Source organism: Arthrobacter sp. Y3224055, from assembly GCF_059090825.1.
Window position 1 is genome coordinate 283203 of sequence record NZ_JBNHGB010000005.1, and the last position, 57671, is coordinate 340873.

Below are 57671 nucleotides of genomic sequence, written 5' to 3' on the forward strand. Positions count from 1 at the left end.
TCTGGATCCTCGCGCGCATTCTCCGGCAAGCCCGGTAGCGGAAACGGCCCAGGCCGGGGCAGCTTCGGGATCCCGGTAAGCACCACTCGTGTATCGGCCGCCACCTGTCAATAGGCTCGCTTTATCACCGCAGAGGTCGGTGATCCGGGGTGCCTTGGGGCGCATCCCGGTAGGGGGAGGACGGCGCATGAAAATCATGTTCGTGACGTCGGCGGGCGGGCATCTGGCCCAGCTGCTGCCGTTGGATAAGTGGTGGAGCCAGCACGCCCGCAGTTGGGTGACGTTCCAGCGGCCCGAGGTCGAGGCTGCTTTGCACAACGAAAACGTCACCTGGTGCTTTTATCCCACCACCAGGAATGTCCGCAATGCCATCAGAAACCTGCTTTTGGCCTGGCCGACGCTCCGCCGGGAGCGCCCCGACGTGGTGGTTTCCGTTGGCGCCGGCGTGAGTGTCCCGTTCTTCCTGGTCGCCCGCCTGCTCGGCATCCACACGGTGTACATAGAGTGCTTTGATCGGATTACCATGCCGACCCTGAGCGGCCGCCTTTGCTACCCTTTGTCCGAGCTCTTCTGCATCCAGTGGGAAGAACAGCGGCGCTTCTACCCCGAAGCCGTGAATATCGGACCGGTACTGTGAACAGCGCGCACCCCGCTCCGCAGGTCGTGGTCTCGTTGGGAACCGACCATCACACGTTCGACCGCTTGGTCGACTGGATCGACGACTGGCTGGCCGGTCTTTCCGATCCACCGTCGTGCCTTGTGCAGCACGGAGCCAGCCGTCCGCCCCGGCACGCAGACGGGGTCACCAGAATGCCGCGCGAGGACTTGCTGGCACTGTATCGAACTGCCACTGTCGTCGTCGTCCAGGGCGGGCCAGGCTCCATCCTCGATGCCCGTGAGGCCGGCCATCTGCCGATCGCGGTGCCCCGGCGGCCGGAACTGCGGGAGGTCGTCGACGGGCACCAGATTGCGTTTACCGAGACGATGGCGCAGCACGGGGACGCGATCCTCGTGCAGGACCAGCGGTCGTTGGCCGCCGAACTCGAGAGGGCGCTGCTCGCCCCCTCGTCTGTTCGTACGCCGCCGCGCGTTTCTTTGGCAGCCGAGGCTGCCGAACGGCTCGGCGCGGCAGTCGAACAACTGGAAAAGACACCCACCGGGCCTATTGCGCTTCGCCGTATCCGGCAGCTTCTGGCGCTGCGGCAGAGGGAAGTCCACACGCACGCGGGGTTAAAAGCTCCCCGCGTCGTTCGAAACTAGGCCTGCGGCAGTCCGGATCGAGCCGGAACCGCCGTAGTCCCGCTAGACGGGGACGAGCCCGCCCTGCGCAGGCGGGCAGAATCCCTGACCGAAGGGTTGCGCTGCGTTAAATGCCCCCGACGCAGCGCAACCCGAGGTTTGCCCGCGGCACGCCTGCATCGGAATGGCCATGAAAAAGGGGCCGACGATGGGATGGGGGTGGCCCAGTCTCGGAGGCCGCCCATCGTCGGCCCCGCTCAGGGAGCCACTCAGGCTGAAACGATTTTATGCACGGTTGGTGCGGGCGTGCCAATCCACGGTTGTGTGACGCCTTGCGCCGGCGCCCAGCCCTCCATCGCGGACCTGCGTTAGGCGGCGACTCAGTTGACCGTCCGCTACGACGATCCCTGTTGCTTCCGCATTGGACCGTCTTTCTTCCCGAGCCCGAATTTCTTCGTTATCCAGCAGAGACCGACGGGGCCTGGGGGGAAGGTTCCGCCTTCGCGGTTCCTCTGGCTTTCGCCAACCCCGCCGGTCGGCTGGATGCGCCCGGACCCTTCAGCTCCACGCGCACGGTATTGCGACTCCGCCTTGACGGCGCAACAACACCTTCTCAGCGTAAAGAGCCGAGGGCGACCTGACACGAGTAGTCACCACTCGTTCTTGGGTTAGGTCGCCGCGCCCATGACCCGCGGGATACCCCTGCGGTCTTCCCGACACTCACCCCTGCTTGGCGTTGGCGTGATACTTTTGCTGCGCGGCGAGAAGCCCGTCGGACAGGAGCAGTTCCACCGCGTCTGCTGCATCGTCCAAAAGGAAGGGAAGGTCTTTCTTTTCCGCCGTCGAGAAATCGCGCAGCACGTAGTCCGCCGTATCCATCCGGCCCGGCGGGCGGCCAACGCCTATGCGAATCCTGTAGTAATCCTTGGTCGCCAGCGCCTTGGACATGTCGCGGAGTCCGTTGTGCCCGCCCTCTCCCCCGCCGATCTTGAGTTTGATCGTATTGAAGGGGATGTCGATCTCGTCGTGCAAGGCGACCACGTGGTCCGGTTCGATTGAGAAAAACCGGCACAGCGCCGACGTCGGTCCCCCGGACAGATTCATGAACGTCAGTGGCTTGGCGAGCACAACCCTGGGCCCGCCAATTCCCAGGCGCCCTTCCAAAACCTGTGCGTGCGCCTTGTGCGACTTGAACGAACCGCCGACCCTGCCGGCCAGCTCGTCGAGGGCCATCTGGCCGACGTTGTGCCGATTGCCGCTGTAGCCGGGGCCCGGGTTCCCCAAACCGATTATCAGCCAGGTGTCGGTGCTCACGTAGACGGGTGCTCCTCGGACGGTAGATGCGAAGGATTCAAGATCATCCTAGGGATAGACCAAAGCCCCCGGCGAATGCGCACGCGCGTCGCCGGGGGCTTTGAGGCCGTGTTGTTACTCGGCCGGGGTCTCGGCAGCCGGCTCGGCGGCTTCGCCTTCAGCGGCTTCAGGCTCGGCCACGGTCGGAGCGGAAACCGCGGCGATGACGGTGTCCTCGGGGATCAGCAGGCTGACGCCGGCAGGCAGCTGAATGTCGGTGGCGTGAACGTGCTCGCCAACCTCACGGCCCTCAACGTTGATGGTCAGCGCCTCCGGCAGAGCGGTCGCATCGGCCTCGACCAGAACGGTGAACTCTTCCAGATCCAAGATGGCGCCCGGGGCAACTTCGCCTTCGACGTGGATGTTGACGTCGACGTGAACCTTCTCGCCCTTGCGCACGGTGAGCAGGTCAACGTGCTCGATGATCTGGGCGATCGGATCGCGCTGGATGTCCTTGGCCAGGGCCAGGTGCTCGTCCCCGTCAATGTCCAGGGTCAGCAGCGCGTTGGAGGTACGCAGCGCCAGCGTCGTGGCCTTCTGCGGAAGCAGCACGTGCAGCGGCTCTGCCCCGTGACCGTAAATAACGGCGGGGATCTGGGCGTTGCGGCGGGCCCGGCGCGCGGCGCCCTTGCCGAATTCGCTGCGGACTTCAGCTGCAAGCTTCTGGTCGGACATAATGTTCTCCTTGTGCTGGGTGGTTTTGAGGCGGGTGCCTAGAGACCGACCCGCCGCACCGATACCAGTGCAGAGAACGAAGCTGCTAGCCACCGTCGATAACGGAGAACCGGTTCCGGCTCTCCCTCGCCTAGGCAATGCCAGAAGTTTATCAGGGTCGAGGCGCTGGCCCGAATCCTGCACCCGCTTACTCCAGCGCGCTGCTGTCTTCAGCCAGGCTGGTGGCGGCATGGGTGATCGCGTCGGTCATAATGCCCAGCGCCTCCAGATCGACGTTGCCAATGTCATCGCCCGATTTGTGGTAGTTCGGGTCTCGTGGCTGCCCTGGTGCGCCACCGAAAAGGATGCTCTCCCGGGCGGTTTTTCTCTCGTCGCTGCCGGTGAAGAGGCCGCCCACAGCAATATCTTCCTCGATGAACGCCACTTGATCGGAATAGAAGTTCCATTCCGTTGGCACCCAGGGCTGGGCACGGGAGTCGAAGTAGTCGGTGAAGAACTGCATGATCTCCTCCGACCCGTCGGGCACCTCCCACTCGGAGTCGTCGTCGGATTTCTGTGGGTCGTAGACCGCGATGACGTAGTTGGGCGAGGCTACCATGTCGATGTTCAGATAGGCGGCGATGTGGTCGAGTTCGCTGCGGTCGTGCTCTGCCAGATCTTCGACATAATGCTTGGAGCCGAACGCCTCCGGAAACTCTTCCGCCCCCCACCACGCGAAGCGCACCTTATTATTTGGTTCACCCCGTTGGCTGAGTTCTTGCGCGGCCTCCAGCAGGGCCGCCGCACCGGAGGCGTTGTCATTGATCGCCGGACTGTTCCGCACCCCGTCGAGGTGGGCGCCCAGCATTATCACGTTGTCGTCACTGCCGCCGGCCGTCTCGGCAATGATGTTGAAGGACTCATGGCTTTCGCCACGTGTTTCGAAAGTAAAGTACTGGCGCGTGCTTTGATAACCCGCACTCTCGAGCTGCTCTTCCACGTATCGGGCCGCCGCCTCGTACCCGGAGGTGCCGCTGGCCCGGTCGCCGTGCTCATCGGCCATTGCTTGAAACTCTTCAAGATGCTCGTACGCTGTGGCAACTGAGGCCTGCGGCACGGGTCTGTCTGCCCGTTCGGCGGCCAGCACAATCGCCGCCAGGAGAACCACCAGCCCGAGCGCCGCGACGAGGACAAGGGATCTCCGGCGCCTGGGCCAGTGGAGTTTCATGTCGTCCTCATGAGTGCAACATCACCACAGCATTCTAGCTGCCGGCTCCGGGGGCCGGGCAATGTCCGACGGCAGGTTTGGAGTCGGCAGAATGAGCGGGGATGAACGGGGCCTCAGAGTGAACCGGGGCCCGAAAAGCAATCGGCTACCTAATGGTCGGTGCAGCCCAAAGCATTCCCCCCGGGGGCCAGGAGGTCCCGAATCAGCGGGAAGCCGTTCCTGAAGCAGCCGTGGGGGACGATGATCCGTCGTCCACGATTTGCCGGAAGTTCTTGGCGCCCGCGGCGACCGGTCTCTCCAATGGGCCTTGTCCCATCCACCGTCTCCAGATCAGGGCGAAGGCGAGGGCGACCGTCAAATGCACGATGAACCACAGGAAGGGTGCCTCGTAGTGCAGCTCAGGGCTCAGCGCGAGCAGGTGTGCGGAGTAAAGGGTCAGGGTCATCGAGCCCATTGCGGCAAGCGGCGTCAGCAAGCGTGCGGCCGCCCCTTCGATCAGGAGGAACACACCGACCGCCAACAGACCGAGCCCCAGACTGCTGGCGATGGCCAGGGGCATGTTCGAGTGCGGCGTCGCGATCGCCAGCCACCACGCGGAGGTGTCCGGAATGATCCCGGGCCCGAAGATAAGGCCGTTGTCCAGCTCTTCCCCCGTCATCCCGCTGGTGGCCACCAATTGCTCGAAGCCTCCCATGGCGTACAGCAGGATGGCGGAGGCCGCGTTGGACAAGATCGCCAGGCCTGCACCGATACCGGCGATATATCCCTGCACCCTGGGCCTTCGCAGGTCCAGCCGTCCGATGCCAAGGCCGGTCAGGATGTAACACATGTAGGCCAGCGCCGGATATGAGCCGGTCAGCAGTAAATCCGAGACCACGCCGGCGGGTTCGAAGAAGAAATGCCCGACGGCGGGGTTGAACGTCGACGATGTCGGGAGGAATGGATCCAGCTTCTGCAGGAGGATCGGCGAGACGATGCCGAAGACGGCCGCGCTGATGAACAAGGTTCTGGGCCGCAGATGCAAGAAAGGAATGGCGAGCAAGAAGAACACCGAATAGTAGATCAAGATGCCGTTGGCAGGAGGATCCTCCTGCTGCAAGAAGGGCGCGATCGCCAGGGCTATGGCTCCGATCAGGACGGCCCGAACGGCCAGTCCCAGTCGGTCCCCGGCCATCCTCGGCCCCGTGTGCGGTCTGTTCCCCCCGGAGGACAGGGCCAAACCCACTCCGGCAAGGAGGGCGAACAGCGCAGCGGAGTCACCGGCGAACAAGATCCACGCCAAAGTGGGCTCGCCGGTGTCCTGGTTCGCGTCCGGCAAGATGTGAATGGCGATCATCCCGATGAGGGCGAGGCCACGGGCCGCGTCGATGCCGACCAATCGGCTCCGCTTCTGCATCGATTTAGCGTCTGCGGGGCCGGGGTCGCGTCCCTGCCTGTCCGGAATACGGCTCATGTTCGTCCTTCTCTTTCGCTGTCTAAACGATCTCTCGTGCGGGGTTGCCGCCGTACCGCGCGCCCTCCGGCACTTGGCTACCCTTCATCAGGAGGGAATCGGCCTCCAGGACCGAGCCGTCGCCCATGACGACGTCGTAGAGCAGGTAGGACCCGACGCCCAAGGTGACTCCCCGGCCGAGGGCGATCGCGTCGAGTTTGAAGACGCCGTCCTCCATGGAGTGGCACTGGACGACGCTGGAGTTATTGAGAGTCGCGTCGTCACCGATGGTCACCAGCGTCTTCTCCGGGATGACGCAGCCGTCGTCAAAGACACGCTTACCCATCCGCACGCCCTGCAGGCGCCAGAACAGGGGCTTGAACGGGGTGCCGTCAAAGAAATACAGCGGATACGTGATGAACTTCCAGAACCGTTCGTGCCGCCAGAATCTGACGTCGTAGATGGAGCAAACGGTCGGGACCATGGCTTTGAATCCCTGGGCGGCACGCTCGAGCACGATGAAGAAGGCGATCATGAAGGCGCCGAAGCTGACGGTGCCCAGGTACAGCCCGAGTCCCGGAACGCCCGGGAAGAGTATGAGGGCGAGTGAAAAGGCCAGCATGCCGGCGAGGATGAGGACCCACCGGCTCGCCAGGTACAGCCCAAGGGAGACGGCATTGTGCCGGTTCTTGGCCGGCAGCCGGCGGATCATTTCTTCCCGCCGGTCCGTTTTGAGGTCGCGATTGACCGACCGGGGAATCTCGAACGCCGGTGATCCGAGCAGGCCGACGTTTTCCCGAACCTGGCCATGGATGGGAATCATGACTTTACTGCCGAAGAGAACGTTGTCGCCGACACGGGCGCGGGACGGATACGGAATGTCGTTGCCGAAAAAGTTTTTCGCCCCGATTTTCACCTCGGAGACGCTGAAGGACGTACCTGAGTAGTTGGCGTTACTGATCGACACGCCGTCGGAGATCATCGTTCCGGATCCGACGGTAGTCAGGTAGGGGTTGTCATGGTCGAGTTCCGTCCCGAAATTCGATCCTGTCTGCTCAACATTTGGCTGCTTGTAACCCAGCAGACGAAGGTAGTGCACAGCCAGGGAGCTGTCCCCGGTGATGTGCATGAACTGGAAGACGTTGGTCAGCCGGAAGATGAGCCGGTGGGCGGCGTAGCGCAGCCCGTACATCGGATAAACCTGCCCCGGTTTAATCAGGAGGTTGAGCAGCCGGGGAACCGTGAACATTGCGGCCAGACCGAGGAACATGCCACCAAACAGCACGACGAATGAAGCGAATACCAGATCCGCGTAGAAGCCCGGGTTCGTGTGGTCCATATGGCCGGTTTCCCCGTAGGCCGGCAGGAGCAGCGCAATGGCCAGTAGAAGCAACGGGCCGAACAGGACAGTGTTGTTGAGCAGGAGGAGCACGCTGAAGGTGACCCGCCGCCGCCGGCTGCACGGCAGCGGCTCGACGAACCGGTAGTTCACGTCGGTCGGCACCGCAGGGGACCCGTGCCAGCTTTCGCCGGCGGGTACGGATTGCAGCCGCTGCAAGGACGACGAGTGACCCAATTGAGCTCCGTCGCCCATCGTGGAGTTGATGTCCAGCACGCACCTCTCGCTCACCAGGACGTCCTGGCCAAGCGTGACCCGGCCGGTCTGGATCCACCCGTCGTGGGCCCGGTAGCACAGGTAAAACGCATCCCTGTTGATCACCGTCCCGCTGCCGATCGTCAAGAGGTCGGTGCATACCGGAGTGATGGGGGTGAGGATGGTGACGTTGGAGCCGATCTTGGCTCCCAGCAACCGCAGGTAGAAGGGAAGGATGGGGGTCCCGACGAAGAAGGCCAACGGGTTGAGTCTGACCAGCGCCCGGACAAACCAGAACTTGACGTAGGCCAGGGACCAGATGCGGATGTTCTGCTCTTCCCATCGTCCGAGGAGCAGCCATTTCAGCAGGATCGGCACGATGCTGAGGGCCAGAAAGAAGCTGAATCCGATGACGACCGATCGCCCCCAGGTCTCCAGGACGCCCTCCCCTGCAATGACCCAGGTGAAGCCGGCCGTGATCGCCGTGAGGAAGGTGTAGGAGTAGCCGATGGCGAGTGCGGCTTGCAGGGCACCGCAGAGCACGACGTCGAAAGTGCCGGCCCGCCCTCGTTTGGGCCTGGGGTGCGGTTCCTGTGCTGCCCAAGCGTGGGGGGCTGTCGGGGAAGTAAGAGCAGCGGCGAGCTCTCGGATCGTCGGATGCTCGTAGATGACCTGCAGATCAACCGGCGGCAGGTCGGTGTTCGTGCGCAGCGCGGCGGAGAATCGCGCAATTATCAGGGAGTTGGCCCCGAGATTCTCGAACATGTGAGCCTCGACGGAGACGCGCTCCAATCCCAACACGGCAGCAAGCTGCTCGGCGAGAGCCGCCTCGGCGTCCGTCGCCGGTTCGCAGTACTCGCCCTCGGCTGAAGCGCTCACCCGGTTGCTGGGTGTCGGCAGGTTTTTCCGGTCGGCCTTGTCGCTGGGCAGCATCGGCATGGTCTCAAGCTGCTCATAGAAGGCCGGGATCATGTAGCCCGGCAGCCGGTCGCGGAGCTCCTCCCTGATCTCCTCGGGCGCGAGTTCGGAGACCCCTTGGCGCAACGTATAGAACGCGGCAAGCTCTGTCATCCCCGGTGCCGACTCATGGGTCTCGACGACTGCCTGCGCGATCCCAGGGATTTGCAGAAGCACCGATTCAATTTCTGACAGCTCGATCCGGTACCCGCGGATTTTGACCTGGGTATCGATTCGGCCGTAGTACTCGATCAACCCGTCGTCGTTGATCCGCCCAAGGTCGCCGCTGCGGTAGATGCGTCCCGATGGGTTATTCGAAATGCCCATGAAGTCGGGGATAAAGACCGCATTAGTCTTCTCGGGATGATTCACATAACCCACCGCCAGCCCGATCCCGGCGATGCCGATCTCGCCTGTCTCTCCCCGTGGCAGGGCACGCGGCTCGTCGGGATCCAGGATCATGATCGTGTAGGTCGGCAGCGGCTGGCCGAGGGTGATCGGCTTGTCGGGATGCAGAACGTCCCACGTGGCGGTCACGGTCGCTTCGGTGGGCCCGTAGACATTGAGGAATCTCCGGCCGGGCCGGTACCAACGCTCGGCCAGATCGCGCGGGCACGCCTCACCCGAGACCAGCAGAAAACGCAGGTCAGGGAGTTCGTGCTCCAGTGTGGCCAACAGGGTGGGTACACAACACATCGCGGTAATACGGTTGTCGAGCAGAAACCGTTCCAGGTCAACCCCGAGCAGGCTCTTCGAACTCGGCTTGGGCACCAACGTCGCCCCGACCATCCACGGCACCCACATCTCCTCGACAGAAAAGTCGAAGGCGATCGTCAGTCCCTGATAGACGCGGTCGTTGCCCTGATATCCGTAGACCTCGGCGGCGACCCTGACGAAGTTGCAAATGCTGGAGTGTTCGATGGCCACCCCTTTGGGACGGCCCGTGGAGCCCGACGTGTAGATGACGTAGGCCAGGTTCTCGACAGGGGCGGGCTTCTCGCTGTCTGCGAGCCGGGAGCCGGACATGGCTGCAATGTCCGCGGCGGCCGTGTCCAAACTCAGGGCGCGCGGGCAGTCCTCCGGCAACAGACTGGCCAGGTGGCTCAAGGTCAGCACGCGGCTGGCCCCGGCGTCCTCCATGATGTAACCCATCCGGTCCGGCGGAAATCCCGCGTCCAGCGGCACATACGCCGCCCGGATCTTCAGCACCGCCAGTATTGAGACATAGGCCCACACGGCGTGGTCGAACAACAGCGCAATGCGATCGCCGGCCTGGGCTCCGTCATCGAGCAAATGCCGGGCCAGCTGATTGGCCCGCGCGTCGAGCTGATCGTAGGTCAACCTCGAGTCCGCGGAGTCGACCGCCAACTGGCCTGCCCGGCCTTCGCGGCGCAACAAGTCGCATCGGCTCTCGAAGAGCTCCTCCAGGCGCTCGCCCGGAGACCACCGCACCTCTTGGCGGTGCGGGGACTGCAGCAGCAGGTCTACCGCGGTCGTCATCGGCTCGTGAACTACGTCGGTTGCGGTTGCCGGACCGCCCGAGCGCACCTCGTACGGTGCTGCGCTGAGCTCCGTCTCGCTCAATTCGACTCTTCGCCCTGCGGGTTCTGCCTGCCCGCCGGCCCGATCGACAAACACCGGGCCTTCAGGATCGGCGCGAACAAAATCCCCAGTGCGGTAGGCCCGGGGCCAGCCGAGGGCGCCCAGGGGAGCATATTTCTCGACGTCTTCGCCTGGATCGAGGCAGCGGCCTAAGCCAACCCCGCCGATGACCAGTTCTCCTTCTTCGCCCCAGGCGACAGGCTGGTCGTTCCTGTCCACTACGGCCAGTTGCCAGCCGGGCAGCGGCCGGCCGATGCCCGCCGGAGTCGACCCATGGGCTGGAGCACAGGCGACGATGGCCTCGATGGGACGGTACGTGTGCCATACTTCCCTGCCGGGGGCGGCCAGCCGCGGCGCAAGATGCGGTGGGCATTCCTCGCCGAAGATCAGCAACCGGACGTCTTGCAGCGATTCCGCCTGCCATAGTGCAGCGAGGGCAGACGCCGTTGAAACCACGGTGATACCCCGTTGCACCAGCCACGGGCTCAGGTTTTCGCCTGAGCGGATGACCTCGGGAGGTGCCGGCACCAAGCAGGCGCCGTGCCGCCACGCCAGCCACATTTCGTGGCACAGGCCGGACCTGCCGGAGAGACCGGTCAGCACACGATCGCGGGGCCCGAGCGGATCCTCGGCGCAAAAGACCGACGCTTCAGCGTCCACAAAGGCGGCCGCCGACCGGTGCGACACTGCGATTGACTTGTATTGGCCGGTCGAGCCTGAGCTGACGATGATCCATGCATCGTCGTCGGCGGTGGGCGGGCGAGCCTCTCCGTGGGCGGGCGCTCCGATGACGGGACGGACCCGAAGCCCGGGTCCGACTACCGCGCATACTTCGGCCGCTTCCCATACCAAAGCGGCCCGGTCACCGAGCTCGTCAGGATCGACAGGGACGCATGCCGCTCCGCGAACGAGTACGGCCAGCACTGCGATGTAGAGGTCGACCGTACCAAGGGCCATCAGGATGCCGACCCGGTCTCCGGCACCGATCCCGCGTTCGCGCAGGTTCAGGGCCAGGGACTCGATCCGCTCCAGCAGCGCCAGGTAATTCAATGAGGTGGTGCCGTCATCCAACGCCAGCGCGTCCGGGTACTCGTCTACGGAGCGAAAGAGGATGTCCAGCAACGTGCGAGGAATCGGTGCAGGCCCCCCTGAGTACACGCCGGGGGCGGGAGTGATTGTGCTGCCGGTCCGTTCGCTGGCTCCTGCCGGGGCGGGGTCCGTTGGCGCCGCCAGTGCGACTAATTCTTTGGGCGCCGCTTTATGAGCGCCGGCCGGCGTCCGCGCGTGGGACTGCCTGACCAGCATGGTGGTGTCCTCTGATTTAAGGTACGAGTTCTCGGCTGGCGCCATTGGTACCTCCCGTTTCTGCACTGCATTTGGGCGTATGGGTCACTGGGGTCAGTCCCTGCTCGCGTGGCGCAGAAAGCTGATGTCCTCGTGCCGGCTCGGCACATTGCCTAAGCTGCACCTTCCTCCCCAGTCAGACGTCATGCGGAAGATCCCGGCCGGGTAGCGGCGAGCGCCTGAACCTCGAACTGCGGAAGCGTGTCCGGCGAACGGTCGCCCGCCGCTTCCTTGTCCTGCGGCGTGAGACCAAAGGCGTCCTGCAGAGCGCGGACAGCATCGGCAAGCTCATCGGCCCGTGCCACGGCCGCGATGCACAGCTCGGAAATCGAGATCATCTCCGGACTGATCCCGGCGTCCGAAAGTGCTCTGAAGAAAGTGCTGAGGGTAGTGGGCGAAGAGCGCATCCCGAGTCCGGTGAGCAAGACCTTGCCCACTTCTCCCTTGTGGTACAGGGCTTCAAATCCGATGCGGCTCCGGGCCGCGTCCAGGGCCGCTATGGCTGCCGACGCCTCCGTAGATGGGAGGGTGAAGGTGATGTCGGCGATTCCGGTCCCCGCGTCCCGCGAATTCTGGGCGATCATTTCGATGTTCAGCCCCGATGCGGCGAGCTCCTGAAGGAGTCGCGCGGCAGTCCTCGAGCAGGCCGGGATTCCGGCGATGGTCACTTGTGCAGCGGAGTTGACGCTTGCCACGCCCGAAACCAGAGTCTGCTCGCCTGCGTGCGCATCCGAACGGGGTTGATCGAGACTGGGCAGGATCATGGTGCCCCGCTTTTGCACGAACGAAGAACGGACATGGATCGGAATACCGAAGCGGCGAGCGTATTCAATGCATCGGAGGTGGAGAACTTTTGCCCCCGCGGCTGCGAACTCGAGCATTTCCTCGCTGGCGAGTACATCGATCTTGCGCGCGTTGGGAACGATTCGCGGATCTGCCGTATAAATACCGTCGACATCCGTATAGATCTCGCAGACGCCTGCGCCGAGTGCTGCGGCGAGTGCGACGGCGGTCAAGTCCGAACCACCCCTCCCCAGAGTGGTGACCGTCTTCCCTTTAAGGCTTTTGCCCTGAAACCCTGCCACGACGGCGACCTGACCGTTCTTCAAGCAGGCACGGACTTGGCGCGGATCGACATCGATAATGTGAGCTTTGCCGTGGCAGTCGTCGGTGATGAGGCCCGCCTCGCTGCCTGTGAAGGTCCGGACATCGACGCCCAGATCGGCCAAGGCGATCGCCAGCAAGGCCGCCGAAACGAGTTCGCCGGTCGTCAGCAGGGTGTCGAGTTCGCGGGCAGGGGGATGCGGCGAAACACTAGCCGCGAGATCCAACAACTCGTCGGTGGTGTCGCCCATGGCGGAAACCACCGCAACGACTTGATATCCAGACGCCTGTGTCTCAGCCACTCGGTGAGCGGCGCGACGAATGCCGTCGGCATTCGCCACCGACGAGCCACCGAACTTCTGCACGATGATGTTGGTTGAGCGTCCAGCCGTGCCCGCCGCCTCCGCTCGTTCGCCCCAAGGCAGTGGCTCGCCGAGCCTCGAGGCGCTGCGCGGCAGCTCGAATGAGTCCTGTGCCATGCGGACAGCAGCCTCATCCATGGCCTCATCTATGCGCTTAAAGTTTTTCACCCTGACCCCCAAACTTGCTGGGCTGCCGCTGCACCTCGGGTGCGGTCGCTGCCCCGCCAACACTCCGGATTGCCCTGCTGCGCCCGTCCAGAGCTAACCGCCTATTTGCCAATGTGTGCTCGGCTCGGCGTGCTCACTGCGCGCAGCAGCGCCGAACTGGACGCCCGCGGCCTGAGGACGTCCCCACCGCGGCTGCCCGGCGTTTCGTCAAGCCATTCACCGGCAACCGATCGGACAGCCTCTGCAAGCAGGTCAAGCCCGCGGGTCATGTTTTCCGCGCTGATAGTCAATGCAGGCATGGCTTTGAGCACTTCTCCCTCCGGCCCGGACGTTTCTACAAGCAAGCCACGGGCGAAGGATTCGGCGGCAACTTTTCGTGCCATTGTCCGGTCCGGGAAATACACGCCTGCCAAGAGCCCTCGACCGCGGACAAGGGCGCCTTCAATGCCGGCCGCCATCGTTGCCAGAGCTGCATGCAACTGTGCGGACCGTGCCGCGATGTCTCGTTCGAATCCCCGACCGTTCCAGAAGTGTTCCAGGGCCGCGGTCCCGGTTACGAAGGCCGGGTTATGGCCGCGGAAGGTACCGTTGTGCTCTCCCGGCTTCCAGATGTCCAGTTCGGGTTTCAACAACATGACGGCAAGCGGCAGTCCGAAACCGGACAGTGATTTCGACAGGCAGACAATATCGGGTTGGATACCTGCTTCCTCAAAGCTGAAGAACGTGCCCGTACGTCCACACCCGGCCTGGACATCATCGACGATCAGAAGCATGCCGTGCTGGTGACAGATATCGGAGAGTCGCCGCAGCCAACTTCCACTGGCCGCTCTGAGCCCTCCCTCGCCCTGAACCGTCTCCACTATGACCGCGGCGGGTTTGTCCAGTCCGGACCCGCTGTCCTCCAACGCATGCTGCAGCCACAGGAAATCTTCCGTCGGCTGATCGAAGTAGCCGTCATAAGGGAAGCTAGAGGCGTTATTGAGCGGAACTCCTGCGCCTTGGCGTTTTAGTGAATTGCCCGTTACCGCCAGTGCGCCAAGGGTCATCCCGTGAAACGCATTGGTGAAGCTCAGCACTTGGTGCCGGCCGGTAACCTTGCGCGCCAGCTTCAGCGCCGCTTCGACGCTGTTCGTCCCGGTGGGGCCGGTGAACATGACCTTATAGTCGAGACCGCGAGGGATCAGGATTAGTTCCAGGAACGTCTCCAGGAATCGTCGCTTCGCCGTCGTCTTCATATCGAGTGAATGGATGACCGACCCGGAGCGCAAGTAAGTAATCAGCGGCTCCAGCAGAAGCGGATTATTGTGCCCGTAATTGAGTGCTCCTGCGCCCGAAAAAAAATCCAGATACTCCCTGCCGTCCTCGCTATGCAGCGTGTCCCCGGCGGCGTAGTCGAAAACGGTATCCCAGGTCCGGCAGTAACTGCGGACCTCCGACTCCAGAGATGTAAAAATATCCATCATTAACCTGCCTTAGCTGTCGCTGACTGCCGCCCCGGGCACGTCTCCTCCGGGCGGGGGGAGCGTGTGAGTCCCGGGCTGCAGGCCTGGACAGCTCCGGTGACCCGTTCTGCTGCGCCGGACCGTGCGGGACCGCCGCATGTGTGAACATGCGTGTGGCAGGCCCTCGAGACCTTGTCGAGTTCTGCGATCATGACGATTCCCCAATCTGTTCAACCGGGTCCCCAATCCGTTCCACCAGACGGATTCTGCGATCGACCAGCGCGCGCAGTGCTCCTACGGGGATGCGCGATGCTGCCCGTGTCCCAGGCGAGGCCCGTGCCCCAAATTCGGTTGCCGGGATGGATGTCACAGCCCGCCGACGCATGCCCGCGGACTGTCCCGGAACCGATAGTCGTCGAGAGCCTCACGCCCCCTTGGTTTCTACCGAAGCTTTCGACAGTTTCAGCCTAGGAAGCGGCTACGATGTATGCCCAAGTAGCCGACACTCGACTTGGACCGACAATTCGGCTGTTTCCTGCCGCGGCATGACCGATGGCCTACTTGCTGCTTCGCGGGCGGTACTTGGATCTGCGCTTCAGATACTTGCTGTTGGCCCTCACTGATCCAGTACTTCGGCGTACCGGATCAGCTGCTGGCGGTTCTCGACCCCGAGTTTTCGGTATATCCGGTACAGGTGTCCCTCGGCGGTCCGGGGAGAGAGCGTCAAGGACTCCGCGATCTGCTTGTTGCTGGCGCCCCGGCGCACCAAGTGGACAATTTGTTGCTCCCGCGCGGTCAGTGCCGGTGCACTCCCCCGGGCACGTTCGGTTGCAGGAGTCGTGACACCGTCGAGTCGGCGCAGGGTTACCCGCAATTGGTGCAGTGCACCGTTGTGCTGGCGTTGAAGCCCCTGCCGCTGGTAGATTTCCGATGCCCAGGACGTTGCCGTGGCCGCGAGCAAATCTTTGCCCGCACGCGTTGCCATCTCGGCTGCTGCCATCAAACCCCCCGGATCCGATGAGGCCCTGCTGGACGCGACAGCCGCCAAAGCCTGGGTTTCGGGCCCATCCAACGGGGCGCACAGTTCCGCGAGACGTGCCGCCCCGCTACCGTCCCCGAGCAGGAGCTGATGCTCCCGAATCTCTTTCTCTGCGCTGACCCATCCCGCCGCACGGGCGGTTGCCGCGAAGGCTTCAAGTTCGTCCAGCAGAAGAACCGGATTCGCGCGTGCTGTTCCCGGCGGGCCCGCGCGGCTTGATGCAGCTGCTGCAGCGTAGGCAGAGGCTGCAAGCAGGCGCGGGCGGCTCCCGGTGCCCGCTTCTTTCTGCAGGCCAACCCGGAAGTCTTTGGCTTGCCCGCCGTTGCCCAACAGAGCCGCTCCGGCTGCTGCGGCTCCGAGCACGGATGGAAGCAGCATCCCTTGATCCTCGTGGCGCAGCGGGCCGATACCTTCCGCCAACGACTGGACCGCGGGCTTCATCCGGCCCCTTCGAAAGAGAAGCAGTCCTCGCAGAGCGGATTCGTTACCTGAAAACCAACGGTGCCGGCACGGCGCGGTCCTGCTGTATTCATCCAGGGCGCGTTCTGCCTCCTGGTAGCGGCCGGCGATCAACAAGGACTCCACGTTCCGGGAGAAGACAAAGGGATAGAAGGACCGTAGCGACGGAGTTGCCGCGACCAGCTTCAGGGCCTCTGTCCCGGCTTCCGCCGCCTGCCTGAAACGGCCGGTTTCCGCCAGGCAAAGCGCCTTGACGGTACCGGCAAGCAGTCGGGTAACTCCAGCATCCTCAGATCCAGGGGCAGGGGCGTTCTCCAGCCGGTCGAGGGCCGTTCCGAAGTTTCCTTCCAACATGTCGGCATAAGCCTGCAGCAACCAAGCACCGGTTGCTGCATCCAGGCACGCCGCTGCGACCGGAGCGTCGCCCGGGGCCGTCGAGGGTTGCGCCGCCGCTGCTTCCATCCAACCGGAGGAAATCTTTTCAAGCTGAACCCGGTACCCGGCTTCCGGCTCCACCAGGGACGCCCGGAGCAGCGCGGCGGCCGCGATTGTCCGATGGTCCACGTTCTCATGGATCAGGTCCAGCGCCGTTTTGGCCTCCGAGCTGTCGCCCAGCCCCCAATGGGCGCGCGCTCGTTCCACCAGAGCGGCAGGCTGGCCGTTTGTGCCGGCATCTGCAAGCCTTAGAGCCAGCTGATGGTCACACTCGTCATTGGCGGCACACGCGGCAGGCAGTAATTCTTCGGGTGACGGCGGCCGGCCGGCGTCAACCTGCCAGCGCACCAGTTCCACCCTGGCTCTCTCCGGTGCAGGTTCCAGGCATTTCATGACGTCCAGGTATTGGTTGAGAAGTTCCGCGCTGCGTCCTGCGGGCACCATGGATCGGATAACGTCCGCGTACGGCGGGAACCGAAGCCGCACGGCGAGGTTTCCGGTGCGCATGTCCGCCAACAGCCCCATCTCCTCCAAGGATCGGACCGCCATACTGTCGAAGAGGGCACCGGCCGCTGCAGCCGGCACCGAGCCGGCCAGTGCGGCGATGTCCACCACACGCCGCTGAGGTGCCTCCAGCCCATTGACCAGTCCCTTGAACAGATCAAGTGCGCCCGGATCCAGGCCAGTGGGTTCCTGGATCATCCGCCACACTCCGTGGTGCTGCACCACATTGCCCGCTGCAGCAGCGTGGGCGGCCAAGGCCTTCAGGAGGTGCGGATTCCCCAAAGACTTGTGCTGCAGCATCTGCACCGTCCCGCCGGCTACGGCCCCTCCAAACATCTGTTCAAGGGTGTTGCGGACTTCCCCCGTCGTGAGCGGGCGCACTTCGAAGGCTTCCAGGATCCCGTCCTGACACAATTCCAGGAGCTCCCGCGGCTGCGCGCTCCAGCTTCTACAGAGCGCAAGGATCTTGAGTGAGCGCGCCATGACCAGTTGCGCCAGCAGATGGCTGCTCGCGTCGTCCAGATCATGGACATCGTCGACCATCAGTAACAGGGGACGGGCCTCGCCCGCGGGGCCCTTGGCAAGGGAGGTGCGCACCGTCCGCAGGACCGCCAGCGGAGATTCCAACTCCGCGGGGGTCACTCCCCTCAGATAAGGAAAGAGCGCACCGTAGGGCACGTGCGCCAGGGTTGGTTCGGCTCGTACCCGCTGCACCCGCACCGTGTCCCCAAGGTTCCGGACAACCCCATCCGCGACGGTGGACTTCCCTATGCCTGCGTCCCCGTAAAGCACCGCTCCGCCGGTTGCCTGGCCGGCGAGGCAAGCGGTCACCGCATCGACGAGGTCCCGGCGCCCGCCCCCGGAGCCGGAAACGTTCATGCGGTTGGGCCAGGGGAGTCCGGAGCCAGCATCTCGGCCAACTCTTGACGGCTGCGAATGAGCAGTTTGGAAAACACCTGGTACAAGTGGCCTTCGACCGTTCTGGTCGAGACACCAAGTTCCCGGGCGACAGCGTGATTGCTGCGGCCCTCGGCAACATACCTGGCAACAGCCTGTTCACGCGCCGTGAGGCGCCCGCGCCAGGCGGCCTCGTAGCCTGATTCCGTCCCGGCCTCAAGGAGTGTGCGAACCTTGCGCCTGACCCTGCGGAGTACATCGGCCCGTCCCGATCTGTCTGCGGCCGCCTCGGCCTGGCCGGCTACGTCGCGGGCAAAGGTCAGTTGACCGGCTCTAGCCGCTTTCTCGGCCGCTTGGAGAAGCAGGCTGGCGTTTCCGGAAGCGAGGCCCTTCGCGTACGTTTCGCAGACATCGGCGAAAGGTCCTTGGCACCGGGTGGCAAGTTCCAGCAGTCGGCCATCCTCGTCCACCCCGCACAGACGCGCCATGGCCGCCAGCGCCATCATCTCCATGGCGCCGACCGCCGCCGACCGGTCCGCAGCCGCCTGCTGCCGCAGCAGTCGCAGCGCACCATCGACGTCGCCGCTGGCCGCCCGTGCCATGGCGCGAAAGTGCCGTTCCAGGCGGTTGATGAGCCAGGGACTTGCCCCGCCGCGGGGGGGTTCTGTTCCTGCCTGTCCGCCGGCTTCATTGAGCATGGCCCGGCAGTAAGCCAAGGCCGCTTCGGCCAATGGTGCCAATCCGTCGGGATCCGCTTCCGACGACTGGGCGCGGGCAGAGCGCAGCAGGCCCGCTGCACGGTGCAGATCACCGGTTAAGGCCAGTACGATGCCGTCAACGAGTTCCTCCCACGTACCGCCGGGATCACCACGGCGGCCGCACTGGCGGAGACGCCCGGCGCCGTCCAACCAGGAGCCGGACAGCAAGTAGGCTGCGGCCCGGTGCTGTTGGATCTCCCGGCGGCGTTCTTCAGGCACCGTTGCAAGGTCGGGCCACGGCTCGTCGGCAACCGCCAGCGCATCATCACTGCGCCCGGTGACTGCCAAGGACTCGCAGAGCAGGGCCCGGCTGAGCAGCCTCTGCCACGTCGGGACAAAGGGATCCTCTGCACAGCGCCGAAGCAGGTCTAGCGAGCCAGCGTACTCACCCTGAAAGACCATGGACCGGGCCGTGTTTAGCGGCGGCACCAAGCCGTTCCGGACCGGTTCCGGGTGGCTGCGGAGGGTCGTCCGGGGCACGGCCGGTGGCCGGGACCGATAGAGGCCGTCGGGCGAGGTTGCGCGGAGGGCCTCTGCCATGAGCCGGTCAGCGATTTTGACCACTGGGGCCGGATAGTAGCCGATGCCGGCTATCCCGCGATACTGAAGCTGGTCCAAGGCACCACCGCGCCCGGTCGCCTGCAGATCGGACAGGGGAAGACCGCCGGACTCCGCGAGTTGGCGGGCGAGCTCCAGAACGTCGTCGTCCAAACCGCTCAGGGTCGCGCACACAGTGCTCACCGTGGGCGGCCCCAGCCGGACCGGTTTGCCGGTGTGGACCCATACGCCGTTTCGTTCCCGGAGAGTACCTGAGGATACGTAGTCCCTGACCAGCAACGGAACCAACCTTGGATTCCCGCCGGAATGTGCCTGCAGCACCCGCGCCGCTTCGCGTGAAAGCCGTCCGTCCAGCCCGGTCGCAGCCAGCTCGCCAACTTCCGACTGGTTCAGGGGAGGCAGGTCGATCCGCCGCATTCGCGGGTCGTGGCCCAGGCTCAGGAACGCCGGCGGAACCGCCGAAAAATCCCGGGCGAGAATAATGCTTCGTACATCTCCCCTCGTGACCAGTTGGCCGAGCAGTGTCGCGGAGTCGCCATCGATATGCTCCGCGTTGTCGATCAGCAGGACGATGTCTCTGCCGCCGGCTGCCTGGCTCAGTTGTTGTGACAATCCGTCCAGAACCAGCATCGGGTGCGCCAGCTGCGAGTCATCCAACTCGGCAAGCAAGTATGTCAGCGCCCCGTAGGAGCGGCTGCGCGCGTACGCGGTGCCGCGCAGTTGGACGACCAGGACGCGTTCCCCAAGATGTTTAACCACATGCCGTGCCAGCAGCGTCTTCCCGTATCCAGAGGGCGCGACGACGACCGCGCCCGCGGATCCCCTGTCCGTCAGCGCTTCAAGAACCGCTCCTGCGACCTCCACCCGGCCGATCAGAACCGTGTCCGGGCCGGGCACAAGCGCATGACTGAATAAACTCTCAGCCTTCATGGCGAGACCGTCTTTCTTCCCCTGCCCCCAACGCCCGACCCCCATCGGACGTGGGATTAACCATAGCCAGCGAGTCCGGCCTTGTACACGAGTAGCAGGCGGGTGGGCCGGGAACGGCTGCGGCAGATGATCCACGCCGGCCAAGGTACAGTCCCGGTCTGAGACGGGAAGCCTCCGGAGACGGAAAGGGAGCCGGCGAGGGGGCGGCCACATCGTCCGGCCGTCACCCGTCGCCGGCTCCGCTCAGGAACCGCTAGAGACTGGTTGAAACTGTGTCAGGCCCCGCTGTCAGGCCTTGCCGTCGAAGAGGCTCGTGACCGAGCCGTCTTCGAAGACTTCGCGGACCGCGCGGGCGATCAGCGGAGCAATCGACAGGACGGTCAATTCCTTGAAGTTTTTCTCCGGCGGGATCGGCAGCGTGTTGGTGACCACCACTTCCCGGGCACCGCTCTCGGAAAGCCGGCGGGCGGCGGGATCCGAGAACACGGCGTGCGTTGCCGCGATGATGACGTCCTTGGCGCCGGCGTTCTTCAGGACCTGAACGGCGCCGGAGATCGTTCCGCCGGTGTCGATCATGTCGTCGATCAGCACGCAGGTGCGGCCCTCAACCAAGCCGACGACCTGCTTCGACACGGCCTGGTTGGGCGCGTTCACGTCGCGGGACTTGTGTACGAAGGCCAACGGAGCCCCGCCCAGGCGTTCGGCCCACTGTTCGGCAACGCGGACGCGGCCGGTATCCGGAGACACCACGGTCACGTTGTCCAGGTCGACCCGTGTGCGGACGTACTCGGCCAGGAGCGGGATGGCCATGAGGTGGTCGACAGGACCGTCGAAGAAGCCCTGGATCTGCGCCGTGTGCAGGTCGACGGACATCAGCCGGTCGGCGCCGGCCGTCTTGTACATGTCGGCCACCAGGCGGGCCGAGATCGGTTCCCGGCCGCGGTGCTTCTTGTCCTGCCGGGCATACGGGTAGAACGGAGCGACCACGGTGATGCGCTTGGCCGAGGCCCGCTTCAGCGTGTCCACCATGATCAGGTGCTCCATCAGCCATTCGTTGATGGGAGCCGGGTGCGCCTGGATCACGAAGGCGTCGGTACCGCGCACGCTTTCCTCGAACCGGACGTAGATCTCGCCGTTTGCGAAGTCGTAGGCGGACGTCGGCAGGAGGTCGATCTCCAACTCTTTGGCGATCTCCCGCGCCAGTTCCGGATGGGCGCGTCCGGAGGCCAGCACCAGCCTCTTTTCGCCCTGTGCCTTGATTCCGCTCATGAAGGATCACTTTCTGCAGTTGGGGATTGCGTGGAGGAAGTTCGGGTGGCAGCTTCTGCAGATGAGCTGCCGGGGCGGTTCTTCTGCACCCAGCCGTCAAGGTTCCGCTGCGGCGCGACGCTGACCGCGAGCGCTCCGGGCGGCACATCCTTGCGGATCACCGCGCCTGCGCCGGAGTAGGCACCGTCGCCCACGTGCACGGGAGCCACAAAGACGGTGTTCGAGCCGGTGCGCACATTCGAGCCGATGACGGTACGGTGCTTCTTTTCGCCGTCGTAATTGGCGGTGATGTTGCCACAGCCAATGTTGGCATACTCACCGATCTCCGCATCCCCGGCGTAGCCCAGATGGGACAGCTTGGCGCCCTTGCCGATGGTCACGTTCTTGGTTTCGTAGAACGCGCCGATCTTCCCCTTCTCGCCCAGCACCGTGCCGGGGCGGAGGTAGGTGAACGGGCCAACGGTGGCGCCGGGCCCGATCTCGGAATCGGTGCCGTGCGTCCTGATGACCGAGGCGCCCTCGCCCACGGTCACGTTCGTCAGGGTCGTCTCCGGCCCCACCACGGCATCGGAGGCGACATGCGTGGCGCCGTGCAGCTGGGTGCCGGGCAGCAGCGTCACGTCGGTGCCGAACGTCACCGTCGAGTCGATCCAGGTGGATGACGGGTCCACGATGCTGACGCCGGCGCGCATGGCAGCGTCCAAGACCCGCCGGTTGTGCTCCGCCCCCAGGGCAGCCAACTGGACCCGGTCGTTGGCCCCCTCCACCTGCCAGCGGTCGGTGGTGACGACGGCGGCCACCCGGCCGCCGTCGGCCCGGGCCAGCGACAGCACGTCGGTCAGGTACTTCTCGCCCTGGGCGTTGTCCGTGGTGATCCTGGACAGGGCGGCGCGAAGGACTCCGGCATCGAAGGCATAGATTCCGGAGTTGACCTCACGGATCGCGCGCTGTTCGTCCGTGGCGTCCTTGTGCTCGACGATGCCCTGGACACTGCCGTCCTCGGCGCGGATGATCCGCCCGTATCCGCCGGCGTCATCGAGGACTGCGGTCAGTACGGTAACGGCATTCCCGCTGGAGGCATGCTCGGCCACGAGTTCCTTCAGCAGCGCCGTGGTCAGCAGCGGAACGTCGCCGTAGGTGACCACCACGGGGCCGTCCGGCTGGGCGGGAAGGGCATCCAGCGCCACCTCCACTGCGCGCCCGGTGCCGGGGATCTCGTCCTGGTCGACGATCAGTACATCCGGATCCAGCGAAGTGATATGCTCCGCCACCCGGTCACGCTCATGGCGTACGACGGCGGCAAGCACCGTGGGTGCCAGGCCGCGTGCCGCGGCGAGCGCGTGGCCCACCATGGAGACGCCGCCGATCTCATGCAGGATCTTGGGCTTTTTGGACTTCATCCGGGTGCCCGCCCCCGCGGCCAGGACGATGACCGCTGCCGGTGTTGAAGCGTTTTTGACGTTTTGTTCAGGGACGTCCTGGGGGCTCACTAAGTGGCACTCCTCGCTGCGCTGATTCCGGTGTGGCCGGTGCATTTGGGTTAACGGCATCCTACCTGCCGCAGCACCTCCGGTTTACCGGCCGGTGGTCGTTCCGCCCATAGGATTCGAACCTATACTCCACGGCTCCAAAGGCCGGGGTGCTGCCATTACACCAGGGCGGACCGTGCCGCCAAGAACACTGACCCGGTGGCACAAGTGTCCATTTTGCCACGTTTGCCAACCCCGATGCGACTCGGCGGCACCGGCCGCCGACACATGGCTTCCGTGCCGGTCACTCCACCGCGGTCGCGAGGCTGGGTGCGTCCTCAAAGGATGGCTCGACGGCCGCCGGCAGGCTGGCACCGCTGCGCAACAGCCGGGCCATGACTGCTGCCGACACCGGCTTGCTGAAATAGAACCCCTGGCCACCGCTACAGCCAAGATCGCGCAATTGTTCGGCCTGTTCCCGCGTCTCGATGCCCTCGAAGATCGCGTCCAGCCCCGCAGCACGAATGAGCTGAAGGACGGCACCGATGAAGTCCTGCTGGGAACCGTCGGCCGAATGCGTAGCAATGATTGACCGGTCCACTTTGACCATGTCGACCGGCAACCGGCGCAGGTAACTGATCGATGAGTAGCCGGTTCCGAAGTCATCGATTTCGATGCCGATCCCGAGCTTGCGCAGGGCAAGCAAGGAGTAGGTCTCCACTTCTCCCCCGGTAACCAGACCGGTCTCCGTGATCTCCAGCACCAGCGACTCGGCCGGCATTCCGGAATCCCTCAAAACGCCCCGAACGTGCTCTACCAGGTCGATGCGTTGGAGCTCGGCTACTGAGAGATTAACGCGGATCTGGAACCCCGGGTCCAGGTTCAGTTCGGCGGACCACTGGGCGAACTGGTGCGCGGCCGCCGACAAGGTCCACCGCCCCAGGTCAACAATCAGGCCGGTCTGTTCCGCCATGGGGATGAAGTCGGCCGGCATGACACGTCCCCGCACCGGGTGATTCCACCGGATCAACGCTTCCACCCCGATCGGCAGGCCCGTGCACAGATCCACCACCGGTTGGTACTCGAGCTCGAAGCCGCCGGTCGCGATGGCGCCGCGGAGTTCGGTCGCCATCTGGTTGTGCAGTTGGCGCGTTTGGAGCATATGGGACTGGAAGACCTTGGTGCGGTTCTGAGGGTCTTTTTTCGCCTCGTACATGGCCGTGTCCGCGTCCAGCAGCAGGCCCTGCGCGGTCTGTCCCGCATCTGCCACCCGGACGCCAATGCTGGCCTGGGGCCAGACAGTAACTTCATCCAGTTGGATTTCGTCATTGAGCACGCCCAGAATCCGCTGGGCCACCTGGAGCGCGAGATCCGTCGTCGCGCGCGGAAGCAGGACCGCAAATTCGTCGCCGCCCAGCCGTGCCACCGTGTCGCCGTCGCGCACGACGGACCTCAGCCTGTTTGCCACGACCGTGAGTACGCGGTCGCCGGCGTCGTGGCCAAAGCTGTCGTTGACCTGCTTGAAGGAATCCATGTCCAGCAGGAGCAATGCCGGGGCCCGCTGGCCGGACCGCGCGTCGTCGAGCGCGGCGTCCATGTCCTTGGCCAAGGCCGTGCGGTTCGCCAGCCCGGTCAAGGCATCGGTAAGGGCCATCCGGCTCATGTCCCGATGTGCCTGGCGCAGTTCAGCCGTCCGTTGCTCGACGCGCTGTTCCAGTTCCATGTAGCTAAGCTGCAGTTCCTCGGCCAAGAGGTTGACGCCCGTGATGACGGCGTCGATATCGTCGCGTGCCGGCGAGGGGTCGATCCTGGTGGTCAGATCGCCTCCGGCCAGGCGGACCATCCCGTCGACCAACTGCTGGAGCCGAGGATCGGGATTATGCGGCATTGTCCCGTTCCAGCCACGCGAGGGCCTGTGGTTCGGAGTCAAAGTAGCGGACAGGGCATTCGGACGGTTCGGCTCCCAGTACGAAGTTGGCGATCACCCGGTCCACCGGAGACTCACCCACGAGGGCAATGGCGGACGCATTCGTCTGCCGACCCAGCATCGACCGGGCCAGGCGGGAAATTGATGTGACGCCTGTCATCCGCATCAAGACACGGCAAGGGTGGCCGCCGGAAAGAACGCGAAGCTGTGTTGACGTGCGGGCCGCGACTTCGTCGGTGAAGGCTGCTCCGCGCGGAAGATCGACGCTGATGATGCCGTCGCCGGCACTGACCACGTCGGCTGCAACGGCATCGGCCGCGTCAACCACGCGCCTCATGCGGCCGCGTCGATATTGGATACCGCTCCTGCAACCCTCTCGGGCCAGCCATGACCTAGCACGTGCATCCGCTCCCCAACGATTCGGTGGAAGCTTTCGCTCCCGTCCAGCAAATCCAGAACTTACTGCTTTAGAACTGCCAATCGTTCACAGCGTAAACGAACGGAGTTCACGACACGCTCAATGACACGATGAAGAATGCATATTACGAAGCCCGCGGAAACTCGGCGATTGTAGCCGCAACTTGGGCCGCCCTGTCCTTGGCACCGGCTTGGCTGAAATACGCTTGACTGTCCTTCAAGTGGCGTAGGGCCGATGCACAATCGCCTTGTTCCCGCAGGGCTTTCGCAAGCAACATATTCGCTTCACCCGCCGTGTGGTGTGCCATCGCTGAGGACTCTGCGCAAATCGACGTGAGCATCTCGATTGCGCTGCTTGCTTCACCGTTCAGAAAGTGCCAATGCGCACGATTGAGCATGTTCTTAAAGACATCTCCGTCATCCGTACCAATAATGGTCGCTGCGAGTTCGGCCCGCTCCATGCAATCGGCCGTTTCTGTGTCGGCGATACCGGCCGTTAACCTCATAGCCGCCGAGGCTCGGTTGAACCACGCCCAAAGAGCGAGGTCATTCGAAGGCGACAAATGCTCAGCCGCCAACTTGTGATACTTCACCCCATCGCTGGCCTGTTGTCTCAGAAAAGCGACGTTTCCCGCGACCCAGTAGCACTTTCCTGCCGTTTGAGCGTCAGTGTTGGTGTCAATCAGTCGGATGAGTTGCTGACTTTCCTGCCAGGCGCGCTCCAACTGGTCGCTCTCTGCCAATGCTGCAATGAGTGCAAGCAAGGACCCAATACGCAGATCCTGCGGGACCCCCCCGTCGCGAGCGATGCCGACGGCCCTAACACCATATGCGACTGCTTGTTCAAGTTCACCTGCCGCCTGGCTAACGTCAGACAAGAGGTTCAACGCGCGGCACTGAAGTTCGGAGGACCCGACCGTTAGTGGATGTTCCAGCAGAAGCAAGGCTGTATGAATGCAGTCCCGGTTGAGACCCATCGCGCGCTGACAATCGGCTTGGAACATTGTCATCTGCCACCACGTTGAATCATCGCCGGCAGCCAATGCCCTAGAAGATACTTGCTTCGCGAGGTCCAGCGCCTGCGCATATTCTCTACGACCGAAAGCCTCACGAGCCCGCAGTTCAGCGAAAACACCGCTTCCCTCAGAATTGACCGACACCATGCGAATCCTCCAAACGCCAATGGCCGGGGTGATAGTCCGTACTCCCACCCGCATCCGATCATATTCCGTGTCCCGCGCAGCGGCGGGGAAGGGTCCCTGATGTGTCGTTTAACGTCTAGCTGATTAGGTACTCCTGAATGTACACTTGTGGATGTCACCACCGCTGCATAGATTTGCAAAACTGTGCATAACCAAGAGGGAGCCCGATGAAGAAATTTTCGGCATCAGTACTTATTGCCGCAGTTCTGGCTGTTACCGGCGCCACGGCTGCCTCAGCCGCCGACGGCAGCTACACCACCATCACGACCGTCAAGTCTGTCGATGGCGGCTTCTCCATTCAGAGTGGCAACTGGCCGCACTAATAAGTAAATAGAGCGGGATTCTCGCTCGCCGACTGAGGCCGTGGCATGCATCTTCGGACGCGTGCCACGGCCTTGGTGGTTTAAGAGACAGCGACGGCGTCCGAGGCGTCGGCGGGTTGTTGTTTCGGTCCGGAATCCAGCGGCAGTGTAATCGTGAAGGTCGTGCCAATGCCGACCCTCGACTCCACGGAAATATCGCCGCGGTGCTGGTCGACCATCCCCTTGACGATGGCCAGGCCCAGGCCGGTGCCCTGGATGGCATGGGCGTTGGATGCCCGGTAGAAACGCGAGAAGAGCTGGGGCAGGTCTTCTTCCGGGATGCCGATCCCGCTGTCGGCGACCTTGACCACGGCGCAGGGAACGCCGTCGTCATTCTTGCCGCCGAGGCCGACCGTGACCAGCACCTCCCCGTCCTGCGGCGTGAACTTGACGGCATTGGACAGGATGTTGGTGAAGACTTGCTCCAACATCTTGGTATCGCCGTCGGCGGCGAGCCGGGTGTCCAGACCCTCACCGACCAGTTTTACGTTCTTGGCCTGCGCCACCGGTTCCAGCGCGGTGGAAACCGTGCGCAGGAGGCGTGGCAGGTCCACCGGTTCCGTCTTCAACCCGCTGCTCTGGAAATCCATCCTGGACAGGGTGAGCATGTCTTCGATCAACTCGCGGAGCCGCGCGGCATTGCGACCCACGATCTTCAGCATCCGCGCCACTGATTCCGGGACCTCACCGGCGTCTCCATCCAGCACCAGCTCCAGGTACCCGGCGATAGAGGTCAACGGAGTCCGGAGCTCATGGTTGACCGTTGCCACGAAGTTCGACTTGGCTTGGTCCAGCTCGCGAAGCTTTTCCACGACCTGTTGTTGAACTGTAATCAGGTGCCCCTGAATCAGACCGTGGGCCAGGTTGCCGGCTACGTGCTGAAGCAGTGAAATCTCGGCCGGCGACCATGGCCGCGGCTGTCCCGTGCGGATCAGGCACAGCAAGCCGAAAGCCTGCGGGCCCTGCCCCAAGGGCGCGAGCAGGGACAATTTGCCCCGGGGGGTGGCGAGCCATTCGGCCACATGGGGATATGCGGCGATGTCGATGCCGCCGTCGTCGGCCGACGTGAGCACGCTGTGCTTGGCCCAGAGCGCCGAGGACAGCTCCAGCACCTGTTCGTCGCTGCGGTGGGGCATGGAGCCCTGGGTGGATTCGCTGATCCATTGAGCGGTGGTATGCGGCACGCGTTCGTCCGCCAGGGTACGCACCCAGACGTGGTCGGCTTCGAAGGCCTCGCCGATGCCACGCAACGCGAGGTTGATCATTTCGTCCGGGTCATTCGTACTGCGAATGCCGTCGGACACCTTCCGGATCCGCTCCCGCAGGACGGCCACCCCGTTGCGTTCCCGTCGCCGGTGTTCCGATCTTGCGAGGGTCACGCGGACGCGATTCACCACACCGGCGGCCGTCAGCGGCTTGATCAGGTAGTCGGAGACGCCCAGCTCGTAGCCGCGCTCCACCAAGTGCAGCTCGTCCTCGGTGGCCATGAGCATCACCCGCCACTGCGCGCCCGGCTGGCTGTCCGACAGGCGTCGCACGGCTTCCATCCCGGCCAGGGACATATCGGCGGCGTCCACCAAAAGGATGTCGGGCGGGTTGCGCTGCACCTCGGCCAACACCTCGGCCGCGGAAGTCAACGCAGCGACCGATATGCCGGCATCGCTCAGGACGCTGCGCAGGAACCCGCGGGTCGCAGGGTCCACGGCGCCGACCAGGACGGTTGGGCGCGCTGCCGCCCCGGGCTCACCTGCAACGGTCCGCACTGCATTCCTCCTGCATTGAACGCGGCCCGGTGTCGTCCCGGCCCCCCGACGTTATGAATGAAGAGTAGCAGTGCTCTCACCGGTACGACGCGAGGTTCCGTCCTGCCTCCGGCGCGCACCCGTCCCTCATCAGGACCGGTGCAGGCCCCGACACCTGACGCGGGAAGCAGACATTCCGGTCCGGCCCCGGCCGGTGCACTGCCGCTTGGGTTAGCGTTGCCACCATGACACACGTCCCGCGGATCGCCGCCGTCCCGCTTTCGGTCCTTGCGGCCATCATCGTGACGGTCCTGGCGTGGGCCAGTGCCTTCGTCGTGATCCGCGGCGTGCTGCCGCATTTCGGGCCCGGTCCGCTCAGCCTGATGCGGCTCGCCATCGGCTCGGCCGCACTGGCACTGCTGTTGCTCGGGCGGCCGTGGGTCAGGCCGGGCCGCCGGGCGTGGTTGCTGATCGCCGGCTGCGGCCTGTCGTGGTTCGGCGTCTACAACTTCGCCCTCAACACCGCGGAGCAATCGCTCGACGGCGGCACCACCGCCATGATCGTCAATCTCGCACCCGTGCTCACGGCCTTGGGCGCCGGGCTGTTCCTGGGCGAAGGCATCCCCAGGTGGCTGGCCATCGGCGCCGGAGTCGCTTTCTCGGGAGTCGTCATGATCGGCTTCGGCACCGGTGGCGGCGCGGCCGGCGGCGTCGGGCTGCTCTGGGCGCTGGCAGCGGCGTTGACGTACTCCGCCGGGGTGCTGCTCCAGAAGCCGGCCCTGGGCAGCGTGCCGGCCGGGCAGGTCACCTGGTTGGCCTGCAGCATCGGTGCACTCTCATCGCTGCCGTTTGCCGGTGACCTTTTGGCGGAACTGCGCACCGCCCCGGCCGCGGCGACCTTGGGCGTGGTGTATATGGGATTGGTGCCCACGGCCCTGGCTTTCAGCACCTGGGCCTATGCCCTGGCCCGGATGCCGGCCGGGCAACTGAGCGTTTCGTCCTACCTTGTTCCTCCGGTCACCATCGTGTTGGGGTGGCTGTTCCTGAGCGAGACGCCCACCGTGCTGGCCGTCATCGGCGGCGGGGTGTGCCTGCTGGGCGTAGCGCTGTCCCGCCGGCGCGACCGGTGGGAACGGCAGTCAGGGAGCGGCACCCACCCGCCCGAGGGTGCCCAACCGGCTGGCAATGCGGGAGATGTCGACGGCGGACGGGCTGGCTGACGGGGCCAGGTCAAGCGGCTCCGCGCTGATGACCGTCAACGGCACGTCGGCGTCATAGAGGATGTCCACAATATTGCTGAAGCGCTGCCAGCCGTTCATGCTGATCGCTTCCCGGGCCGGCACACCGGAGATGATCCAGTGGGCGGCGTGCGCCAGCAGGCCCAAATAGTCGGAGGCGGCGGTGGGCCCTTCGCACAGGTCGCGGAAATCGAACCACAATTCGGCCGGCGTGCTCCGAAGGACCGGCAGCGGCCAGCTCCCCGGCCGCAGTTCACGCGCCTCTGCGGCGGACGGCCAGTCAAGGCCCGCCTCGGCAACCCGCGGGTCGCCGGGACCGTCCGGGGCAACGACCATGGCGCCGTCGCCGAACCGCCCGGGGCGGGCACCGCCGTCGTCCGACCGGCCGTCGGCGCGACCGGCGGGCTGCGTGCGGTAGTCGACCGGGCCGGCGACGGGGGCAACGCGCATGGTGCGGCGGATCAGGGCGATGGTGGGCTCGAACAGCTCATGGAAGGCCTCGCCGGGCATCAACTGCTCGGGCGGATAGTTCGAGGTGGTGACCAGCACTATGCCGCGGCGGTGGATTTCACGCAGCAGCCGGGCCAGCAACTGGCCGTCCCCCGGATCGTGGACGTGGAATTCATCCAGGACCAGCAGGGCGCAGCCGCGCAGCAAGCCGTCGATGGCCACGTCGATGGCGCTGGTACCCGGCGGCCGGGCCTCCGGGTCCTGCGCGTCGCGGCGGAGGGCGTGCAGTTGTCGGAACAGGTCGTGGAAGTGCCAGCGCTGTTTGTCCGGCACGTCGACGGCCTCGAAGAATGCCCGGGCCAGCCAGCTTTTGCCCCGCCCGACCGGACCCCAGAGATACAGCCCGCGGCGCATCCCCGGCAAAGCGGGCAGTCCGGCGCGGAGCGGCGCGGCGGCCTCGGCGAGCAGGCGGGCGGCCCTGTGCTGGTCTTCGTCGAGGCGGAAGCCAGCTGCCGAGGCGGCCTGCTCAAGATGGTCGAGCATCCGGCGGCGGCTGGGGGTCCGCCCCCGCAGGCCGGCCGCAGCGTTGCCTGCGTCCACGACGCGTCCCTCCCTCTCCCGGTACCGATGAAACCCTACCCGCCGGTGCCACCGTTCCGGCCGTCCCCGTTTTAACGGCGCAGGGCGCCCCGGCTTCCCTGACGGGAGGTACGGAGCGCCCTGCGATGCGGAGCGTTAAGCGGCGCGAAGCCGCCGGGGGCCGCAGGTTAGTTGGCGGCGACAGCTGCGGCGCGGACGGACTCCATGGCCTTGGTCCACGGGATGAGCTGGTCGATCATCGGAGCCAGGGTGCCGGCGTTCTGCTCGGTCGGCTTGAAGTCGGCGAAGTTCTCGAAATCGGTGAACAGCGAGAACATGACCTGGTTGCGCACGTGGGCGATCTGCAGTTCGGACAGGATGTTGCGCAGGTGCTCAGCGGCACGGGCGCCACCCATGGAACCGTAGGAAACGATGCCGGCGGCCTTGTTGTTGAACTCGACGTTCAGGTAGGACAGGGCGTTGGTCAGGGCCGGCGTGACGGTGTGGTTGTACTCGCCGGTGACGAAGATGAAGCCGTCGAACTCGCTGATCTTGGCCGAGAACGCCTTGGTGTGGTCGTTCTGGTAGTTCTGGTACATGGCCGGGTAAGCTTCGTCCAGCAGGGGCAGGTTGAAGTCGGCGATGTCGACGACCTCGAACTCGGCGTCGGTGCGGCCGGCGGCCTGGGCGAGAACCCAATCGGCAACCTGCTTGTTGACACGACCCGGACGGGTGCTGCCGGTAACGATAGCGATCTTGGTCATAAATAACCCCTTCGAGGTCTGGTCCCGACGTGCCAACATTGTCGACGCGTCATGGTTTTGTTGACACGTCAATTATGCAGGGCGGAAACTTGAATTGTCAACCAAAGGCGAGGAAGTGACAGTCGTGAACTCCGACACCCGCTGGCTGGACGATCACGAGCAAGAGATCTGGCGCGCCTTCCGGGAATTGCTGTGGGGCTTCGAGTCCGCCATGGACCGCCAACTGCTGCGCGACTCCGACCTGTCCGGCGTGGAGTATTCGGTCCTGGCGTCCCTGTCGGAGGCGGACGAGGGCGTCATGCGGGCCCGGGACATCGCGCAGCAGCTGGACTGGGAGCGCAGCCGGCTGTCCCACCTGCTCAAGCGGATGGAAGCCCGCGGGCTGGTGGAGCGGGTGGCGTGTGCCACGGATGCGCGGGGTTTCAACATCTCGATGACCGACGCCGGCTGGGATGCCATCCGGCAGGCCGCCCCCGGCCACGTCAGCTTCGTCCGCCAGAACGTCTTCGATCCGCTCTCGGCCGCGGAGCGCGAGGCGCTGCTCTCGGCAACCGCCAAGATCCAGCGGTCCATCCGCGACGCGGGCCTCTGGGGGAACAGCGGCAGGTCGTCCTGAGCCGAGGGATCACTCCAGGATTTCGGAGACCTCCAGCCACTCCATCTCCAGGCCTTCCTTCTCCTCGGCGATTTCCTGCAGCTTGCGGTTCATCTCCGCCAGCCCGGCGAAGTCGACGTCGGACTTGGCACCTGCCGCGTGCATCTGCTCCTTGAGCTTGTCCTCCTGCTGGCCCAGTTTGCCCAGTTGGCGCTCGATCCGGTTGAGGTCCTTCTTGGCCTGGCGCTTGTCGGCTTCGCTGTGCACGGCGCCGGAGGATGGTGCGGCGGCGGCGCCTGCGCCGGCCGGGGACGGCGCGGGCCTGCCGGCGAGCGCCGCTTCGCGGAGCTCGAGGTACTGGTCCACTCCCCCGGGCAGCCCGCGGAGCTTGCCGTCGCCCAGCAGCGCCACCTGGTGGTCGGTCACCCGTTCCAGCAAGTAGCGGTCGTGGGAGACGACCACGAGCGTGCCCGGCCAGCCGTCGAGCACGTCCTCCACGGCCGCCAGCGTGTCCGTATCCAGGTCGTTGGTGGGCTCGTCCAGCATCAGCACGTTCGGTTCCCCGACCAGCAGCCGCAGCAGCTGCAGCCGCCGCCGTTCCCCGCCGGACAGGTCGCGCACCGGCGTCCACTGCTTCTCCTTGGAAAAGCCGAGCTGTTCCACCAGCTGGCTGGCGGAAACCTCGCGTCCGCCGATGTTGAAGACCTGGCGTTCGCGCTGGATCACCTCCACCACGCGGAGGTCCATGACATCGTCGAGTTCGCGGACTTCCTGCGTGAGCATGGCCGTCTGCACCGTCTTGCCGCGCTTGACCTTGCCGGCCGTGGGCTGGATCTCGCCGTTCAGCAACCGCAGCAGGGTGGTCTTGCCCGCCCCGTTGACGCCGACCAAGCCGAGCCGTTCCCCCGGTGCCAGCCGCAGCGTGATGTTGTCGAACAGCGCGGCGGGCCCGCCGTCGCCGTCCGTGGGCCGGGCCGGCGGGGTGTAGGAAACCTGCTCCAGGTCCAGCACGTCCTTGCCGAGCCGGGCGGTGGCCATCTTGTTCAGGGCCACCGCGTCCCGGGGCTCGGGCACGTCGGCGATCAGCTCGTTGGCCGCTTCAATCCGGAACTTCGGCTTCGCGGTCCTGGCGGGAGCACCGCGGCGCAGCCAGGCGAGCTCCTTTTTCACCAGCTGCTGCCGCTTGCCTTCGACGACGGCCGCCGTCCGGTCGCGTTCCGCACGGGCCAGCACGTAGGCGGCGTACCCGCCGTCGAACGGGTCGACGGTGCCGTCGTGGACCTCCCAGGTCCGGGTACACACTTCGTCCAGGAACCACCGGTCGTGGGTGACCACCAGGAAGGCCCCCTCGGTGGGGCGCCACCGCGTCTGCAAGTGCCGGGCCAGCCAGGCGACCCCCTCGACGTCGAGGTGGTTGGTCGGCTCGTCGAGCATGATCACGTCATGGGGCTCGATCAGCAGCTTGGCGAGGGCGACCCGGCGGCGCTGCCCGCCGGACAAGGACGACACCGTCGCCTGCCAGTCGACGTCGCCGACGAGGCCGTTCATGATTTGGCGGATCTGCGGGTTGGAGGCCCACTCGTGCTCGGCCGCTTCGCCGACGATCGCCACGCCGACCGGCAGGTCTCCGTCCAGCACGTCCTGCTGGTCCAGGTAGCCCACGTTGACGTCGCCGCGCTTGGTGACCCGGCCGTCGTCGGGCGTGGCGCGGTGCGCCAGCAGCCGCATCAGGGTGGACTTGCCGTCGCCATTGCGCCCCACCATGCCGATCCGGTCCCCTTCGTTCAGGCCGAGGGACACCGAGTCCAGGATGGTGCGGGTGGCAAAGGAGACGCTGACGTTTTCTGCGCCGAGCAGGTGGACCAAGGATGCTGCTTTCTGTTGCGTTGGTGGAGGCGGACGCGCCGCTGCGTTCCAGGGGCGGGGCCCGGCGGTCAGGCCATGATGCGGGCGCCGTGCACCGGTCCGCGGACCGGCAGGGCAACCACGCCGGCGACATCCGCGAGCCGCTGCCCCAGCTCGGCCGCCTCGCGCCGTCCGGCGGTCAGGAAGGCTACCGTCGGCCCGGACCCGGATACCAAGCCCGCCAGCGCGCCTTCGGCCTCGCCCAGTTCAAGGATATCGGCCAGTTCGGGGGCCAGCTCGATGGCGGCCTCCTGCAGGTCGTTATGCAGGCAGCCGGCCAGCTGGTGGACGTCGCCGGACTGCATTGCCTGCAGGATCGCCGGGTCCACCTGCTCGGGTTCGACCGGGACGTGGCCGCGGCGGGCGCGCAGGTCGTCGGCCACCGCGTAGACCTTGGGCGTGGACAAACCGAACGAGGCGGGCACCAGGACCCAGTGCATTTCGCTGCGCGCCAGCGCCGGCGTCAGCCGGTCGCCGACGCCCAGGCCGACGGCCACTCCGCCGTGCAGCGCAAACGGCACGTCTGCGCCGAGCCCGGCGGCCAGGCCGATCAGCTCGTCGCGGGAGTAGCCGGTGTTCCAAAGCGCACTGCACGCAACCAGGGCGGCGGCCGCGTCGGCGGAGCCGCCGCCCATGCCGCCGGCAATCGGCACCCGCTTGGTGATGTCCAGGTGCACGCCCTGCGCGTGTCCGGAGGTTTCGCGGATCAGGTCGGCGGCCTGCACCGCCAGGTTGGAAGCATCCAGCGGGATGCCGTCCAGATCGAAGTCCAGCCCGGGCCCATTGCGCACGCTGACCGTGATGGCATCGTCCTCACGCGCGGTGGCGGTGACCTCCTCATACAACGAGAGCGCCAGATAGACGCTGGCCACCGAGTGGTAGCCATCCGGTCGCGGGCCGCCGACGCGGAAGGAGACGTTGATCTTTCCGGGCGCCATGACGCGGACGGGACGTGTTCTGGTCATATCGATGCCGCCACCTTCCTAGCCGACAAGCGGATGGTTGAACTCGGCGATGCGGGCAAAGGCGGCAATGTCCAGCACCTCTCCGCGGGCGCCGGGGTCCACGTTTGCCAGCCGCAGCGCTTCCTCGGCCCGGGCGGCGCTGCCGGCCCAGCCGGCCAGCGCGGCGCGCAGCGTCTTGCGGCGTTGCGCGAACGCCGCGTCGATGACGGCAAACACTTCATGGCGCGGGGCCCGGGTCACGGGCGGCTGCCCGCGGGTGAACTCCACCAGCCCGGAAGCGATCTTGGGTGCGGGCCAGAACACGTTCATGCCGATCACCCCTGCCTTGCGCATGGTGCCGTACCACGCGGCCTTGACGCTGGGCACACCGTAGATCTTGGAGCCGGGCTTGGCCGCGAGCCGGTCGGCCACCTCGTCCTGCACCATGACGAGTCCGTGCCGCAGCGACGGGAAGTGCTCCAGCAGGTGCAGCACCACCGGCACCGCCACGTTATAGGGCAGGTTGGCGACCAGCGCATCCGGGGCCTTGGGCAGTTCCCTGACCCGCAGCGCGTCCGCCAGCACCACGTCCAGGCGCCCGGCGGCATCGGGACGCCATTCGGCCGCTGTGCGTTCCAAGCGGGCGGCGAGTTTGGGATCGATTTCGACGGCGACCACGTGCCCGGCCACGTCCAGCAGCCCGAGCGTGAGCGACCCCAGGCCGGGCCCGACCTCCAAGACTGTCTCGCCGGGGACAACATGGGCGGCAGCCACGATCCGACGGATGGTGTTGCCGTCGATCACGAAGTTTTGCCCGAGGGTCTTGGTGGGACGCACGTCCAGTTCGGCCGCGAGCCGGCGGACGTCGGCCGCTCCGAGCAGGGGCCGGGTGGGGGCGGGCGCGGCTCCCCCGGCGTCGTGCCGTGAGTCGGTACCGGAGGCGGATTGGGGTTCTGTCACTGTGCCATCGTATCGGGCCGCCGGCGGCGGCCGTGGCGGCGCCGCCCGGTTAACGCACACCGGGCCCGGGCAGCGAAGCCCGGGCCCGGTGCCGGTGGATAGCAGGCGGATGCCTTACAGCAGTCCCAGTTTGGCGGCACAGGCCGGCCAGTGGCCCCAGCCGCCGTTGCTGCGCAGCACTTCGGCGGTAGCGATCTGCTCGCTGGGCGTGGCCATGTAGGCGTAGGGCGCGTACTTGCCGCCGCCGGCGCCGAGCCAGGAGCTAGCGCTGAACTGCAGTCCGCCGGAGTAGCCGTTGCCGGTGTTGATGGACCAGTTGCCGCCGGACTCGCATTCGGCGAGCGCCTGCCAGGTCCCGCCGACGTTGGCGTTGTTGACCTTGGCCGGACGCTTCTTGGTGCCCACCGTGATCTTCTGGCTGACCGGTTCGCGGGTGACCTTTTCGCTGACGAGTTTCCGGTCGGTTTCCTTGCCGTCGGTGAGGACGACCTCGTAGACCTTGACGCGTTCGCCGGGCTCCCCGGCCCGGGTGACCTTCTCTTCGTCCTCGTACATGGCGGAGTTGGTCGTGGTGGCCGTCTCGAACGGGACGGACTCGGCCTCCTCCACGCGTTCGCGGTCGATCCGGGTCACTTTGACCTTGGTGCCTTCGGTCACCGGCTCGGCCTCGGCAACGGAGAGCTTGTCTTCCTTGCCCAGCTTGATCTTCTGTTCCTGGAGCAGGTCGCCGATGGTGGTCGCGGTGGTGACTTCCTTGCGGGTCTTGCCGTCGACAGCGATGGTGACGTTCTTCGGCGTCGAGATCGTCACCGCGCCGCCCACCGAGGCCAGCTCGGCAGTCAACGGGGCGGACAGGGCCGACTTTTCGTTGACTTCCAGTTCGTCCAGCAGTTCCTCGACGGTGGCGGCGGTGGTGTGCACGGTGGAGGCCTTGCCGTCCACGTTCACGTCTACGGGTTTGGCGGTGACCACTTCGATGCTGGCACCGTCGGCGATCTCTTCGCCCACCGCAGGAGTGACGTCGTCGAGCTCGCCGACCTGCACCTCGGATTCGGCCAGAACGTCTGCAACGGTGGAACCGAACGTGGTGACGGTGCTGGCCTGCCCGTCCACGGTCAGCGTGACCGACTTGTTGTTGCCCACAAAAGCCACCAGCCCGAGGACCAAGGCGGTCATGACGACGACCTGGCCGGCGATCTTCACCCAGCGGTTCTTCAGTGCGTTTGTCACGGTTCCCGAATCTGTTGCAGTTTCCGGGCACGGGGACATTAAGACACGCGCGTGGGACGTGCCGGTTTTCACGGCACGGTGCGAGTGCAGGCTGCACCCGCGGCGGCTGTTTGGGCGTACGAACGGAACGTCCAACGGCTACCGCCACAGGTGTCACAATGTCCGGTTGCCTTCCCCGACCCCGGCCATTAGCTACCTACCGTAATCGAAACGTGACATGCCGACAAGCGGCGCCTGCTGCGGGCGGCACCGGGCACTGCGCGTCGCTTCCCCGTTCGGGCAGCCCTGCATGCTCGTTTTCGGTCCGGCCGGGGGAAGTTACGCGCGTGTTATTCCTGCTGCCAGGAGCCGTAAACGCACTCCGTGTTTTCCGCCACCTCCGTGCATAACTCCGCCAGGTCCTTCCCGAGGACCTCGGCCATCGCGCGCATGGTGTAGGGCACCAGGTAGCTGGCGTTCGGCCGGCCCCGGTAGGGATGCGGGGTCAGGAAGGGCGCGTCGGTCTCGGCCAGCACCAGGGCCGGTTCCGCAACCGCCAGGGCCTCACGCAGGCCGTCGGCGTTCCTGAAGGTGACGGTTCCGGCGAAGGACATGTGCCAGCCGTTGTCGTTGCAGGTCCCGGCCAGCGCCGCGTCCCCGGAAAAGCAGTGGAAGACAACTTTTTCGGGGGCTCCCTCCTCGAGCAGGACGCGGACCACGTCGTCGTGCGCGTCCCGGTCATGGATCTGCAGGGCGAGGCCCAACCGCTTGGCGATGTCGATGTGGCGGCGGAACGATTCCTGCTGAGCGCCCCGGCCTCCGCCGCCGGTCCGGTAGTAGTCCAGTCCGGTCTCCCCGATCGCCCGGATCCTCGGGTGCGCGGCTATCGCCTCGATCTCCGCCAGGGCCTCCTCCAGCGTCCCCGCGTCCGCCAGCGGGGGTGCGTCGTTGGGGTGGATGGCCACCGCTCCCAGCAGCCTCGGCTCGGCCTCGACGGCCTGCAGCGTGAAGCGGGCGGATTCCAGGTCGCAGCCCACCTGGACGGCACCGGCAACGCCGACCGCCTCGGCGGCGTCCATCGCCTGCCGGACCGTGACCGCCACCGGTCCGTCGCGGAAGTCCAGGTGCGTGTGGTTGTCCATCACCGGCACGGGCAGCGGCTCGGGTGCCGGCGGATAGCTGAGATTACGACGCCGGCCGTCCCCCTCGGTGGGGCTCCGCACCGCCGTCGTCCGGGCTGCGGTGCTGTCAGCGGTGTAGGCGGGAGGAGTTTCGCCGGCAACGGCGGCTGCAGGATGGGACATGTTTCCAGCCTACTGAAGCGCCGGGTCCGGTTCCGCCGTGAAGGGAGGCGGGCCCGCCAGGCGGGGTCCGCGTGTCTACCGCATCACACAGCCAGCAAGTAGGGTTGGATCAACCGGCCCTCGGGGAAGGCACACCGGAAGGTACTTCATGGACACGCAGCAGCACATGGCAGAGGCCGGGACCGTCCACTCCGATCCAGCGGGTTCGGGGCCGGGTGAGGGCCTCGAGGCCGGTGAGGGCCTCGCGCTGACCGAGTTCCACGACGCCTGCGGCCGGATCAGGGCCGTGATCGAGACCGTCATCGACGGCAAGTCGGAGGCGGCACGGCTGGCGCTGACGGTGCTGTTGGCCCAGGGGCACCTGCTGCTGGAGGATGTGCCCGGCGTCGGCAAGACCATGCTGGCGAAGACGCTGGCCAAGACCATCGACTGCAGCGTGCACCGGATCCAATTCACGCCGGACCTGTTGCCCTCCGACGTCACCGGTGTTTCGATCTACAACCAGGACATGCACCGGTTCGAATTCCGCCCCGGACCGGTGTTCGCGAACATCGTCATCGGCGACGAGATCAACCGTGCCTCGGCCAAGACCCAGTCGGCGTTGCTCGAGTGCATGGAGGAACACCAGGTCACGGTGGACGGGAACACCTATCCGCTGGATACGCCTTTCATGGTGATCGCCACCCAGAATCCGATCGAGATGGAGGGCACCTACCCGCTGCCGGAGGCCCAGCGCGACCGTTTCATGGCCCGGATCTCGATGGGCTACCCGGATCCCCGCGCCGAGATGGAAATGCTGGAGACCCACCAGTCCGTCTCGCCGCTGGAGGGGGTCCGCCCGGTCGTCACAGTGGGCGAGGTACGCAGCATGATGGCCATGGTCCGTGATGTCTACGTTTCGCCGGCGGTGAAGGAATACACGGTCAACATCGGGCGGGGCACCCGCGAACACCCGCACCTGCGGCTGGGAGCCAGCCCGCGGGCCATGCTCCAGCTGCTGCGCGCGGCGAAGGCGACGGCGGCCCTGGACGGCCGCGACTTCGTCCTGCCCGACGATGTGGCCTCCGTTGCCGAGGCCGTGCTGGCGCATCGTTTGATCCTTGACCGCAAGGCGATGACGGCCGGCGAAGACGCCTCCAGCGTGGTGGCGTCCGTGCTGGCCAAGGTTCCCGTGGGCGGCGAATCCCGCCGCGCCTCTTCCTGACGGCCATGGACGCGTTCGGCTGGCTCCCCACCAGGTATGTCACCCTGCGCGGGTGGGGCGTGCTGGCGGCCGGCGTGCTGGCGCTGCTGCTGGCGCAGATCCTGGGCCGCCGGGACCTGCTGACCCTGGCGGTGTTCCTGATTGGCCTGCCGCTGCTGGCCGCGGCGGCGATGGTGCTCCTCAAGCCGCAATTCACGGTGGAGCGGAAGTTCCGGCCCGCGGCCGTCGAAACCGGCCTCGTGGTCCAGGTCCGGTTGTCGGTGCGCCGCAACGGGGGCCTGACGGGGCTGGTGTACATGGAAGAGCAGCTGCCGCTGCGCTTCGGCAAGGCCCCGTCCTTCCGGTTCCCGGCGCGGCACCCGTCCCGCTCCGGGGAGAGCGTGTATGAGTACAAGCTCCGATCCAGCAAGCGCGGGATGTTCGCCATCGGGCCGGTGACCGCGGATTTTTCCGACCCGTTCGGGCTGGCCAACCACCGGCACCAGTTGGGCGAAACCAGCGCGTTGGTGGTGACCCCGTCCTCCGTGGAACTGCCGGCCACCTCGCTAACCGGCGCCCGGGGTTCGGACGGCACGGCGAGCACCCGGCGGCAGGCCAATCCCAGCGACGACGACGTGATGACCCGCGAATACCGCTACGGCGATCCGATGCGCCGGGTCCACTGGGCGGCGACGGCCCGTCACGGCGAGCTCATGGTCCGCCAGGAGGAATCGGTGACCACGCCGCAGGCGACCATCGTGCTGGACCGCCGGGCCGCGGCCTACGGCACGGGACTGCTGCCGTCCTTCGGCGATGGCACCGACCCGCACGGGGACCTGCTGCACACCTCGCCCTCCTTCGAGTGGGCCGTGACTGCTGTGGCCTCGGCCGCCAACGACTTCCTGCAGCGCAACTACACCGTCCGGTTCCTGGACGTCCATGCCCGGGCGGCAGTCCTGGAGTCCCCCTCGGCCCCGTCGCCCGGCCAAGAGCAATTCGACGGGCCGGCGGGCTACCAGGACCTCGCCGAGGGGCTGGCCGCGCTGGGGCTGGCCGAAGACCACCGTAAGTCCGACCGGCATCCGGGAGAACCGGCGTTCGGGGACCGGCTGATGGACAAACTTGCGGCACATAAGTACAAGGGGCCGTTGGTCGCGGTCCTGGGCCAGATCAGCGCCGGCGAAGCGCGCCTGCTGGCCCCGGCCGCCGAATTCGGCTCCCACGCCTTCGCCCTGATCGTCACCGACCGGCCGCAACAGGCCCGGGCGACGATGGACGTGTTGCGTGCGGGCGGCTGGCGGACCGTGGCGGTCAGCCCCAAGGCCTCGCTGCCGGCGGCCTGGGCGCACTTCGACCTGGTCGGCCGGATCGATCCGGTGGGAACAGGAGCGGTCACGTGACCCTCACGGTCGACAAGCAGGCGGAACTCCGCGGCCCGGACACACCCGGCCGGAGCGGCGGGCGGCCGCCCTCCCCCGGCGTCGCGCCATGGTTGATGAGCGCCGCCGTCGCACTCGCCGTCCTGCTCACGGCCGCCAGCCTGCACGGGGTCCTGGAGGGCTGGAGTTGGCTGTTCCAAGCCGCCGTGACTGTCTGTTGCACCGAGGCGGGCACGGGGCTGGCCCGCCGGCTGGACTGGTCGCCGCTGGCCGGGGCTCTGCTGGGACTGGCAGGCCTGGTCATGTCGGTCACGGCGATGTTCCTGGCACCGACCGGTCTCCTGGGCGTGATCCCCGGGCCCGGCACGTTCGCTGCCCTTGATCCCATGTTGGAGGAAGCCCGGGACACCGTTGTGTCGCAGGTCGCCCCGGTGCTGGTCAATGACGGCATCGCGCTGGCGGCCTGCGTTGGTGTGGGGATGATCGCCCTGCTCGTGGATACGCTGGCCGTTCCGCTGCAGATGCCGGCCATCAGCGGCCTGGGCCTGCTGGGCCTGGCCATCGTTCCAGCCATCATCAAGCCGAACAGTATAGGACCGGCGGGTTTCCTGGCCGCCGCGGCGGGTTACCTGCTGGTGCTGGGCTGCGCGCAGTGGCTTGCCGCCGGCGGCAGCGGCAGGGGTCGACTGGCCTCCGTTGAGCAGATCCGCCGCGCCGTGAGCATAGCGGCGGCCGGTCTCGCGGTTTCGCTGGTGCTCCCGCTGGCCATCCCGGGCTTCACGTCCGGATTGTTCCCGGAGGGCTCGAGGCTCAATTGGGGCGCGCCGACGGGCCTCAACCCGGTGGTGAGCCTGGGCGACAACCTCCGGCGGCCCGGGGCCTTCGGGAGGATGACCTACGCCACGGATGCCGGGGAACCGCTTTATCTGCGCTCGGTCACGCTGGAAAACCTGACCGGCGCGCGCTGGAGCCCGAGCGACTTCGACGGCCACCGCCGCACCGGCATCGATGAACTCGAGGTGCCCAGCGTGCGGAACCTGCTGGCAGACGGCGAGGTGACCACCACGAGGATCAGTACGGCATCCTTCACCAGCCCCTGGCTGCTGGCCCCCTACGCTCCGGCGCGGGTCACGGGCGTCCGCGGCACGTGGAGCTGGGATCCCCGCACCCTCAACATCCGCGGCGAGTCCGGCACCACCACCGCCAACCAGGAGTACGAGGTGCGCAGCGTCAGGCCGGCGCTGACCCGGGAAGCGCTGCGGGCATCGGAACCGTCGAACAACCCCGTCGTCGATCCTGTCTTCTCCGAGCTACCGGAGGACATGCCGGACATCATTGCAGACACCACGGCGACCGTGCTGGCGGGTTTGGAGAATCCGTACGAACAGGCCATGGCCATCCAGACGTATCTGCGGACGTCCGGATTCGTGTACTCGGAACAGGCTCCGGTCGACGGCGGCTACGACCAGAGCGGTTTCGAGGTCGTGGCCTCATTCCTGCAGGAAAAGTCCGGCTACTGCATCCACTACGCCGCCACGATGGCGATCATGGCCCGGATCGCGGGCATTCCCAGCCGGATGGCGGTCGGCTATGCGCCCGGGCGTCCCACCGGTGCGGTCCTTGAAGACGATACCGGCAGGGAGCTGGAGGAGTTCGAGATCGATTCCCGGGACGCGCATTCCTGGCCAGAACTCTTTTTCAATGGAATCGGCTGGGTCGCCTTCGAGCCCACGCCGTCGCGGGGAGTGTTGCCGGCCTACGCCCAGACCGGACCCGCCGGCGGCCCGGTGCTTCCCAACGACGACCCGCTCAGGCCCGCGGGGCCGCCGCCGGCCGCCACCGACACTCCCCGGGATTCCACTGCCTCCGGCTCCTCCGGCCTGGCGGAGGAAGACATGCTCTCGCAACGGCTGTGGTCGGCGGCGGCCGCGGCCCTGGTGCTGGCCGTCCTCCTGTTGCCGCTGGTGCTGCGCCGGCGCCGGACCGGCTGGCGCCGGGCAGCGATGGCCGGGGGCGGCGGGGGTGCCGCCCTGGTCACCTGGGCGGAAGCCGTGGATACCGCGGAAGACCTCGGCTGGCCGGCCGCGGCAACGGAAACACCGCGGGCCTTCCAGCAACGCCTCGACGACGCCGGCGTGGTCACCGGGAAGTCTTCCGTTGCCCTGGCGCGGCTGCGGGCTGGCTATGAGCGGGCCGCGTATGCGGCTCCGGAGGCGCCGCCACCGGGCGGCGCCGGCGCCGCACGGTGGTCCGATGTGGAAACCGTCAGGGACAGGCTCCTGGAGCGGGCCGGATGGCGGCGCCGCCTGACCGGGCTGTTGTGGCCGGCGTCGCTGTTCCGCCGCCGGCCGCCCCTGGGGGACGGCCGGCCGACGGATCGGAACTACCGGGCGTAGGGATCCGCGATGCCGATGTACTGGACCGTGGTGTACTCGTCCAGGCCCTCCGCGCCGCCTTCGCGGCCCATGCCGGACTGCTTCACTCCGCCGAACGGGGCGGCGGCGTTGGAGATGACGCCGGCGTTGTAGCCGACCAGGCCGAACTCGATCTGCTCGGAGACGCGGAACATGCGGTTCACATCGCGCGAGTAGATGTAGGAGGCAAGGCCGTACTCGGTGGCATTGGCCAGGGCGATGGCCTGCTCTTCGGTTTCGAACGTGGTCACCGGGGCAACCGGGCCGAAGATCTCGCTCTGCAGGATATCGGCGTCGTTCGGAACGTTGGACAGCACGGTCGGCTGGTAGAAGTAGCCGTCGCCTTCCACGGGCCCGCCGCCGGTGCTGACGGACGCTCCGGCTTCCACTGCCGCGGTCACCAGGGCATGCACGTCGTCGCGGGCGCCGCCGTCGATCAGCGGGCCCACCGTGGTGTCCGCTTCGGTGCCGCGGCCCGGCTTGAGGGCCTTCATGGCGTTCGCAAACTTGGTGGTGAATTCCTCGGCCACGGAGGCCTGGACCAGGAAGCGGTTGGCGGCCGTGCAGGCCTCGCCCATGTTGCGCATCTTGGCCGCCATGGCGCCTTCGACGGCCTTATCCAGGTCGGCGTCTTCGAAGACGATGAACGGGGCGTTCCCGCCGAGCTCCATCGAGGTCCGCAGGACGTTGTCCGCCGCGTCCTTGAGCAGCTGCTTGCCCACCGGCGTGGAGCCGGTGAAGGAAACCTTGCGCAGGCGGGAGTCCTGCATCAGCGGCCCGGAGATGCCGGAAGCGCTCTTGGAGGAGACCACGTTCAGCACGCCTGCCGGGAGGCCGGCCTCGATCATGGTCTGGGCGAAGAGCTGGCTGGTCAGCGGGGTGAGCTTGGCAGGCTTGAGCACCATGGTGCAGCCGGCCGCTACCGCGGGACCGACCTTGCGGGTGGCCATGGCGAGCGGGAAGTTCCACGGGGTGATCAACAGGCAGGGGCCGACAGGCTTGCGCTGGACCAGGATCTTGTTCTTGCCCTCCGGCGTGGTCAGGTAGCGGCCGTAGTCGCGGACGGCCTCCTCCGAGAACCAGCGCAGGAATTCGGCACCGTAGGCCACTTCGCCGCGGGATTCGGCCAGCGGCTTGCCCATCTCCATGGTCATCAGGAGGGCGAAATCCTCCGAGCGCTCGGTCACCAGCTCGAAGGCGCGGCGCAGGATCTCGGCGCGCTGGCGCGGAGCCGTGCGGGCCCAAGCGGCCTGCGCGCTGTCGGCGGCGTCAAGGGCGGCGAGCGCGTCCTCGCTGGTGGCCGAGGCCAGGGTGGCCAGCACCTTGCCGGTGGCGGGGTCGTGGACGTCGAAGGTCCCGCCGTCGGATGCGTCGCGCCATTCGCCGTTGATCAGCAGGCCGGTGGGTACTTTGGCGAGCAGTTCTGCTTCGCGGGCTGCGGTTTCAGCCATGGCGGTGCCTCCAAGTGTTCGGGATTGTGTCCGTGGGCGCAGTTGCCCGTTTTCCTTCACGGTAGGTGCTCCGCTTCACGGGTGTAAATGCGAGGGTGCACTACGTTCCACGGCACCTACTGTGCAGATCGACAATACCAATCCGGCGGCCGGGTGAGGGTCACGGAGCGTGCAGATGACGACATCCAGGACATCCGGCGGCACCCGCTTCGCTGAGAGTCAGCGCCCGCCGGGAGCACGGGCGGCCAGGACCGCGGCGTAGAGCTCGCGTTTACTCACCCGGGCATCGGCCGCGACGGCGGCGACGGCGTCCTTGAGCCGGGCACCCTGCGTCACCAGCGCGTTGACGCCGTCCACGTGGTCTTCGGGCTGTTCGGGCGCTGTTTCCGTCGCGCCGGCAACCACCACGGCGATTTCGCCCCGGACCTCATGGCTTTCGGCCCACTCCAGCAGTTCCCGGACCGTACCGCGCAGCACTTCTTCATGCAGCTTGGTCAGCTCCCGGCAGACCGACGCCCGCCGGCCCGGGCCGAATCCGGCGTCGAGGGCCCGCAGCATGGCCGCCAGCCGGTGCGGCGCCTCGAAGAAGACCATGGTCCGGCGCTCGGCGGCGAGCTCCGCCAACCGCGCGGCGCGCTCCCCCTGCTTGCGGGGCAGGAAGCCCTCGAAGGTGAAGCGGTCGGTGGGCAAGCCGGACAGCGCCAGCGCCGTGAGCACGGCCGACGGCCCGGGCACGGCAGTGACCAGCAGGCCCTCCGCCACGGCCGCCTCCACCAGCCGGAAACCGGGATCCGAGACGGCCGGCATGCCGGCGTCGGTCACCATCACCAGGGTGCTGCCGGCACGGACCAACTCCAGCAGGTCTGCGGTACGGGTCGCCTCGTTGTGTTCGTGGTAGCTGATGATCCGGCCGGCGGCCGTGATACCCAGCCGCTGCAGGAGTTTGTGCAGGCGGCGGGTGTCTTCGGCAGCGACTACATCGGCCGTTTGGAGCAGCTCGACCAGCCGCGGGGAGGCGTCCCCGACGTTGCCGATCGGCGTTCCGGCCAACACGATCTGTCCTGGCTGCCCCGCTGCCGGGACGCCCCGTTCCTGCTCATTCACATGGACAACCCTACCTGCGGCGTTGCCCTCTTTCACCGGCGCCTTATATAGAGTCGGTATGTGCCCCACTGCAGCGAGGACCGCCGTCCGGCAGCCGACGTCCCGGCCTGTGGCGCCGCACACCCGTGCACCTACCGGCCGGTAACATGATGGCCGTGACCCGAACCACACCTCCGCCGGCGGCGGTTGTCCCCCGCCACGGCTGGCTGGAATCGCCTGGACGGGCCTTCAGCGAGGCGGTGCTGCGCCGCCGACTGCTCGGTCTTCCGGCCCGGTTCGGGCCCTGGGCGTGGCTGCTCCCCGTGCTCACGGCCGTCCTCGGCGGGGTTTTGCGTTTCTACCGCCTGGGTGAACCGGGTTCGCTGGTGTTCGACGAAACCTACTACGTCAAGGACGCCTACTCCTACCTGCAATCCGGCTACGAACGCGAATGGCCCAAGGACGCCAACGACTCCTTCAACGCGGGCAATCCGGGCGTCCTCCTCGATACCCCCGAATATGTGGTGCACCCGCCGGTGGGCAAGTGGATGATCGCCGCCGGCATGTGGCTTTTTGGTTCCGACAACGGTTTTGGCTGGCGTTTCGGCGCCGCACTTACCGGCACGCTGTCCATCCTGATGATCGCCCTGATCGCGCAGGCGTTGTTCAAGTCGCCGGCGCTGGGCGGGGTCGCCGGTTTGCTGACGGCCATCGACGGGCACCATCTGGTCCACTCCCGGACGGCTTTGCTGGACGTCTTCCTCATGTTCTGGGTGGTCGCCGCCTTCGGCGCGCTGCTGCTGGACCGCTTCGACGGGCGACGGCGGCTGGCCGCGAAAATCGCCCGGCAGGCTGGTCCCTCCGGGGTGCCGCCCCCTTCGCGGCTGCTGTATGGTCCCTGGGTGCTCTGGCGGCCGTGGCGGCTGGCTGCGGCGGTCTGCCTCGGGCTGGCCGTGGGCACCAAGTGGTCGGCGCTGGCGTTCGTCGCGGTGTTTGGCCTGATGTGCGTGTTCTGGGACCTTGGCGCCCGGCGTGCCGCGGGGATCAGGGAGTGGTTTTCCGCCGGCGTGATCAGGGACGGGGTTCCGGCGTTCTTCACCATGATTCCGGCCGCGGCGGTGACCTATCTGGCGGCCTGGACCGGCTGGCTGCGCTCCGACGATGCCTACGACCGCAACTGGGCGGCGTCGAACCCGTCCGCGGCCTGGGGGTGGCTGCCGGACTGGCTGCGCTCGCTGGCCGAGTATCACCGCAGCGCCTACACCTTCCACAACGGCCTGGATTCCGAGCACCCGTACGAATCCAATGCCTGGACCTGGCTGTTCATGGGCCGCCCGACGTCGTTCTACTACCATGCCGAAGAAGCCGGCCAGGGCGGGTGCGAGGCGGCCACCCGCTGCTCCGAGGCGGTCACGGTGGTCGGCAACCCGCTCATCTGGTGGGCCGCGGCCGCCTCGCTGCTGGTGCTGCTCTTCTATTGGGCCGGGCGGCGGGACTGGCGGGCAGGGGCGATTCTGGCGGGAGTCGCGGCCGGTTACCTGCCCTGGTTCCTCTACCCCGACCGGACCACGTTCTTCTTCTACGCGATCGCCTTCCAGCCGTTCCTGGTCCTGGCCCTGACCTACGTGCTCGGGCTGGCGCTGGGCCGGGCGACGGATCCGCCGTGGCGCCGGCGCCAAGGCGTGCTGGTGGTCGGGCTCTTCGTGGCGGCCGCACTCGCGGTGTCGGCATTCTTCCTGCCGGTGTGGACCGCAGAGATGATCGGCTACGACCAGTGGCGCTGGCGGATGTGGATGCCAAGTTGGATTTGATGCAGGCCGGACAACACGACTTTTACCGGATTCAGAAAGTGGGCACGACGTGCGCGAAGCAGTAACCGAAGTGCTGGCAGCGATGCCGGCCGGCTCCAACCTGACGGACATCCTGGTGGCCCAGCATCAGCGCGACCCGCAGCGGGCGCTCTATGCGGTCAAGCGCAACGGCGCCTGGTCCGATGTTCCGGCCGCCGAACTCCTGGCCCAGGTCAGCGCCGTGGCGAAGGGCCTGATGGCCTCCGGCATCGAAGCCGGAGACACCATTGCCGTGATGTCCAAGACCCGGTTCGAGTGGACGGTGGTGGACCTGGCCGGCTGGTTCGCCGGCGCGGTGGTGGTTCCTATCTACGAAACCTCGTCCCCGCACCAGGTGCAGTGGATCCTGCAGGACTCGGCGGCGAAGCTGGTGTTCGCCGAGGACGCCGCCAAGGCCGCCGTCGTGCGCCAGGCCATGTCCGGGCTGCCGGCCGCGCTTCCGGTCTGGCAGCTGGACGGGGAGGCCGAGGGGCTGGCTGAGCTGGAGGCCCGCGGAACCGCGGTCACCGACGAGGAACTTGAACTGCGCCGGACCTCCCGGGGCATGCAGGACGCGGCCTCGCTGGTCTACACCTCGGGCACCACCGGCCGGCCGCGCGGCTGCATCATCACGCATGGCAACTTCGCGGAACTGGCGGTCAACACCGTGGAGTTCCTGGCGGACATCCTCAAGCGCCCGGACGCGAAGTCGCTGATGTTCCTGCCGCTGGCCCACGTGCTGGCCCGGGCCGTGCAGGTGATCTGCCTGACCGCCGGAGTGAAGATGGGCCACACATCGAGCATGGCGGAGTTGATCGAGGACCTGCGCACCTACCAGCCCACCTTCCTGCTGGTGGTTCCGCGCGTGTTCGAAAAGGTCTACGCCTCCGCCCGGCAGAAAGCGCACGACGGCGGCAAGGGCAGGATCTTCGACGCCGCGGCGCAGACAGCGGTCGCCTACTCCCGGGCACGGGATGCGCAGGCACGCGGCACCGGCGCCGGGCCCGGGCTGGCCCTCAAGGCCCGGCATGCCGTGTTCGACAGGCTCGTCTACGGAAAGCTGCGCGCGGCGTTCGGCGGGCACGTGGAGTACACCGTCTCCGGCGCTTCCGCATTGAATCCAAAGCTCGCGCACTTCTTCACCGGCATCGGCGTGCCGGTCCTGGAAGGCTACGGGCTCACCGAATCCACTGCCCCTGCGGCGGTAAACCTGCCCGGCGCCAACCGGATCGGCACCGTGGGACTGCCGTTGCCCGGCACCACCATCAGAATCGCCGACGACGGCGAGGTCCTGATCAAGGGCATCGGCATCACCCGCGGCTACCACAATAACGACGACGCCAATGCCGAGTACTTTCGGGACGGCTTCTTGTGCACGGGGGACGTCGGGACGTTGGACGACGACGGCTACCTGACCATCACCGGCAGGAAAAAGGAGCTGCTGGTAACGGCGGGCGGCAAGAATGTCGCTCCGGGTCCGCTGGAGGACGCGCTGCGCGAACACCGGCTGGTGTCCCAGGCGGTGGTGGTCGGCGAGGGACGCCCGTTCGTCGGGGCGTTGGTGTCCCTGGACGAAGAGGGCCTGGCCGGCTGGCTTTCGTCGGCCGGCCGCGGGCCAGTCGGCCTGGCCGAGGCCGCCGAAGACCCGGCGGTCCTGGCCGAGCTGCAGCAGGCCGTGGACCAGGCCAACCAGCTGGTTTCGCGGGCGGAGCAGATCCGGAAGTTCGCGGTCCTCGGACAGGACCTCACCGAGGCCTCCGGGCACCTGACGCCGTCACTGAAGCTCAAGCGCGTCACCGTGCTGGAAGACTTCGCCGACGAGATCGATTCCCTGTACCGCTAGGCCCTGGCCGGCAGCCGCCGCCTAGTCCTGCTCGCGGGCGAGCAGCAGTTCGTGCCGGCGGCGCTGTTCTTCGGCGGCGGCGGCGCTCCGGTTCCGCCGGGCGCGGGTCGGCCAAGTCAGCGCCAGCACCAGCGAGGAGACCATCAGCACCAGCAGGGCAATGACGATTCCGGCGTCCATCCAGAACTGGGCCGGGAACAGGCGGATCAGGGTGTCGTCCACGAAGAAGGTCCAGGTGCCGTCGGCGAAGAAGATCCGGTGGAACTCGGTGAAGAACTGCTGCCAGTTGAGCGCCCCCAGGACGCCCAGCAGCAGGACCAGGATCAGTGTCGCGGCGGAACCGGCGAACAGGCCGCGCCGGATCCCCCCGTGGTAGCGGCGGGCCAGGTAGACCACTGCGACGACGGCCAGCAGCAGCATGACCGCCCCGGCAAGCATGGTCGCGAGGAACACGCCCTTCACGTCGGCCATGTGGCTGACCTCGGAGTCCAAAAACAGGCTGCCGCCGTTGGGGCCGGAGAGGTCTCCCAGGTATCGCGGGCCGGCGAAATTCAGCAGGTAGTCCACCGCATAGGAGCCGTAGGTCATCCGTTCCTCCGTGCTGAAGCCGAAGCTGTCGGCCGGGAACCCGGGGCGGTGGTATTCCGCCCAGAGGAACAACGGCGTGGCCACCAGCCGGATAGCACCGATGATCAGCAGCGGCGGGAACAGTACCGCCAGGACAACCTGCAGGATCCGTCCGGCCAGCGGCTTGGCATTCATTGCCTCGTCGCGCTCGGTCGTGCGCCGAACAACCTCGGAACGCGGCGGGCGTACCGAGAGCGCGCCGGTCGCCGGGTTGGCGTCGCTGCCGGCGGCGGCTGCGGTCGTGCCACCGGGCGGCATGGGCGGGCGCGCCGGCAGCGGCTTCGGGGCAGCCGGGCCCTGGTCGGCAGCGGCGGCCGTGCCGGTCCCCCGGCGGCCGTCGCCCGGTGCGGCGTCTGCTGCTCCGGCCGGATCCGGCCGTCCGGCCGCGGGGCCACCGGCGGCTCGGCCGGCAGGCACGGGGGCTCCGACCCGGGCGGCTTCGGCGGCAGCGCCCGCTCCTCCGGCGGCCCGCGCCCGGGCGTCGGGCTGCGTGGACCCGTCGCTCCGGGGTTGCGTTCCGGCGCTGTCCGGGGCACCGCCGTCGCGCTCGGTGCCGAGGCCAGTCGCCACGGCGCTCAAATCCGGCAGCCGGCTGGGCCGGCGCATGGGCAGCGGGTTGGCGCCGTCCCGGAACCGGCCGTTGACGGCAGGGACCGGAGGCGCGGGGGCGCGCTCCGGTTCAGCGCCAGGGGCTTCTCCCGGCGCTGTCCGTGCCCTGCGTTCGTCTCCGCCGGATTTCACGTCTTCGACTGCCACGTCCGTCGCCTCTTTCTGTGCCGCTGGCCTCTCTGCCTATGAGACTACCGCCGGCCGGCGGCGCTTCACGGTTGCCACCCCGCGGGGCGGCCCGCTCGGCCGTCGCCCGCCCGGCCGTCGCCTGCCAGCTCCGTCGGCTGCCCGGACGGCAGCTACCCGGTGGCGGCGGCCTCGCCGGCGTCGAACCGGCCCAGGTCGCCGCGCTCCCCCGCCAGGTAGGCCCGCCGGCCCACGACGAGGGTGTACATCCAGTAGGCGGCCAGCACCAGCACACCGATGCCCAGGCGCAGCCAGTCCGGCAGTTGGCTGGGGGTCACGAAGCCCTCGACCAGGCCGGAGATCAGGAGGACGAGGACCAGTCCCAGGGCGACGGTAATCAGCGACCTGCCTTCCCGGGCCAGCGAGGCGGTGCGGGTGAGCCGGCCGGGCGAGACCCAGGACCAGAAGATCCGCAGTCCGGCCGCACCGGCAATGAAGATGGCGGTCATCTCCATCAACCCGTGCGGCAGGATGTAGAGGAAGAAGACGTCCAGCCGGTCGTAGGCGGCCATCATCCCGCCGGCCATGCCCACCCCCTGGGCGTTCATGAACAGGATGTACGGCACCCACAGTCCGGTCACTCCGAAGGCCACCGCCTGCGCCGCAATCCAGGCGTTGTTGGTCCACACCATGCCGGCGAAGGAGGCGTTGGGATTCTCCGAGTAGTAATTGACGAAGTCCTCTTCCACGTACTGCCGGATGTCCTCGTCGGAGCCCATCGCTTTGATGACCTCGGGGGTTCCCGCCACCCAGGCGCCGAACAGCCAGGCGATCAGGACGAAGAGGGCACCGATGACCACGGTCGGCCAGCGCAGGCGGTAGAACGCGGCCGGCAGCGACAACACGAAGAACTCCGCCACGTCCCGGGCGAAGTTGGAGCGGGCCCCCGTGAACCGCGTCCTGGCGCGCGACAGGCGGGTGGAGAGGGCCGCCGACAGTTGGCCCTCGGCGGCCACCGACCGGATCATCGACAGGTGGGTTGAGGTGCGCCGGTAGAGCACGAGCAGTTCATCCGCCTCGGTGCCGGTGAGCCTGCGTTTGGCGCTCAGTTCGTCCAGCCGCTGCCAATCGTGCTCATGCACCGCGGCGAAGGCATCGATATCCACGCTCCTAGCCTAGCCGCCGCGCGCGGAAGATCCGGGGCGCCGCCCGGCCCGCCGCCCCGGATCGATAGAGTGGAACCGGGCGGCACAGACCGCCCGGGAAAGGGATCCGATGAGCAACGTCATCACCGGCGAGGCGGTAGTGCTGGAACTGCGGCCGGCGTCGTTCGGCGTCCGGGCGCTGAGCTCGATCATCGATGTGGTGGCCAACGTGATCCTGTTGATCGCCGCCTTCGTGCTGCTGGCGGAGACCCTCGAGGTCGGGTTCGACGCCGCGGCCGCCCGCGCGCTGGTCATCGCCGTGGTGCTGTTCTTCCTGGTCGGGGTGCCCATCGCCGTCGAGACCCTTACCCGCGGCAAGTCGCTGGGCCGCTGGGTCATGGGCCTGCGGATCGTGCGCGACGACGGCGGTGCCATCCGGTTCCGGCATGCGCTCATCCGCGGCCTCGTGGCGGTCTTCGAACTGTACATCCTGCTCGGTTCGGTGGCCTTCATGGTGGCCCTGTTCAATGACAGGTCCAAGCGGCTCGGCGACCTGCTGGCGGGCACCTACAGCATGCGGGAACGCGTCGCGGTCGCACCGAAGATCCTGCCGGAAATCCCCCCGCAACTGGCCCCCTGGGTGAAGCTCGCCGACATGGGGCGGTTGCCGGAGCCGCTGGCCCGGCGGATTATCCAGTTCCTCTCGCAGGCGCCCAAGATGATTCCGGCCTCCCGTGCCCGGTTGGCCACGGCCCTGGCCAACGAGGCGTCCGGCTATGTCTCTCCCCCGCCGCCGGCCGGGACGCCGCCGGAAATGTACCTGCTGGCCGTGATGGCCGAACGGCGCGAACGCGACTTCGTCCGGCTGTCCCGACAGCAGGAGCGCGCCGCCCGGCGTGGCGCCCGGCTGCATTCCCTGCCCTTCCGGGACTAGGCGCGGCCGCGCGGTCCGCCCGGTGGCCACCGAGCCGCCGGCTGCGGGACGGCTACCCCTTGTCCTGCGACGTCCAGGTCTTCCAGTCCACGTTCCAGTCCCCGAAACCGTCCGTCGGGTCCAGGAACCCGCTGTCGGTATTGCGGATATCCACGATGTCCCCGGTCCGCATGGTCTCGTAGAAGTACCGGGCGCCGGCTTCGGACATGCCCACGCAACCGTGGGAAATGTTGCGCACGCCCAGGGCGGAGGGGTCCAGGGTGGTGTGGACGAACTCGCCGCTGTTGCTCAGCCGGCTGGCGTACTTGGCGTCGAAGGGCTCGTACCAGTCCGGGTCTCCCGGTTTGAGCCCGATGCTGCGCGGGTTGAACGGCAGCGATTCATGCATGTCCATGATCGGGTGGATGCCCTTGCTGGACGGCCAGTTCGGGTCGCCCAGCGTCACCGGGAAGGTCTTGGCCAAGTCGCCGCCCACGTAGATCTTCATGGTCTTGGTCTTGTTGTCCACGATCGCCCGGCGGTCATCGAGGATGTTGACGGTGATCTTCTCGTCGTTCATGCCGATCATGTTGTTGCCGAACTCCACGCCGAACAGTTTCATGTCCACGGTCACGGTGCTGTTCGGCTCCCAGTATCTTTCCGCGCGGAAGCGGGCCTTGGTGTCGGAGTACCAGTAGAACTCGCCCTTCTGCCCGGCGGAGGTGGTGATGGAGATGGCCTCCTCCACCGCTTCCTTGTTGAGCACGGGTTCGCTGAAGTTGAACTCCAGCGGCTGGGCGATGCCCACGCTTTGCCCGTCCAGCGGGTACATCCAGCCGTCGGCCTGGTTGGGAGCGAGCACGGTGGTGAAGCTTTGCTGCTTCACGGTCTCGGTGCCGGCGCGGTCCACCAGGGTGTAGCTGAACTCGTATTCGGTCAGGAAGTCCAGGCGTTCCGTTGCCTTCCAGACGCTGCCGTCTGCGGACAGCTCCCCGGCGATCGGTTCGCCGCCCTGTGCCGGCGCCAACGCCACGTCCTTGATGGAGGCGTTCTTGGCGGTAATGGTGGCCACGGTGGCGGGGTTAACCTCCACGGCTTTGTCTGCCGGGGTGACACCGACCGACATCGCCTTGACGACCGGCGCGGAGAAGCCCGGCCGCTCGGCCGGGGCGGCGGCGAACACCCGTCCCAATTGGCCTGCGAACGTGGGCGAAGCCATGGTTGCCGCAGTGACGGCCGCGGCGGCTGCCACCAGCACTCCGACGATGCACAGCAGGGCGATCTTAAGGCCCTTGCGCTTCTTTTTTTCCTCAGTCATCCCAACCCAACTCACGAGACCCCCGCGGCGGGTAACCGCCGCTGCAGGGCACAACAGCACCCTGCCTCCATCGTAGGGCGGGCGGCGCCGAAGGGACGGGTTATTGCGGGCGAGCCCGCCCAACAATCCGGTAACCATTCAACCGGACGGCTAACGGCGGGACGGTACGCCCGCCGTCGGCCCTCCCGGTCTGGATCAGTAGCGGTAGTGGTCCGGCTTGTACGGGCCGGCGGCGTCCACGCCCAGGTACTCGGCCTGTTCCTTGGTCAGTTCGGTGAGTTCGACGCCGAGCGCGTCCAGGTGCAGCCGGGCGACCTTCTCGTCGAGCACCTTCGGCAGCACGTAGACCTGGTTGGCGTACTCGGGCTCGCCGGTGGCCGAACCCTCGGCCGGCTTGCCGTGCTTGGTGAACAGCTCGATCTGCGCGATGGTCTGGTTGGCGAACGAGTTGCTCATGACGAACGAAGGGTGCCCGGTGGCGTTGCCCAGGTTCAGCAGGCGGCCCTCGGAGAGCACGATGATGGAGCGCTCGGTCGCTAGCCCGGCATCGAAGACCCATTCGTGCACCTGCGGCTTGATCTCCACCTTCTGTACGCCCTCGACGCCGGCCAGGCCCGCCATGTCGATTTCGTTGTCGAAGTGGCCGATGTTGCCCACGATGGCCTTGTCGCGCATCTTCACCATGTCGGACGCCATGATGACGTCCTTGTTGCCGGTGGTGGTGATGAAGATGTGGCCCTCGCCCACTACTTTGTCCAGGGTGGTGACCTGGTAGCCGTCCATCGCGGCCTGCAGGGCGCAGATCGGGTCGATCTCGGTGACGACGACGCGGGCGCCCTGGCCGCGCAGCGCCTCGGCCGCGCCCTTGCCGACGTCGCCGTAGCCGCACACAACCGCCGTCTTGCCGCCCATCAGAACGTCGGTGGCCCGGTTGATGCCGTCGGGCAGCGAATGGCGGATGCCGTACTTGTTGTCGAACTTGGACTTGGTCACCGCGTCGTTGACGTTGATCGCCGGGAACAGCAACTGGCCCTGCTCCGCCAGCTGGTAGAGCCGGTGCACGCCGGTGGTGGTTTCCTCGGTGACGCCGCGGATGCCGGCGGCGACCCGGGTGAACTTCTGCGGGTCCTTGGCCAGCGAGGCGCGCAGCACGTCCAGGATGATCGTGTACTCGTGCGGGTCCTCCGCGGTGGCCGAGGGGACGGCGCCGGCGGCCTCGAATTCCACGCCCTTGTGCAGCAGCAGCGTGGCGTCGCCGCCGTCGTCCAGGATCATGTTCGGTCCCAGCTCGGGGTTTTCGTCGGCGCCGGGCCAGGTCAGGATCTGCTCGGCCGTCCACCAGTACTCTTCGAGCGTTTCCCCCTTCCAGGCGAAGACCGGAACGCCCTGCGGTTCCTCCGGCGTGCCGTTGCCCACCACGACGGCTGCGGCGGCCTCGTCCTGGGTGGAGAAGATGTTGCAGGAGGCCCAGCGAACCTCCGCTCCGAGCGCGGTCAGCGTTTCGATCAGGACCGCGGTCTGCACCGTCATGTGCAGGGAACCGGCAATCCTGGCGCCGGCCAGGGGCTGGGCCTCGCCGAATTCTGCGCGCAGGGCCATCAGGCCCGGCATCTCGTGCTCCGCCAGGCGGATCTGGTGGCGGCCGGCGGCTGCCAGCGAGAGGTCCTTGACCTTGTAATCGAACGTCACAGTAATGCTCCTAAGCGTGGTCAGCGGGGCCGTCGTTGGGGGAGGCAGCGGCGCCGTCGTTGGTTGAATCAGGGGCGCCGCCGGCGGGGGCGGTCTGCGGCAGCAGCACCGGGATGCCGTCTTCGATCCGGTAGTGCAGCCGGTCTCCGGCGGCGGTGCGGCCGGTCGAGAGCAGTTCGTCGCCCTCCTGGACCAGTGATGAACCGGTAGCCGGGCAGCGCAAAACCGCCAGCAGTTCGGGGGTCAGATGTGCCATGCGATGGTGTCCTTTGATCTCCAGCAGCTTCGGCTGCGTCCGCTTCCGGCGGCCGGCGGCGCGGGGCTTCGCCGCGGACGGCAGGTTGCCGGCACGGCGCGCTGCCCGTCTCCCAGCGTATCGCCCTAGGGTTGTCCGCGCAGAATGCGCAGGTGCCCGCGCCGGGTGCCCGCGGCGCCCGCGGGCGGTTCCAACGGCTCGCGCTGGCCGCGCGGCTGGGGCGCCTCGTCGGGCACCTCGGGAGTGCGGGCCGCCTCCCGCACGGCGTCGGCCAGGGCCAACAGGTCGTCGGGGTTGGGGACCGGCGCCTGCTCGGGCAGGGCCAGCCGCATGACTTCCCAGCCGCGGGGCACGGTCAGCCGTTCGGCGTGCTCGGCACACAGGTCGTAGCAGTGGGGCTCGGCATAGGTTGCCAGCGGGCCCAGCACGGCGGTGGAATCGGCATATACGTACGTCAAAGTAGCGATGGCCGACCGCTGACAGGCCGAGCGTGAACATTGACGAATGGATCCCACGAGAATGCATCCTACTCCGGGCCTCCCTCCTTCCCGACCACCGGCGCGGGCCGGTGGTCGAAGATTAGGTCACAATCGGGTCGCGCAGACGCGGCCCGCCGGACGCCGCCCGCCGGACGTCGCACCGCTGCCGGGTGCTCCGGAGCGACGCTGCCGGGGCCGGGTCGCGTTGACGCCGCGGGACGCTTCGGCGCACCGCCGCGGGGCCCGGGTGCCTTATTCCGGTCCTCGGGCTTAAAGTCGGTATATGGAAAACGGACCATCACTGACCCTCTCGCTGGACAGCGACGGCGGTGGCTGGCGCCGTCCGTTTGCCGCACGACGCCGGAACCGCCGCGGCCGCGGGCTGCGCGGCGACCTGCTGCCCGCCAACCTGCCCGGGCACCTGACCAGGTCCGAACAGTTCGAGGCGTGGGTCGCGGAGTCCGCCGAGCGGCTGGCGTACTTCTGGGGGGAGCGGGTCGAAGCAGCCCAATTCGTGGTCGAGGACATTCCGCCCCGACTCGAAGAGTTGCTTGCCCGCGGTCAGGCCGCGCCCCTGGGCAGCTTCACGCCGGCCGCGCCAAGCCGCCCGGCCGTGGTGACCGTCTTCCGGCAGCCGGTCCAGGCGGCCGCCCGGCTGCGGGCCGAACTGCCGGAGCTCATCCACGATGTGGTAGTGGAGCAGACCGCGCAGCTGCTGAACATGGCCCCGGAAGCGGTTGACCCCGGCTACGGCCGGACCCGCCCCTGACCGGCGTTCCGGTCCCGACGCCGCTTCTTCCCTAGTACCCGATATCGACCGGCACCGCGGTCTGCGCCTGGGTGCCGGCGGGCACCGGCAGGACCGCAACGTCGGGAGCACCGCCGTCGGTCAGGACCTGGGCGCCGTAGACGGCTTCGCCGGACGCGCTGAT

At 66.8% G+C, this 57671-nt stretch carries 43 protein-coding genes and 1 tRNA gene (1 of these 44 only partly in view); 12 read left to right on the forward strand and 32 right to left on the reverse strand.

Features of this window, described 5'->3' with window-relative positions; all coding sequences use genetic code 11:
* The first annotated feature begins 187 nt into the window (after positions 1-187).
* Positions 188-637: a PssD/Cps14F family polysaccharide biosynthesis glycosyltransferase gene (gene pssD / locus AC5RTY_RS13690; protein WP_494001403.1), complete on the forward strand. Its 450-nt coding sequence runs from the start codon at positions 188-190 to the stop codon at positions 635-637.
* Positions 634-1260, forward strand: coding sequence for a glycosyltransferase (locus AC5RTY_RS13695; protein ID WP_494139676.1), 627 nt, complete (start codon positions 634-636; stop codon positions 1258-1260). The genes pssD and AC5RTY_RS13695 overlap by 4 nt, the downstream gene beginning before the upstream one ends.
* Positions 1261-1959: 699 nt before the next feature.
* Here the strand turns inward: AC5RTY_RS13695 and pth are convergent.
* The 15 genes from pth to AC5RTY_RS13770 form a co-directional block, all read right to left on the reverse strand.
* Positions 1960-2553, reverse strand: a complete 594-nt coding sequence (gene pth, locus AC5RTY_RS13700; RefSeq protein ID WP_494014326.1) for an aminoacyl-tRNA hydrolase — start codon at positions 2551-2553, stop codon at positions 1960-1962.
* Between the two features lie 114 nt (positions 2554-2667).
* Positions 2668-3267: a 50S ribosomal protein L25/general stress protein Ctc gene (locus tag AC5RTY_RS13705; protein ID WP_494001406.1), complete on the reverse strand. Its 600-nt coding sequence runs from the start codon at positions 3265-3267 to the stop codon at positions 2668-2670.
* Between the two features lie 187 nt (positions 3268-3454).
* Complete coding sequence (locus tag AC5RTY_RS13710) at positions 3455-4474, reverse strand: M20/M25/M40 family metallo-hydrolase (protein WP_494139677.1); 1020 nt, start codon at positions 4472-4474, stop codon at positions 3455-3457.
* A 202-nt stretch (positions 4475-4676) separates the two neighbouring features.
* Positions 4677-5927, reverse strand: a complete 1251-nt coding sequence (locus tag AC5RTY_RS13715; RefSeq protein ID WP_494001408.1) for a heparan-alpha-glucosaminide N-acetyltransferase domain-containing protein — start codon at positions 5925-5927, stop codon at positions 4677-4679.
* A gap of 22 nt (positions 5928-5949) precedes the next feature.
* A complete protein-coding gene (locus tag AC5RTY_RS13720; protein ID WP_494139678.1) occupies positions 5950-11181 on the reverse strand; it encodes a Pls/PosA family non-ribosomal peptide synthetase in 5232 nt (1743 codons plus the stop codon).
* A gap of 365 nt (positions 11182-11546) precedes the next feature.
* Complete coding sequence (locus AC5RTY_RS13725) at positions 11547-12986, reverse strand: aspartate kinase (RefSeq protein WP_494139720.1); 1440 nt, start codon at positions 12984-12986, stop codon at positions 11547-11549.
* 152 nt (positions 12987-13138) lie between these two features.
* The gene (gene ectB / locus AC5RTY_RS13730) at positions 13139-14497 is read right to left on the reverse strand and encodes a diaminobutyrate--2-oxoglutarate transaminase (RefSeq protein ID WP_494139721.1); all 1359 of its coding nucleotides are present in this window, start codon (positions 14495-14497) and stop codon (positions 13139-13141) included.
* A gap of 598 nt (positions 14498-15095) precedes the next feature.
* On the reverse strand, positions 15096-17795 hold the full coding sequence (locus AC5RTY_RS13735) for a helix-turn-helix transcriptional regulator (protein WP_494139679.1): 2700 nt from the start codon (positions 17793-17795) through the stop codon (positions 15096-15098).
* On the reverse strand, positions 17792-20194 hold the full coding sequence (locus tag AC5RTY_RS13740) for a helix-turn-helix transcriptional regulator (protein ID WP_494139680.1): 2403 nt from the start codon (positions 20192-20194) through the stop codon (positions 17792-17794). The genes AC5RTY_RS13735 and AC5RTY_RS13740 overlap by 4 nt, the downstream gene beginning before the upstream one ends.
* 153 nt (positions 20195-20347) lie before the next feature.
* A complete protein-coding gene (locus tag AC5RTY_RS13745) occupies positions 20348-21328 on the reverse strand; it encodes a ribose-phosphate diphosphokinase (RefSeq protein WP_494068170.1) in 981 nt (326 codons plus the stop codon).
* Complete coding sequence (gene glmU, locus AC5RTY_RS13750) at positions 21325-22863, reverse strand: bifunctional UDP-N-acetylglucosamine diphosphorylase/glucosamine-1-phosphate N-acetyltransferase GlmU (RefSeq protein WP_494076230.1); 1539 nt, start codon at positions 22861-22863, stop codon at positions 21325-21327. Before glmU ends, AC5RTY_RS13745 begins: the two co-directional genes overlap by 4 nt.
* A gap of 56 nt (positions 22864-22919) precedes the next feature.
* Positions 22920-22991, reverse strand: a tRNA-Gln gene (locus AC5RTY_RS13755).
* Between the two features lie 110 nt (positions 22992-23101).
* The gene (locus AC5RTY_RS13760) at positions 23102-24685 is read right to left on the reverse strand and encodes a putative bifunctional diguanylate cyclase/phosphodiesterase (RefSeq protein ID WP_494014333.1); all 1584 of its coding nucleotides are present in this window, start codon (positions 24683-24685) and stop codon (positions 23102-23104) included.
* A complete protein-coding gene (locus AC5RTY_RS13765; protein WP_494139681.1) occupies positions 24675-25061 on the reverse strand; it encodes a SpoIIAA family protein in 387 nt (128 codons plus the stop codon). Before AC5RTY_RS13765 ends, AC5RTY_RS13760 begins: the two co-directional genes overlap by 11 nt.
* A 205-nt stretch (positions 25062-25266) precedes the next feature.
* Positions 25267-26304: a hypothetical protein gene (locus tag AC5RTY_RS13770; protein WP_494139682.1), complete on the reverse strand. Its 1038-nt coding sequence runs from the start codon at positions 26302-26304 to the stop codon at positions 25267-25269.
* A gap of 206 nt (positions 26305-26510) precedes the next feature.
* On the opposite strand from AC5RTY_RS13770, the gene AC5RTY_RS13775 reads away from it, so the two are divergent.
* Entirely contained in the window at positions 26511-26666 is a 156-nt protein-coding gene (locus tag AC5RTY_RS13775; protein WP_494076233.1) for a hypothetical protein, read from the forward strand.
* An 80-nt stretch (positions 26667-26746) separates the two neighbouring features.
* Here AC5RTY_RS13775 and AC5RTY_RS13780 read toward each other — a convergent pair whose 3' ends face one another.
* The gene (locus AC5RTY_RS13780; RefSeq protein ID WP_494139683.1) at positions 26747-28468 is read right to left on the reverse strand and encodes an ATP-binding response regulator; all 1722 of its coding nucleotides are present in this window, start codon (positions 28466-28468) and stop codon (positions 26747-26749) included.
* A gap of 224 nt (positions 28469-28692) precedes the next feature.
* On the opposite strand from AC5RTY_RS13780, the gene AC5RTY_RS13785 reads away from it, so the two are divergent.
* A complete protein-coding gene (locus AC5RTY_RS13785; protein WP_494139684.1) occupies positions 28693-29667 on the forward strand; it encodes a DMT family transporter in 975 nt (324 codons plus the stop codon).
* Here the strand turns inward: AC5RTY_RS13785 and zapE are convergent.
* Positions 29587-30735, reverse strand: a complete 1149-nt coding sequence (gene zapE / locus AC5RTY_RS13790; RefSeq protein ID WP_494139685.1) for a cell division protein ZapE — start codon at positions 30733-30735, stop codon at positions 29587-29589. The genes AC5RTY_RS13785 and zapE overlap by 81 nt on opposite strands.
* Before the next feature lie 167 nt (positions 30736-30902).
* Positions 30903-31478: an NADPH-dependent FMN reductase gene (locus AC5RTY_RS13795; protein ID WP_494001421.1), complete on the reverse strand. Its 576-nt coding sequence runs from the start codon at positions 31476-31478 to the stop codon at positions 30903-30905.
* A 115-nt stretch (positions 31479-31593) separates the two neighbouring features.
* On the opposite strand from AC5RTY_RS13795, the gene AC5RTY_RS13800 reads away from it, so the two are divergent.
* Positions 31594-32094, forward strand: coding sequence for a MarR family winged helix-turn-helix transcriptional regulator (locus AC5RTY_RS13800; protein ID WP_494139686.1), 501 nt, complete (start codon positions 31594-31596; stop codon positions 32092-32094).
* Between the two features lie 9 nt (positions 32095-32103).
* On the opposite strand, the gene AC5RTY_RS13805 is transcribed toward AC5RTY_RS13800, so the two are convergent.
* From AC5RTY_RS13805 to AC5RTY_RS13825, 5 genes are all read right to left on the reverse strand, one after another.
* Positions 32104-33939: an ABC-F family ATP-binding cassette domain-containing protein gene (locus AC5RTY_RS13805; protein ID WP_494139687.1), complete on the reverse strand. Its 1836-nt coding sequence runs from the start codon at positions 33937-33939 to the stop codon at positions 32104-32106.
* A 68-nt stretch (positions 33940-34007) separates the two neighbouring features.
* The gene (locus AC5RTY_RS13810; protein WP_494073600.1) at positions 34008-34943 is read right to left on the reverse strand and encodes a 4-(cytidine 5'-diphospho)-2-C-methyl-D-erythritol kinase; all 936 of its coding nucleotides are present in this window, start codon (positions 34941-34943) and stop codon (positions 34008-34010) included.
* 18 nt (positions 34944-34961) lie between these two features.
* The gene (gene rsmA, locus AC5RTY_RS13815) at positions 34962-35882 is read right to left on the reverse strand and encodes a 16S rRNA (adenine(1518)-N(6)/adenine(1519)-N(6))-dimethyltransferase RsmA (protein ID WP_494023671.1); all 921 of its coding nucleotides are present in this window, start codon (positions 35880-35882) and stop codon (positions 34962-34964) included.
* A gap of 114 nt (positions 35883-35996) precedes the next feature.
* Positions 35997-37112: a resuscitation-promoting factor gene (locus AC5RTY_RS13820; RefSeq protein WP_494023670.1), complete on the reverse strand. Its 1116-nt coding sequence runs from the start codon at positions 37110-37112 to the stop codon at positions 35997-35999.
* Positions 37113-37441: 329 nt separating this feature from the next.
* On the reverse strand, positions 37442-38395 hold the full coding sequence (locus AC5RTY_RS13825; RefSeq protein ID WP_494139688.1) for a TatD family hydrolase: 954 nt from the start codon (positions 38393-38395) through the stop codon (positions 37442-37444).
* Between the two features lie 148 nt (positions 38396-38543).
* Here AC5RTY_RS13825 and AC5RTY_RS13830 point away from each other — a divergent pair, with 148 nt between their 5' ends.
* From AC5RTY_RS13830 to AC5RTY_RS13840, 3 genes are read left to right on the forward strand one after another with little or no spacing between them, the layout of a single operon-like run.
* The gene (locus AC5RTY_RS13830; RefSeq protein ID WP_494109931.1) at positions 38544-39599 is read left to right on the forward strand and encodes an AAA family ATPase; all 1056 of its coding nucleotides are present in this window, start codon (positions 38544-38546) and stop codon (positions 39597-39599) included.
* Positions 39600-39604: 5 nt separating this feature from the next.
* Positions 39605-40978 carry a DUF58 domain-containing protein gene (locus AC5RTY_RS13835; RefSeq protein WP_494139689.1) on the forward strand — a complete coding sequence of 458 codons (1374 nt, stop codon included), beginning with the start codon at positions 39605-39607 and terminating at the stop codon, positions 40976-40978.
* Entirely contained in the window at positions 40975-43353 is a 2379-nt protein-coding gene (locus AC5RTY_RS13840; protein WP_494139690.1) for a transglutaminase TgpA family protein, read from the forward strand. Before AC5RTY_RS13835 ends, AC5RTY_RS13840 begins: the two co-directional genes overlap by 4 nt.
* Here AC5RTY_RS13840 and AC5RTY_RS13845 read toward each other — a convergent pair.
* On the reverse strand, positions 43341-44822 hold the full coding sequence (locus AC5RTY_RS13845; RefSeq protein ID WP_494023665.1) for an NAD-dependent succinate-semialdehyde dehydrogenase: 1482 nt from the start codon (positions 44820-44822) through the stop codon (positions 43341-43343). The two genes, AC5RTY_RS13840 and AC5RTY_RS13845, sit on opposite strands and share 13 nt — an antisense overlap.
* A gap of 219 nt (positions 44823-45041) precedes the next feature.
* Entirely contained in the window at positions 45042-45926 is an 885-nt protein-coding gene (gene rsmI / locus AC5RTY_RS13850; RefSeq protein WP_494139691.1) for a 16S rRNA (cytidine(1402)-2'-O)-methyltransferase, read from the reverse strand.
* 149 nt (positions 45927-46075) lie between these two features.
* On the opposite strand from rsmI, the gene AC5RTY_RS13855 reads away from it, so the two are divergent.
* Complete coding sequence (locus tag AC5RTY_RS13855; RefSeq protein WP_494139692.1) at positions 46076-47716, forward strand: dolichyl-phosphate-mannose--protein mannosyltransferase; 1641 nt, start codon at positions 46076-46078, stop codon at positions 47714-47716.
* Positions 47717-47765: 49 nt separating this feature from the next.
* A complete protein-coding gene (locus AC5RTY_RS13860) occupies positions 47766-49577 on the forward strand; it encodes an AMP-dependent synthetase/ligase (protein WP_494139693.1) in 1812 nt (603 codons plus the stop codon).
* A gap of 21 nt (positions 49578-49598) precedes the next feature.
* Here the strand turns inward: AC5RTY_RS13860 and AC5RTY_RS13865 are convergent, their stop codons facing one another.
* Together AC5RTY_RS13865 and AC5RTY_RS13870 are read right to left on the reverse strand one after the other, a co-directional pair.
* Entirely contained in the window at positions 49599-50960 is a 1362-nt protein-coding gene (locus AC5RTY_RS13865; RefSeq protein ID WP_494139694.1) for a TIGR01906 family membrane protein, read from the reverse strand.
* A gap of 152 nt (positions 50961-51112) precedes the next feature.
* Complete coding sequence (locus tag AC5RTY_RS13870; RefSeq protein ID WP_494139695.1) at positions 51113-52105, reverse strand: stage II sporulation protein M; 993 nt, start codon at positions 52103-52105, stop codon at positions 51113-51115.
* 109 nt (positions 52106-52214) lie between these two features.
* Here AC5RTY_RS13870 and AC5RTY_RS13875 point away from each other — a divergent pair, with 109 nt between their 5' ends.
* Positions 52215-53018: an RDD family protein gene (locus AC5RTY_RS13875; protein ID WP_494023660.1), complete on the forward strand. Its 804-nt coding sequence runs from the start codon at positions 52215-52217 to the stop codon at positions 53016-53018.
* A gap of 52 nt (positions 53019-53070) precedes the next feature.
* Here the strand turns inward: AC5RTY_RS13875 and AC5RTY_RS13880 are convergent, their stop codons facing one another.
* The 4 genes from AC5RTY_RS13880 to AC5RTY_RS13895 all read right to left on the reverse strand — a co-directional run bounded on the left by AC5RTY_RS13880 (position 53071) and on the right by AC5RTY_RS13895 (position 56775).
* On the reverse strand, positions 53071-54315 hold the full coding sequence (locus tag AC5RTY_RS13880) for a L,D-transpeptidase (protein WP_494139696.1): 1245 nt from the start codon (positions 54313-54315) through the stop codon (positions 53071-53073).
* Positions 54316-54510: 195 nt separating this feature from the next.
* A complete protein-coding gene (ahcY, locus tag AC5RTY_RS13885; RefSeq protein ID WP_494001439.1) occupies positions 54511-56004 on the reverse strand; it encodes an adenosylhomocysteinase in 1494 nt (497 codons plus the stop codon).
* Between the two features lie 10 nt (positions 56005-56014).
* Positions 56015-56260, reverse strand: coding sequence for a Trm112 family protein (locus AC5RTY_RS13890; RefSeq protein WP_494139697.1), 246 nt, complete (start codon positions 56258-56260; stop codon positions 56015-56017).
* A 125-nt stretch (positions 56261-56385) separates the two neighbouring features.
* Complete coding sequence (locus AC5RTY_RS13895; protein ID WP_494001441.1) at positions 56386-56775, reverse strand: DUF3499 domain-containing protein; 390 nt, start codon at positions 56773-56775, stop codon at positions 56386-56388.
* Between the two features lie 247 nt (positions 56776-57022).
* Between AC5RTY_RS13895 and AC5RTY_RS13900 the strand changes: the two genes are divergently transcribed.
* Entirely contained in the window at positions 57023-57508 is a 486-nt protein-coding gene (locus AC5RTY_RS13900) for a metallopeptidase family protein (protein WP_494139698.1), read from the forward strand.
* A 31-nt stretch (positions 57509-57539) separates the two neighbouring features.
* On the opposite strand, the gene AC5RTY_RS13905 is transcribed toward AC5RTY_RS13900, so the two are convergent.
* Positions 57540-57671, reverse strand: the final stretch of a protein-coding gene (locus AC5RTY_RS13905) for a DUF5719 family protein (RefSeq protein WP_494139699.1). The gene runs 1731 nt beyond the window's last position; the window shows 132 of its 1863 coding nt (coding positions 1732-1863); its start codon lies off the right edge, out of view — the gene reads right to left on this strand; it ends in the stop codon at positions 57540-57542.

What these genes read in the sequence shown, in the direction of transcription:
- pssD (WP_494001403.1), top strand. Translation starts at nt 188, where the DNA reads ATGAAAATCATGTTCGTGACGTCGGCGGGCGGGCATCTGGCCCAGCTG.
- AC5RTY_RS13705 (WP_494001406.1), bottom strand. Translation starts at nt 3,267, where the DNA reads ATGTCCGACCAGAAGCTTGCAGCTGAAGTCCGCAGCGAATTCGGCAAG.
- AC5RTY_RS13710 (WP_494139677.1), bottom strand. Translation starts at nt 4,474, where the DNA reads ATGAAACTCCACTGGCCCAGGCGCCGGAGATCCCTTGTCCTCGTCGCG.
- AC5RTY_RS13715 (WP_494001408.1), bottom strand. Translation starts at nt 5,927, where the DNA reads ATGAGCCGTATTCCGGACAGGCAGGGACGCGACCCCGGCCCCGCAGAC.
- AC5RTY_RS13725 (WP_494139720.1), bottom strand. Translation starts at nt 12,986, where the DNA reads ATGGCACAGGACTCATTCGAGCTGCCGCGCAGCGCCTCGAGGCTCGGC.
- ectB (WP_494139721.1), bottom strand. Translation starts at nt 14,497, where the DNA reads ATGGATATTTTTACATCTCTGGAGTCGGAGGTCCGCAGTTACTGCCGG.
- AC5RTY_RS13735 (WP_494139679.1), bottom strand. Translation starts at nt 17,795, where the DNA reads ATGAACGTTTCCGGCTCCGGGGGCGGGCGCCGGGACCTCGTCGATGCG.
- AC5RTY_RS13745 (WP_494068170.1), bottom strand. Translation starts at nt 21,328, where the DNA reads ATGAGCGGAATCAAGGCACAGGGCGAAAAGAGGCTGGTGCTGGCCTCC.
- glmU (WP_494076230.1), bottom strand. Translation starts at nt 22,863, where the DNA reads ATGCACCGGCCACACCGGAATCAGCGCAGCGAGGAGTGCCACTTAGTG.
- AC5RTY_RS13760 (WP_494014333.1), bottom strand. Translation starts at nt 24,685, where the DNA reads ATGCCGCATAATCCCGATCCTCGGCTCCAGCAGTTGGTCGACGGGATG.
- AC5RTY_RS13765 (WP_494139681.1), bottom strand. Translation starts at nt 25,061, where the DNA reads ATGAGGCGCGTGGTTGACGCGGCCGATGCCGTTGCAGCCGACGTGGTC.
- AC5RTY_RS13770 (WP_494139682.1), bottom strand. Translation starts at nt 26,304, where the DNA reads ATGGTGTCGGTCAATTCTGAGGGAAGCGGTGTTTTCGCTGAACTGCGG.
- AC5RTY_RS13775 (WP_494076233.1), top strand. Translation starts at nt 26,511, where the DNA reads ATGAAGAAATTTTCGGCATCAGTACTTATTGCCGCAGTTCTGGCTGTT.
- AC5RTY_RS13785 (WP_494139684.1), top strand. Translation starts at nt 28,693, where the DNA reads ATGACACACGTCCCGCGGATCGCCGCCGTCCCGCTTTCGGTCCTTGCG.
- AC5RTY_RS13795 (WP_494001421.1), bottom strand. Translation starts at nt 31,478, where the DNA reads ATGACCAAGATCGCTATCGTTACCGGCAGCACCCGTCCGGGTCGTGTC.
- AC5RTY_RS13810 (WP_494073600.1), bottom strand. Translation starts at nt 34,943, where the DNA reads ATGACCAGAACACGTCCCGTCCGCGTCATGGCGCCCGGAAAGATCAAC.
- AC5RTY_RS13825 (WP_494139688.1), bottom strand. Translation starts at nt 38,395, where the DNA reads ATGTCCCATCCTGCAGCCGCCGTTGCCGGCGAAACTCCTCCCGCCTAC.
- AC5RTY_RS13830 (WP_494109931.1), top strand. Translation starts at nt 38,544, where the DNA reads ATGGACACGCAGCAGCACATGGCAGAGGCCGGGACCGTCCACTCCGAT.
- AC5RTY_RS13835 (WP_494139689.1), top strand. Translation starts at nt 39,605, where the DNA reads ATGGACGCGTTCGGCTGGCTCCCCACCAGGTATGTCACCCTGCGCGGG.
- AC5RTY_RS13845 (WP_494023665.1), bottom strand. Translation starts at nt 44,822, where the DNA reads ATGGCTGAAACCGCAGCCCGCGAAGCAGAACTGCTCGCCAAAGTACCC.
- AC5RTY_RS13855 (WP_494139692.1), top strand. Translation starts at nt 46,076, where the DNA reads ATGGCCGTGACCCGAACCACACCTCCGCCGGCGGCGGTTGTCCCCCGC.
- AC5RTY_RS13875 (WP_494023660.1), top strand. Translation starts at nt 52,215, where the DNA reads ATGAGCAACGTCATCACCGGCGAGGCGGTAGTGCTGGAACTGCGGCCG.
- AC5RTY_RS13880 (WP_494139696.1), bottom strand. Translation starts at nt 54,315, where the DNA reads ATGACTGAGGAAAAAAAGAAGCGCAAGGGCCTTAAGATCGCCCTGCTG.
- AC5RTY_RS13890 (WP_494139697.1), bottom strand. Translation starts at nt 56,260, where the DNA reads ATGGCACATCTGACCCCCGAACTGCTGGCGGTTTTGCGCTGCCCGGCT.
- AC5RTY_RS13900 (WP_494139698.1), top strand. Translation starts at nt 57,023, where the DNA reads ATGGAAAACGGACCATCACTGACCCTCTCGCTGGACAGCGACGGCGGT.